Origin of the sequence: Anaerotignum neopropionicum (assembly GCF_001571775.1) — a bacterium.
Taxonomy (GTDB): Bacteria; Bacillota; Clostridia; order Lachnospirales; family Anaerotignaceae; genus Chakrabartyella; species Chakrabartyella neopropionicum.
Genome location: NZ_LRVM01000010.1, coordinates 57,672 through 99,893 on the forward strand (window position 1 = coordinate 57,672; position 42,222 = coordinate 99,893).

Here is a 42,222-nt window from a genome sequence, read left to right on the forward strand (position 1 = left end):
AAGAAAATCAGCAATTCTGTCCTGGTTAACCTAGGTTTTAACACCACAGTATAAAATTCACTTATGCAGCACAGCATACGGCATAAGGCATAAACCCTCCATAATAAGCGTGGGGTCTGACGTGGTTAGATTTCACATACACGAATTCATAAATTCTCCGTTCCAGTTCATCTGACGAATGAAAAGAAAATAGGTTAAAATAATCATTTTTAAGTTTATTATGAAAACGCTCCATTGGTGCATTATCATATGCACAACCCGCACGGCTCATGCTTTGCTGCAAATGATTTTTCTCGCAAAAATCATTGAGATCCCTTGATGTAAACTGGATTCCTTGGTCGTTGCGGTAAATTTTCCAGAATATATTTGCTATTAGATTTGCTCTTTGATGCTTCTATACTTCCGTCATCATTACGCACAATTCTTCCACGATACTTCATTTCTTCTTGCACTCTATCAAATATATCTTTTGCTATAATGGCTGGGTGAGTAGTTTCTACATAGTTTTTTGGCCACTCATCATGATTCGCTTTTCTTTTTCCAGTAATATAATCTTCAGTAAAAGTTTTCTGAAACATAGTACAGCCTTTATACTTTTCATTAGCTTGTATCAAGATGTACAACAAAAAAATACTTACTTTCAATTGTAAAATAGGTTCCCAAAAAATTTATTATAAAAAGGAACTCACCTTACAACGTCTTTTTAAATCACTTATATACAATTAAAAACACATCCGCCGATTCCCATTTTGCAATCGGCTGATGCGTTTTTAGTTGTATATATAATCTTTTAATTTGTTAATGCAATTTGGATATCTCATTTTTTACCGAATACCATCAGACCGTCTTTCGCAAAGTAATAGGTCTTATTGTTTCCGTTTGCACCCAGATCCTTGCACCCAGATCCAAAAAACAACTAACATAGTCTTGCCTGAATAAAAACGCCAATTATCGCCGTCTTTTACCCATCCAGTTTGTAAAACGCCATTTGAAGTCATACTTCACACCGTCGATGGTCTGTGTACCGGTGAGAACTTTGCCGCCCTTGTAATACAAGGACTGTTCGGCATCGTTCAGCGTTTAGCCCTGAGTTGTATCTGGGTCTATGGTCAATTCGATATAGCGATAAAGCATGGAAGAAACCTCTGCACGCGTCGCATTTGATTTAGGATTGAACTTGTTATCTGTTCCGCCCGTCATAATGCCTGCCTGTTGCATCGCTGTAACCGCAGTTTTATAGTAATCGCCTATACTGGAAGCATCTGCATATGCAGTTGCCTTACCCTCAGCGGGTAAAGTGTAGCCGGTAGCCTTGGTAAAGTTTGCGATAATAACAGCAATTTCCTCACGAGTAATTGCCCTTTCAGGAGCAAATTCATCGTTGCCAATGCCATGAATTATTTTCGCTTCATACGCCCATTCAATATAAGGCTGGGAAGTGCTTCCTACTTTAACATCGGTGAAACTGCTTGTGGTATAACTACCTACATCTTCACCTGCAAGTCTGCCAAGGGCAGTCACCAGTGTTCCACGGGTCATGAATGTGTCTGGTGCAAAGGTTGTTTCCGTAGCTCCGTCAATCATACCCTTGCCTACTACATATTCAATGCTTTCCTTTGCCCAATGCTTGCTAATGTCGGTAAATGTTTTTCTTGGTTCGGTATAGCCTACACCATACATAGAGAAATGGGGTGTCGTAAAGAGGATGCTTCCGCTTTTTGCATCATAGGTTGAACCCTCTACACGAGTTGCATTACCATTTTCATCTACATAAACGGCATGCAAACCGCTGATTGCTTCACCATTTGCTGGTGTGTAAGGGATTGCTACCGTAGCACCACCTTTGCCAAAGCTAGACACTGTACTGTTATTTCCATAGCTAACAGTGATGTTATATACAGGTCTTGTGCCAATGATTGCCCTTGCCGTTTCAGAAATTTCTGACTGGGGAGTAATGGTAATATTTATGCTGCCACTTGTTTGCTTTTGAATTTCCTTCAGCGCTTTCTGGTCAAAGCTGATCGCAACAGGAGAGCCATTGATTTCAAGGCTTGATACCCCTGCGCTCACAAGGCCATTCAATGCACTTTGTGAAAGCGTTGCTGTTAGTGCAGTTGCGCCTTTTGGCATTGTAACATTTAAAACAATCGAGATACCGTCTTCGGTTTTTTCTTGTTTGGCTGCCTCTGCCTGTGCTTTAGCAATTGCATCAGTTACAGCTTTATCTGAAATAGGTGCACTTGCTTTACCGTTTGTTCCAACGGTTGCCGCTATAGAAGCAACTGCGGTAACTGGTTGGTTTGGCTGTTTTTCTTTTACAGTTGCAGTGTTTGCAGCACTGCTTCCACCAGAGGAGGAACCGCCGCCAGAGGAGGAACCGCCACCGCTTGAATAGGTTGAAACCGTAACAGCACAGGAGGCTGTATAGCCGCCATCGGTTGTGGTAACTGTAATGTTTGCTTTACCATTGCTAATTGCTGTTACAAGTCCGTTTTCATCCACTGTTGCAACAGATGTATTACTGCTTTGCCATGTTACAGATTTATCTGTAGCATCAGCAGGGGTAATTGTTGCAGTAAGATTTGCGGTTTTGGTGCTTTTGTTGCTGTAAAGAGAAAGCGTCGTTTTATTTAGCGTTACTCCAGCAACAGGTGTGACACCAGTGGGAATATCTTCATAGGTTGCCGTAACCTCCACTGCATTTGCAGGCATGGTAAAAGTTGTGGTTAATGCCTTTGCATTTGCAAGGGTTACTCCGCCGTTTACAACTGTCCACTCCTTAAAGCGTTTACCACTTGGTGCAGAGCCGGCGGTAATAGTTACAGCTTCACCTGATGATGCAGATATTTTGTTTGCCGTGCCACTATTAATTGTAATAGCGTGCGCTGTTATGTCGCCACCTTCGGAAACAGTAAGATGAGCTAAATTACTCATAACATTGCTGTTCCCCTCGCCAAACGCATAGCAGAAAATGGTTGCTCCATTCATTGCCTTGGTGACATTGTTGATAGTCAGCGTCGTCGTTGTGGCGCCGGAAACTTTATTCGGGGTATCTTGGATCATTCCGTTACTATGCGGGATGTCATTATCATCAGCAGTACTATACCACTGATAACGCGTAGCATTATCCGCCGTTATGCTAAAGGTGGCAGTGCCACCCTCCTGAACGGTAACATTCTGAGGGTGATTGGTGATGACAAGTGCCCCAGCCGGAATATCCTCATAGGTTGCCGTAACCTCTACTGCGGTTGCTGGCATTGTAAAGGTTGTGGTTGCCGAGGTAGTGCTGGCAAGGGTTATGTCGCCGCTGACAACCGTCCACTCCTTAAACTGCTTACCGTTGTCTGGTGTATTTGCGGTTATGGTGACAATTTCATTCTCTAACGCATTGTACGAACTTGCCGTACCGTTATGAACGGTTACAGTGCCCTTAGTAAAATATGTGCCGTTCCACACATAGTCACCCGCCGACAGGCCGTACTTAGTTACCTCAGCCTCCGCTGCTCTCACGATGGAATTGCCGCTGGTCAGGACGGTGCCTTGGTCGTTAAATTTTTCGCTGGCCCCACGAAGTTTAGCGCCTTCACTGAGAGTAATCTTACTGTTTTGGTCAGCGGTAATGGTCAAACAGCTAAAATACAATCCGTTGAAGTTTTCCCCATCGGGATCATCGGCCACATTGTTCACGTTAATCGTGGAACCGATCATATTTAAATACATAACATACAATCCTGCATAGCCGGCACGATCAATCGTAACTGTACTGTTTTCAAAACTCATTGAGCGTTCCATTCCAATGTAATCGCTATCAATTTGCACCGTACTGTCTTTGACTGTAGTGCCGCCAGAGACATCAATACCAGTGGTTTTTCCGGTATTGGCGACCGTCACAGAACAGCCACCGTCCACTGTTAGTGCACCTGGTCCCTCAATACCTCCACCGAACGAGTTTTTAACGTCCAACTTGCCGCCGTGGATCAGTAGTTTTGCATCGGTGTTCAGAGAAATTCCCACTGATGATGTATAACTACCAGTGCCCTCGCTGTTTTCAACGGTAATGTTGGTACCATTGCTTTCAAGGGTGCCATAAGCTTGAACGCCACCATAACCATTGCTGTCATTAATTTTCAGTGTACCCGCTCCCGTTAATGATAGGGTTTTTCCGACTTGAATATACAGCATACCGTTGGCCCCGGTGGAAAGGGTATAGCCTTCAGGGATATTGATCGTATGATTTGCCTCCCCAACAATTTTTTCTGTCATGGTGATATTCGCTGTGACATTGATGACTCGTGGCGATTTCAACTCAAGTGCCGTTTTCAGCTCGCCAGCGGTGGAGACATCAATCTCTGCGCCCTCATAAGTTGCTGTTAGCTCCACCATGTTTTTGGGCATGGTAAAGGTGGTTGGTGACTGTGCTGCCGCTGTTATACTGCCGCTGTCAACCTGCCACGCTAGGAACTGCTTCCCGTACTGTGTGTCGGCAGTAATTTCAACGATATCACCCAGCGCCGCAAATTCCGGGTTTGCTGTGCCGCTATTGACGGTGACGGCGTAGGTTATCTTACCAGTTATGATGCTGTTAATCATTACACTACCGTAAGTCCGAACGGCTACTTCGCCAGTTCCGTTTGCCGTCACCGTGCCGTTTGTGCCAATCGTTACATTATTGGCGGTATTGGCGGCGTTATCCATATAGATGACTGGATGCGTGGACTCTGTTGCAGTGTTAGACACCGTGCCCCCGCTGACCGTTACGGCGGAGCTTGCGCCATCAGCATAGATAGCAGTACCCTTGGTGGCGCTGACTTCTCCACCGCTGACTGCTACGCTACCTGAAGTCTTGATGGCACAGGCAGTACTACTGGAAACTCCCTGCGCCAGAACCTGACCGGTACCGCTTACCAATACGTTTTCCGAAGTATTGTTTGTGTTTGTTATATAAATTACCGAATATTTGTCGTACGAAGCAGAATTGGATACTGTGCCGCCGCTGACTGTTACGGTAGAGCTTTCGCCAGTGGCAAGTATGGCGCTGGAAAAAGCGGAACTGACCGTACCGCCGCTAACCGTCACATTGCCGGCAGCCGTAATGGCAACACCGCTTATGGCGCTGATTTGGGCGTTCTCCTTGACTTCCACATCGCCGCCTGCATTCACTGCCTCATTAAAGCCGTTATTCGTCGCCTCCACAATACAGTTGCCACTGAAAATAGAGGTAGTGTTTGATGCTATTTTTATAGCTATCGCTCCGCTGTTATTGGATTGATAGTTGTTTCTAATTGTACCGCCACTGACCGTCAAATTTAAATTTTCGCCTAAATCAATGGTACCATTTTCGCAGGCACTTGTAACGGTGCCGCCTGTAATCGTTACGTCTCTTAGGCAACGAATGGCATGGCCCGAATCGGATTGAATCTCGCCGCCGCTGACAACAATTGCAGCAGTGCCGAAAAGAGCAGTGCTCACGGTGGAAGTGATTTCGCCGCTCGCCACCTCAAATGTACCATCTCCACTTACGGACACTACGTTAGGTTTATAACCTGCAGCCGCCGTAATGGACGCCTTCCAGATCACCGTCACACCCTCGGGGATAGAAATCCCGATGGATGTCACTTTTGTCGCTGTTCCAGTAACGGTGACGGTGCCTCCGCTAAGTAGCGCCGCATTAATGGCCGTTTCAATTTCCTCTTTGTATTCCGAATCGGTTTTGTCCGTGATATCGACGTCTGTACTCGTCGCAGCGCCAGTAGGGGCGGGGTCGCCCAAAAGTTGCATTTCCGCTCCAAGCAGAATAGGTACGGCAGCTTCTTCCACCGTTACCATAATCTGCGGCGCAGTCACGCCATCCGCCAGCGTTGTACCCTCCGGAATAGTAAGGGTAGGGGTAAAAGTGTAATCCCCCGCTGTGTTGCCGTCATAGTCCGGGTTGGCTGCCCAATCAGACACCTCAACTGTGGTTTCTTCCTGTGTTTCAGTCTCCTGTGCCTCGCTGTCCGTTGCCACGTCGTCACCGCTTTCAGTCTCAGTCATTGCGGAGACGGTAGTCACGGTGACAGTCAAAGTGCTTGGAAGATTCAATTCCTCCAAAGTTGTGCCGGTTTCTACCTCCTGTAAAGCAACATCCTCCGCCAAATCTGCAAAGGCAGTGATTTCACTTGTGCTAGGGGATGTACCGGAATCCTGAACGCCCTCCTCAGCAAATGCTACGGTAGGTAGCATGGTAACTACCATGCACACCGAAAGCAGCAGACTGCCGATTTGTTTTCTTGTTGGTTTCATTTTTAATAGACCTCCTTCATTTTTTAATGGTTTGCATCGACAGCCATTGCAGTATCTCTCCCAGAGCGATCCGGGGGCCATTCCGCCAAAAAATGCTCTGGCCGTCGGTATTCGGGCGGGGCAGTACCTCCAAGTCCCGCAGGCTGTCGTAGCTGTGGTCCGTTTCGGGCAAACGCTGGGTATCGAACAAAATCAAATGACCGTTGTTTAGTTCAATATCCAGTGTCTGACCGTCTACGATGTCCACCCGGGTTATTTGCAGCATAAATATCACCTCATTTCAGCCGGTTTCGTTTTTATATTCTGGCACATTAAAGGGTACCAGAAAAATTTTCCTCTGTGGGAAAGGTCAAGAAATCTTAATCGTTTTTCAAAGAATTTTATAGCGTTTCCTTTTTGCATAAAATATGGTAAAATGATACAATAAAATTTGAGGTGATGGGATGAAAAAAATAAAGCTCTTAATGATAGAGGATGAAGCCGATGTGCTGGAAATCAATCGGGAGTATTTTGAAGGGAAGGGCTATGAAGCCATCTGTGCGGCCACACTTTCCAAGGCACGGTTTCTGCTGGAGGAACACGCTCCCGACCTGATTCTCTTGGATGTGATGATGCCGGACGGCTCCGGTTTTGACTTTTGTGCCGAGCTGAGGCAAAAAACAAACGCCCCCATCATCTTCCTGACATGCAGGGACGAAAATGAGAGCGTAGTGAAAGGTCTTTTGCAGGGCGGAGACGATTATGTCACAAAACCCTATGACTTGAACATACTTAGTGCGCGGGTAGCGGCACAACTTCGCAGAGCCGGTATCATGACCGCCGGAAAAATTGAGCTTTCCCCGCTGATTGTTGATTTTCTATCCGGAGAAGCAACCCTTGATGGGAAACACATTCCTCTGACACAAAAGGAATTGCAGCTGCTTGGATGCTTTGCCCTATTTGCCGGGCGGCGACTCACCTTTGAAGAAATCTACCGTCGCGCGTGGGGCGAAATGTCCCCCGGTGCCTCTGGAACCATCAAGACCCATGTAGCGAATCTGCGCAAGAAGCTGAAGCTGGATGACGGCGGCTGGTTTGAGCTGGTAAGTTCCGGCCGAAACGAATACATTTTTAGCAAGGTACGATATTAGTCCTGATGCACAGGCAGGTTAAAGAACACTGAGGTGCCATGTCCCTTCTCGCTTTCTATCCAAATTTCACCGCCGTGATGCTCTACGATATGCTTGCAAATATATAATCCAAGTCCGGTGCCGGTATCCTGACCGCCGCCGGATTTTTGTTTTTTGCTGTACCGTTCAAAAATATGGAGAATCCGTTCCGTTGCAATTCCTATGCCGGTATCCGATACACAAATCAGGATTTTGTCATATTCCTTCCTTACGGATATGGTAATCACGCCATCTGCGGTGAAGCGCACCGCGTTGGATATCAAATTGACAACCACCTGGGAAATCCGCGCCGGATCGGCATGGACGGCGGGAAGTCCGCCTTCGATACGAATGTCCAGTCGGTTTCGGTTTTTGTTCAAGATAGGGTAATGGGTTTCAATAGCGGCATGGATAATTTCATCCACATAACAGCGCACCGGCTCCATGACCATGCGCCCTTCTTCCATGCGTGTCACGTCCAGAACCTGTCCCACCATCAGGGAAAGCCGCTCTGCCTCGGAGGAAATCAGTGTCATTCGGCGTGATACTTCGCCTTTATCCAGCGTATCCGGTTGTCCTGCAAGCTGTTTCGTGGTCTGCGCATAGCCGGACATGACCGTCAGAGGTGTTTTCAATTCGTGAGAAACATTCCCTAAAAATTCTGTTTTCAAACGGTTTAAATCTTCCAAAGCTGTTTTTTCCACTTCCAACTTCTGCTCTGCTTCTTTGGCTTCCCCCAGTACCCGATTGTTCATTTGGAACAAAGACACCGTCTGTGCCAGCACAAACACCAGCATGGCAGTTTCGGATATGGGCGTGTTGGTATGGTCGCCCAACACATCGCTGTACATCACAATATCGGAAATGGCAGCAAGGTAAAAAACAGCAATGCCGTACATGGCAGCGGCCTGTTCCTTTATGGGGTTGCGCATTTTAAAGAACAGAACGGTAATCCCCGGAACAATACACAGAACCAGCAGTATCTGATAATATTTCAGTACCTGGGTATAAAAAATGGAATCCCCAAACAATATGCACGCACCGTAAATACAGGAGCCAAGAATCGCCGTATATTGAACCACCCGCAGGAATTTTCCAATTGCAAATTGTCCGAGGTACAGAGAAAGAAAAATAGTCAGCAGCACCACACTTAGATATTCCAGCATGAATGACAAATTTCCGTGTATGAGAAAATAAGTCCATGCCTGACTTTGCAGACATTCTCGCAATGCCATGACGACACAGGCAAGAGCGAAATACAAGGTTGCCCTTGTGCGGGAGAGTATCAGGTAAATACCCAGTAGCAATACAGCCGCACACAAAAGCGCTCCCATGACCGCCATCCCCTTGATTCGGTGGAATGTAAATACATCAGGAACTGTTCCAGATTTATTTAGGCTCAATTCTGCAAGGGATGCGCCTCTCTTGGCATGATAAAACTGTGCACTATGGAGGATGATCTCCATCTTTCCATCTTCCGCTGCGGCGTCAACCGTAATGTTGTTTTCCCAAACCTCGGTATTCAGCTTAGTAGTTCCTGGTTTTCCTGTTTGCCCAGCAAGTCTGCCGTTCACATAGACACGCATGGCATGGCGACCGGAAAGGGTAAACGTCAGGGCATAGGTATCGCTGTTATCAGGGAGGTTAAGTATAAACCGCTGGGAAAGATATTGCGCCGGAATTGATTCAAATTGGTCAACACTTTCGGGCACGGAAGTATTCTCATTCGCCGGCATTAGATATGTATTGGGGTAATAGGTCGTAACTGGAGCCAGTTTAATCACTGTTTTTTCTAAGTCTGTTATATTACTCAAGTCATAGATACCATTCTGCTCCGTAACGGTGATGCTTTTCGGAACCGCCCCCGGGAACCAAGTCAGGCTGACCAGTGCCATAAGTACTCCCGTTGTAAAAAGTGCCGCTAATAGAATAGACAGCAGCTTATGCTTATAAATAATATTTTTGATACACAGCACCTCCTTTAACCGGTCATTTTTTTTCGATACTTTTTCATGGTTTAAAAATATCATAATTTTTTTATTAGGAGTCTACGTCCATTTCCTTTACGCCTGTCCTCTGGCCTCTCAGCATCCTTGGGGACAATCCACACGTTCCCGATTTTCTGTGCACCCTCTATGTGTCCATTCGCACAGTAATATATTATCATTCTTGGGATAAGCCCCCACTTATCTTCCGCTTCTTTCACACTGATATATTCCATCACGGGTTCCTTTCACATAAATTGCTTTTTCTCTATTGTATTTCTTAAACGAGAAATAATCAAGCGACAGAAAGATAACCTTAGCTTGAAAAGACTGACTAGTGTAAGAATATTTTTCCAATCACAGTTCTTCGTAATCATACGATGCTCTGAGCAAAGTTAGTTCTGTTTTATCTGGTTGAAGCCTACGCATTTCGCCCTCAAATTCTTCCGATAATGCAAATAGGAGATTATTCGTAGTTTCAACTTTGTGTATGTGGAATTTTCCCTGTTTTTGCGAAATATAGGTGTAATATATTTCCTCGCTGACCGGCACAAGCTGCCCCTGTACCTTTATCCGATATTTTCTTTTTTCTGCCATATGACTTGTCCTCCGTTTTATGAATTTTGATGGTGAGTCAAAATGTCAGAAGCAGAGGTAGCGGCAGCGGGGTTCAACAATCAAAGTGCTTTTAAACTCTAACTTTGGATTAAAAAGGAAAATAACCTTATTTATTGTCGAAGAAAAAAAGTTAGTACGTTGCCTATGGCAAAATACTGACTTTTTGTTTTTTTTCAATATGAATTTCAATTAAAGCAAATTGATATGTACGGAAGAGTCTGTCTTTATTTCGACCTCCTGGGATAAGATAAGGTAGAATAAGATGCGCAAATTGAAAAAGAGATAAAAAAAGACAAGGTTTGCAAATCTCAGTTAGAATGAAAGTAACCACACAACCATTCTGAGAGGAAACAGTAAACCATGTCTGAGAAAATTGTACAGTTAAGCGAAGAAGTAATCAAGGGGCAAATCAGAGAACTAGTTCGTGGGGGCGCAGAAGAAACACTCAACGGGCTACTGGAGGCCGAAGCAAAGAACCTGACACAGGCTGCGCGCTGCGAACATAGCGAGGAACGTCAGGAGTACCGTAGCGGCCATTACAGCCGAAACCTTACCACAACATCCGGTGATGTTACGCTAAATATGCCTCGGCTCAAAGGCATCTCGTTTGAAATGGCCATCATTGAGCGGTATCGCCGTCGAGAGAGCAGTGTGGAGGAAGCGCTCATCGAGATGTATCTAGCCGGTATCTCTGTTCATCGGGTTGATGACATCACCGAAGCCCTCTGGGGCACCAAAGTTTCACCCTCCACCATTAGCGAGCTGAACAAGAAAGCGTATGTTCATATTGAAGACTGGCGCAGGCGTCCCTTAAAGGGCGGACATTATCCGTACGTTTAGTCTAATTATCATTCAGCCTATTTTCAACACTAATAATTAGGCTATTTCAAACTTAACTATTTCGGCCAAAAACATTGTATTTAAGCCATTTCTTCACCTTAATAAAATGAAAGAACTTAATAATTTGCGAATCTATTTTCTAATCATAATATTTCTTTCCTCAGAAAATAGATTTTTTCTGACCATAAAAGAGTAAAGATATGGATATTCTAATCGCAGGTGTCTCATATACTCTACCCATTCAATGAGTAATGCCTTTAGGGCTCGTTGAATATCGTTAGAAAGATGTTCCATGTCTGCTTTATTGTCAACTTCAAATGTATCTCTAGCCATTAATTCTTCCATAACATGAAAAACGCTAAGGAGCATATCTGTAAAGGTGTCGTGCTCCAGCAAGTTTGGATTTTCAAGCAACCTTATCAAAAAGTTCCTCTTATTTTTCATCAGAACTGTCAAGCTGTCAAGTTGATCAATACTGTATTCAATTTTCATATCTGCATTTATAAGATACCTCACTGTTTCAGAAAACATTTTGTCGGTCCAGTCAGTCTGAACATTTAACCTTTCTTTCGTTTTATCGTAATTTTTGCTGAATCCAATTAAACCTTTAAGTATATCCGTCCCTGCCTCATTAAAAAACGCATTGATTACAATATTTATCTTTTTGAGTCTTTCAATCTTTTCACGCCTTTTAAGATAACTACCAAGTACAACCGTAACAATAGCTATCTGAAGAGGAAGAAAGGCAATATCTTGGAAAATATAAAAACCAGTATCCCGCGGAGAATGAAAAACTACAATTTGTACTGCATAAATAAGGACAGAAAGCAGCGTCAAAACTAAAACTATTAGAAATCCCCAAATTTTTTTCTTCATATCCTTTCCCCTCTATTTCAACATTTCTTAAGTTACCATAATTGATAAGTGCACTAAATACAATATTTATCAAGTCATTTTTCACTCATAGGCTAATTATCATTTAGCCTATTTTCAGCATTGATAATTAGGCTATTTTGTCACAGAATTGTAAACTTATTACCCCTTTAACAATCCTGCCTCCTCAACCTACCTAAAGCTATTCTGTCCACTCAACCCTAAGGAGTGACTAGCTCCCAACAGGCGATTTCACAAGGAATTCCCAGGATTCATACCACAGAAGAATTTCATGCAAAACCTCGAAACACCCATGTTTCAAGCCTTTTTGACGCATCCACTTCTCCGCCCTTGTAATCAACGCTATGGTCTCAACGTGGGGTGAGAGTAGCCATCAGCTATAATTTTATCGGAGATTTTTCTAGTTATCACCTTGTTCCTAAGATGATTGAGTGGGCAGCATCGATGTTTTATGCCGTTGGTCATTCAATGAAAACGGCCAACGGCAATTCTATTTCTTGGATGGGATTGAGGTCAATGCCAATTCTTTAGCCTTCTTATAATAATTAAATTAGTCTTGTAAGAAAGATATTTTATCTTTTCCACTAAAAACATACAATTTATGAAGAGCCCTTGTCATGGCTACATATAGTAGTTTCAAATCAAGCTCCTCTTCCTTATAGCAATCATCAATATTAATAATAATTACAGCATCAAATTCCAATCCTTTTGCTAAATAAGACGGTACTACAACAATATTGTGGTCATACTGATCTTCCTTGCCTTCCAACAATTTGGTTTTAATTTTTTTTCTTTTTTCTAATTCCTTAAAAATTTCTTTACATTCTCGTGGAGTTTTTCCAATCAAAGCAACGGATTGATACCCTTCCCCCAATAACCCCTGAACCTTTTTTTCAACTGAATCTATTATTTCAATTTTTGAATCAAATTGTTGAATTATTGGTTTTTCTCCATGCCTAACCACAGGCTTAGCTAAAATCAACTCTTCATTGGAGATTTTTTTAATTACTTCATTGGCTAAATCCATAATTTCAATTGTCGTTCTATAACTTTGTTCCAACTTTAAATATTGACTTTTATTTGCATCAAATATATTATGCAACACGTAGTCCCAATTATTAATGCTGCGGTACGAATGAATACCTTGCGATAAATCTCCTAGAATTGTGAACTGCTGTGTTTTGAATATTTCCTTTAATACATAAAATTGAAAATGACTAAAATCCTGGGCTTCATCTATTACAACATATTTTATATCAATTTCTTTATCAAAACCTAAAATTCGATATTTCATATATGCTAAAATTGATAAATCTTCTACCTCCAACTGTTTTTTATCTAACAGTTGTTTTGTATAATTACACAAGTAGTGCATTAATCCTTTTTCAATTTGTGTATCCCCATGATTTTGTAATATGAAATCACTGCTAAGAAATTCTCTATAATAATCAAATACGTCTTTTTGGGGAAACTTTGATATATATTTTTTAACTAAAGTACCCGAACTCTTTTTTACCTTTAATAACGTCTCGTCTCTTTGGTTTATTAACGCCACAATTTTTAAGCGTCTTTCTTCACCTTCTGGTACTGATACCCTAATAGACTCTATTCTGTTATCATACGTATTCTCAATTTTTTCTAAAATAGCTGACTTGTCATTTTTTAGTTTATTGGCAAGATGTTTTTTCACCTGCTCAATTCTTTTATATAAAGGTAGCCAATTGTAGTTGTTTAGAAAAATATTATTAATCTCTTTTCTATCTAAAATAATATGTCCTTCTAAAACAAAATCTTCATCAGGTACAAAAGACTCTTCAACATGTTGTATATATCTATCAATAATATTCTTGAAACCAATAGAACCTTTAAACGCTGATGTCTCTATTAAATATTTTTGTTCATTGTTATCCAAATCAACATCCTGGTTTATAATTGAAATCAATTTTTCATCTGGATTAATTAATTTATATTTGTTACCAATTAAACTGAAAATAAAATCTGTAAACGTAGTTTGTATAACCTTATCTGCCCCCAGTTCTGGTAACACTTCAGATATATAATTTAAAAAAAGTCTATTTGGTGCAAGAATCATAAAGTTTTCCGGAAAGAAAGTTTCTTCATAAGTATATATTAAGTATGCAATACGATGAAGCGCTATAGTAGTCTTTCCACTTCCTGCTACTCCCTGTACTACTAAGGGAGTATTTATATCAGCCCTTATTATTGCATTTTGCTCTGATTGTATGGTTGCAACAATATCCTTTAACCGATTATCTTTATTTTCTCCAAGGGAGGCTTGTAAAAAGGTATCTGTCGCTGTAATATCCACATCCATAATGTTTTCTAACTTAGCATTTTCAATTGTATATTGTCTTTTAAGGGATAGAACTCCTTTTATAGTTCCCGCTACTGCTTCATAAGACACTTTGCCTAACCTGCCATCATAATAAATACTAGCAAAAGGAGACCTCCAGTCAATTATTCTCTGGTTGTTTGTTGCAGCGTCATATAGTGTCATTTTTCCAATATAAAATTGCTGGAATTTTCCTTCTCCCTCTTGCTTATAATCAACCCTAGCAAAATAAGGTTTTTTCTGCGCTGTTAATAACTTATCAAAGTTTTTTTCAAGGTCATCTATCATTGTTGAATATAGCATAATCGAAGCATAACTTTGGCTACTATCCAAGTAATCTAAATCTATATATGCTTGCTTTATTTCACCTTGGTGCTCTATCTTGCTTAATTGAGCAGCAGTAATGGCACCTTTAATATAATCAATGGTTTCATTAAGCCTATTTTCCTCTTCATTGTAATCCTTATGATCTTTTGCTGACATATTTTCTCCTTTTTAAGTATCAAGGCAAAAACACCTTAATATCAACTGTACTGTACGCTTTTTCCTTGGTATTATTAATTTAATTGCTACAAAAATACCAAATATACGAAACCGCTATTATTTTAAGCCCTCCGTGATGTAAATACACATCATCATTCAATTCCATCCTGAAAATTACTCACGTATTTCTTTCGCGGTCTACTTAATCACAGGAAAACCTTTCATTGCGCATCTATATCCGTTATCGCTCTGGTGTCAAAACCAACCATCGTAGCAATTAGAGAGCCACCCTTTAAAATAAAATTCTATTGGTATTTGGATACAGATACCCGTTCAAGCAATCCCTCCAACATATAATTCTGCATCACAAGCTATGCAGAGATATTCTTTTCTTTTGCGAGATTCTTAATGATTGATTTGAGCCCCATTGCATTCTTCATAGCAATACCTCCAAATAAGGTCTTATCCTTTTTTCAACTCTAAATATCTTCGCATATTCTGATAATAGTGGTATATTTTTATCCGGTCTTTTTGTGTAACGCTTGAAGGCATCTGTAATTACTTGGATATTCGTATGGCTTTGAAGTCTTAAAATGTCACATAAAGTTCGTTCCATACAATAGCCTTTCACTGAATTACCACTGGGTGACTGTAAAATAGTAATTCCTATATTATACAAGGATTTGTTTGATTGGGAACATCGCACATTTTCTTCTTTAGGCTTTGCAAGATTATAAGATGCAGGAAATGTCATATAATAGTAATTAGGCGTTCTATCCGTCAAATCTAACAGGAACAATGCTGTTTCATGTGAGAAAACTCCTCGCTTAAAACGACTTTGCAAATTAAAAAACTCATCTTCCCGAACCTCAGGCAATATATAAACTCCACGAGTTGCTTTTTCCAGCAAATCTTTGTCAACGAGATATTTTAAATTCCCCCTTGATATTTCCGCTTCAACAACCATTGCCGTGGTAATCATCCCATTATTTTTTTTTGCCATTTGCATAATTAGTTCAGTTGCACCCAATAAAAACACCTCCTTAAATTTACTTTTATGCTTACAATTCTATTGTACTTAAGCATAATTGTCAATAAAAACAACGCAGTAATTAGCGCTTATGCACATCTCACTGCGTTGCTTTTAAGATTCATTATCATTTCATCGTAATTTTAATAGCAAGAACCGTCGCGCAGTCCCATACCTTGTCCACCGTGTCCTCTTTCAGCAGCTTTGCCACTTCCAGTACCCATTCCTGCCCCATTTGCACCAAATCTTGCACCTAAAGATTTTTCGATTTCTGCACTGCCTGTTCCATCACAATTTGCCTGATTTTCCTCTAAAACAGCAATGATGTTATCAGCTCTTTCTTGTGTCATCACCCCTGCAGTCACCTGAGCTGCCAGCTGATCCTTTTTGATTTCAAGTGCCTCAGCCTTAAATTCATCCAATTCACCTGCGTCAGAAGCAATTTTACCGTAAGTTTTTCCTGTTTCTGTTCTTTCAGCCACAACACTTTCTACCGTGCGACCGGTAATCCCAGCAACCAATTCGGCCGGTGTATTGTACTGCGATGCCGCAAAGGCTGTTACACCAGTTGCACTAATTGCCATCACCATAAAACCAGTTGCAGTAATCTTTTTCCATCTTCTCATAATCTTTGCACCTCCTGAAATATTTTTATAGGGTTTGTTTTTCTGTAACTAAAGATTACCGTAACTTTTTGTCAAAATTATGTCTTTTGTTTTATATTTTAAAGACATCTGTCAGTCAAAATATTGACATTCATTTTTCAGTAAAATCAAATGTGAATTGGGCACCACCCTCTGTGTTGTTTGCCGCTGATAGAAAGATACCGTGACGGTCTGCAATTTGCTTTGCAATGGAAAGGCCAAGCCCTGTTCCAGTTTTATTCTGTTCGCCATATGTTTTATAAAACCGTTCGAAAATATGGGGCAAATGAGCAGGATCAATCCCGCATCCATGATCACGAATAATCACCTGATGTTCTGACAACTCAATCTCCACCTGCGCCCCCTGTGGCGAAAACTTGATGGCGTTATCCAGCACAATCATAAACATTTGTCGTAATCTTCCATAATCCCCCAGTATCTGTACACAGGGACTATGCTGTTGAACACTTACAAAGACTTCTTTCCTTTGTGCAATTCTAGAAGCACTTCTTGATACATCCTCTATCACCTCACATATGTTAACTGGTGACATTTCAATGGCAAAATTCATGTTTTGCAATCTTGAGATATCTAACAAATCCCCTATTAACCGCTCTAAAAATTTTGCTTCCTCCAGCATTTGTCTATGAAAGTCTGCAACTTTTTCAGGCGTATCCACAACCTTGTCACACAGAGCCTCAAGGGAGCCTCTTATTACCGTGACAGGCGTACGCAACTCATGGGAAATGTTTGCCACAAAATCACGGCGCATTTGTTCCAGCTTTTGAGTTTCTTTTCTAGCTTCATCCAAACGAACTGCAAGCAAATCCAAATCCTCAGATAACTCCCCAATCTCATCCTTTTGCACAACACCACAACGAACGTTGTAATTTCCTTGCATCATAGAATTTGCTGCCCTTTTCATCTTTGAAAGTGGTTTTGTAAATGAAGCGGACATTACTATGGCAAGCAAAATGGATGCGAACAGTGCGACTAAAATACTAACTGCTAAAACTGCAAGTCCTCGTTCCGTTGACGCCATTGTTCCATCCACCGGAGAATGCAGCAAAACCGCACCCATGATATCACCGTTTTCGGTTTGAATTGGAACTCCCACAGTTAATGTCAATGTGGAAAGAACATCGCTAAACCCTTTGGTATTCACAGTTTCCCCTGTTAGCACCTCTTCAATAACTTCCTTTGCATCGGATGGTAATTCCATCATAGCATATCCTTCATATATCCCCCCATGCCCTTTGCCTGCTGTAATTAAATTCATATTTTCATCCACAACCCAAACTTCCGTGTCCGAAACCTCACTGATAAATCTAAGATATGCTCCATATCCGCCCATTCCTTTTCCAAAAATCCCACTTCCACCGGAAAGGCTTTCAGCTAAAGATCGGGCATAGTTTTCTAGCTCAATTTGATGCCTTTCAACTGTATAACTACGAAAAAGAAAGAAAAAAACACTTCCAACAATGAGCGCAAAAGAAAACAAAACAACCGCAAAATTTCTACTTAACTTCCTAGCTATTTTACTTTTCAGCATCCGTTGTCACCTCAAATTTGTATCCAACGCCCCATATAGTTTTGATATCCCAAGACGGATGGTTAAATTGCTCTAATTTCGATCGAAGACGTTTAATATGGCTATCTACTGTTCTACTATCGCCAAAATAATCATATCCCCACAAACTATTAAGAAGGTTGTCACGAGAAAACACCTTGTTTTTTGCTGTTGCCAACGTCCACAAGATTTCAATTTCTTTTTTGGTAAGTGCAACAGGTTCACCATCAATTGTCACAGTATACTCATCCAAACAAATGTTCAAATTACCATGAACAAAACACTGTGCCTGTTTTTCTTCTCTTACAATACGTCGCATAATCGCCTTTACGCGTGCCATTACCTCCCCTGGAGAAAAAGGCTTTACAATATAATCATCTGCGCCAATCTCAAGACCCATAATTTTTTCAAAATCCTCACCTCGTGCGGTAATCATAACGATAGGAACATTGGAGTTTTTCCGGATCTCCCTGCAAACGGCAAATCCGTCCTTCTTTGGCATCATCACATCCAACAACAGAATATCCGGTTTTTCATCTGAAAATTTTTGTAAAGCCTCCTCGCCATCCAACGCAACCACTGTTTCATATCCTTCTTTTTTGGCATACTCCTCCAAAATTGATGTGATTTGTTTATTGTCATCTACTATTAATAATTTTGGCATAAAAATTTCACCTCCTATATAATAATAGCAGATTTTTTTGTTTTTTATGGTTAAAATAAATATTTTTTTGAGGAAGCTACAGCAGCAAACATCTATATCAGAAAATACAATCCAATGACACTGAATAAAACTTCAATTCAATCAGAATTGCCTATTAAACGGAATTTTTAAAAAAAAATACCCCACCAGCTTTTTCAAAACAACAGGGTATATCACTCTTATATTCTAATTTACTTATAAGCCTCCATTCCTGTTTTAAATTCCACTAAAAATTTATCCTCGTAGACCGTAACCTTCTCAATCTGGATCTATTGGATCTATATTATAAATTGGACACGATAAGTAACCATATATTACAATTAAGTAGACACAAAAAGGAGGTATCTACTCATGTCCGCAAATAAAACTGGAAATCGATATGATGAGGACTTTAAACGTACCCTCGTTAACCTTTATCAATCCGGCGGCAAAACCCAAGCTGCACTTTGTAAAGAGTATGGAGTATTACTTACAGCTCTTACACGCTGGATCAAACAATATTCAACCGTTAAAACGGATGATGGCGAAATTCTAACTGCCAAACAGGTTAAGGATCTTCAAAGACGCAATGCCCAACTTGAAGAAGAACTCTTAATACTAAAAAAAGCGATTGCCATCTTCACGCCACACTCAAGCAACGACTAGAAGCTGTTCATAAGCTATGTTTTCAGCATAATATCAAAATCCTATGCAGGGTGTTAGGTGTTAACAGAAGCACCTATTACAAGCATTACAATTTAAAACCAGCTGACCGCATCAAGGAAAATTAAGATATAGCAAAAGCAATAATTCAGATTTATGCAGATTACAATAAGCGCCTCGGTGCTTACAAGATTACATATGTTCTTCAGCGCGATTACCATGAAAGCTACTCAAAGCACATTACTGCATCAATTGCAAGTCAAAATGAAGTTACCATCTCCTTCCATATCCACAGAGTTAATATTTAATTTTTTGTTTTACTTTTCTCTCAATATGAAAACCTCTCTTTCCCCACTTTTTAGTTAGCTCTGTATAACTCGCGGATAATTTTTTGAGGTTCCGCAGAACCTCAACTTGATACTTACCACACTTCTATAAAAATTATTGAGGATTAAAAATCCTTTTCCATCCTGCGGTAAAAAACTGCCTTAAGCTATCTATATAATTGTCTGCCATTTCTCTGGGCATATCATGTTTAACCGTCTCAAAAACTGCAGAAAAAAAGGCACTTGAGATAATATGTAACAGCTCAGGAGTTGCCCTTCCAGATGCCAAAGCATCATTACCCGTAGATTCCATAAACCTCATGGTATACTCCACCTCAATTTCTACAAGATCGTGGATAAAATCCGAAAAGTCTGTCCCCTCAGCACAAGAAATGAGTAACTTGAATTCATCGAAATAATCATAAACATACGCTATGAATTTTTTGACCTCGTTAGACGAATAATCATAAATGGCTTTCTGTTTTTCCACTTCCGTCAACTGATCAAATTCCTGTTGCGCTGTCATGAACATAGCTCTAAGACCTTCTACCGCAGGTGATACCAATGCTTCAAACAGGGCTTTTTTATCGGGATAATATCCATAAAATGCACCTGTTGTAACACCTGCTCGTTTTACAATATTTCTCAGGGAAGCATCTTTAAAGCCTTTATCTAAGAACTCTTTTTTGCCCTCAGCCATAATTTTCTGCAATGTATTCAAATCATCCGTGCACATATTATCCTCCAACTGCCGTTATAACACTGTTATATAATATTGTTATAGAAATAATATTACAATGAGCCTAATCTGTCAAGCACATTGTCAATATCTTTCTTTGAACTACAGTAATCGACTCCTTTTCCGCTTCTAATGCAAAGTTTCTCAAAGAAGATTTTTGCGGTGTTTCCCTAAGACTCTGTTACTGTATCATACGGCCAATCAATAATTCCGGCGAAATCGTAGACATTTGTATATCCAATTGCTATCAGTTTCTTCGCAGCCTGTGCGCTGCGGTTTCCTGAACGGCAGTAAATTAATATTTCTGCATCAAGATCTGGCAGTAAATCCAGCATTTTGTCAGATATTGTTTCATTAGGTAGTAAAATTGCATTTGGGATGTGACTGGAATTAAATTCATCTTTGGTGCGTACATCAAGAATTATTACTTCGTCCCCGCTGTCAATTCTGGCTTTAGCTTCTTCAGACGTTATTTTTTTATACTCTACAGCGGGTGGCTGTGTAGAATCTCCCAAATTTACTGTTCCAGCCAGAGGTGCTATTACAACTGCAAGAAGAACTCCCAATACCATTCCATATGCTGTGGATATATATGGATTTGCGGTGATCGGACAGCTCCCGTTTGAACATCCAATTAGCTTATAAAACACAAAATATCCGATAATACCGCCTATCAAAGCGCAAACTAAATATCTTATCATAATACTCTGTCTCCTCTCCCACGGTTATTAAAGTATTCCTTTTTAATTATAATACAGTAAACCACTATTATATACTGTAACTTTATCACTTAGGAGACAGGTGTAGTACAACGATTTTCTCCTGCTCGAGTAACCGGGGTTGGAAGGTTTAACATGAGCTATGCCTTTGGTCGCTGAAGAAAACTGGTCAACAACACCTTATCCCTATTGAAATTGTGCAATCAGGACCGCCGGCTAAGCCGGTGGTCCTGATTGCTAATAATCATATCTACTTACTTAACTATAGCTTACCCGAACTGTGTCACTATCACCAGCAAGCTCCATAAAACGCTTCATCACAACAGAAACCTCAGCTCTTGTCGCCATATCCTGGGGGTCAAATACATTACCGCTCCTCCCGCTGATAATGCCTGCCCGCAGTACATTTTCCACAGCAGTTCTAGCCCATGTGCCAATCTTAGCGCTATCAGCAAAGGTATTCTCATCGTGAACCTTTGGCAGCACAACCCCCATAACCTTGGCATAGTTATTCATAATCACCGCCATCTGCTCACGGGTAATGGACTGGCCAGGCGCAAACTTGCCTTCTCCCATGCCAGTTACGATATTATTCTTGCTTGCCCATTCAATATATGGCATATAATAAGCATCGTTTTTCACATCAGTAAAACTGGTTTTGGTGTATTTCTTTGTATTCACCTCTGCCATTCTGCCAAGAGCGGTTACAAACATGCCTCTTGTCATAGTTGTATCGGGGCTAAAGGTAGAAGCAGCAGTACCGCTGAACAATCCACGGCTTACCGCAAATTCAATGCTTTCCTTGGCCCAATGATTTGTAATATCGGTAAAGTTCAGATTAGTCTGCTTATAGCCTATGCCATAGGTAGAGAAGTGTTTTGTACTAAAACGAACCACCTTTTTTGCCCTGTCATAGACTGAGTCAGTCAGCCACTCCACATTGCCGTTGTCATCAATATAGACCGCAAAAATATTATCTGCATCCTCATTTTCACCAAGGGTATATGGAATTTCCACCGTAATACTACCTTCGCCAAAATTCTCAACCTGCCTGCCGCTGCCGTAATTTACCTTGAGAACAAAGACAGGACGAGAGCCGATCGCCTCTTTTGCTGCACCCTTCAGCTGGTTACCATCTGCCTTTTCAGCAGTAAGATTCACATCTGTATTTGCCTGCTTATTGATTTCTTCCACAGCACTTAAATCCATGCCGATTAAAATATCGGGATTATCTACCACCACAACGGTATTCACAATCTTCTTACTGATAATCGCATCCTGTACTGCCTTTGGCAGATTAACGGTCATCCTATTTGCCGTTTGATTGCCTGTATCTACATTTAGCACAAGGGTGATTCCATTTTCCTCATTGCCATTTTTCTTTGCATCTGCAAGGGCTTTGTTGTAGACATCGGCAACGTTTTTGTCAGTTAAGCTTATAATGACATTTTTATTTTCGTCAACCTTGCCGCTCACCTTGATTTCACCCTGTGTTGGGTTGTTTGGTTGTTCTGCGGGAGGCGTAGTGACGGTGATATTGGAAGCATTGTTATTTACACTGTTATTGCTTGTGCCGCCGCTGGAACCACCACCGCCGGAACCACCACCTCCAATATATGTCCAGCGGGCATAAATCGTATCATCCCCTGTAAAAACGGTAGCCGTCGTCACCTGTGTGCCTCCACTTACCGCCGTAAACCAACCGTCAAAACGATAGCTGCCACTTCTTGTAGGCGTAGGCAGACTTCCAAGCTTTCCCTCTAAACTTGTTGTTGCAGTCGTAGGGGTAACCGTGCCGCTGTTTGCATCAAAGGTGATGTTAAAGGCATCTGTCACAGTAAAACTTATATCAAAGCTTTGGGCTGTGATGTCATTTCCATTGCCCAACGCCTTTGCCACTGTTACCGTTGCGGTGTAAACACCCGCCGCAAGGCCAGTGTTTGGTTTTACGGTAAAGGTATCGTTTCCGCTTGCCCCAATGCTGTCAATGTTTGTTTTGTTCAATGTAAAACTGTCGCTGTTTGCACCGGAAAGCGCCACTGATAATGCACCAGTTGCCTGATTTCCTGTGTTACTTACCTGTACAGTGCATGTACCTTGTTCCCCATAGCCCACAGTTGCCCCAGCAAAAACGTGGGTGTCTGTTTTATCCAGGCTGACACCATAGGTTGGAGTAATGCTGTATGGTGCGATGGTAAAGGTCCTTTCAGCGCCTGCATTGTGGGTTTCCGTTTCTTTCATATACACCTTGTACGTGCCATTACTTAGCCCTGTGATGGTACTGCCTGTGCCTTCTGTCCAATCCACATCACCAGACATTTTATATTTCATGTCTGCGGTCACACCAATCAGTGTTCCATCATTGTTGTCTAATGTGGTACAGTTTGTTGCAGAAACACCCACTACCTCTAGGCCATCTGCTTTTGCAATCGTCCCAGTTGTACTGCCACTGATTGCACCTGTTTGAGCATCGCTTGTTACTTCACAGGTGATTGTTTGGCCAATATCTGCCAATACTGTGGTGTAGGTTGCTCCTGTGCTCAAATTCGTGGTGCCACGTTTCCACTGATAGGACAGGATGCCTGTGTTGTTGCCACCACTGACCGTTGCGGTAAGGGTTTCATTAAATTTTAAAGTACCACTGATTATCACTGTGCCTGCAAATGGTTCTTCTTCCCAAACTGCATACACCGTTGTATTCTCAGTAAAGATATATGTACCCCCTGTTGCCACCTTCGTGCCGTCTGCACTTCCTATCGCCCATTCCTTAAATTGCTTACCCGCAGGCGGAGTAAGGGTACAGCTTGGCATGGTGAATGCTATCCCCTCCAACGCTGTGCCTGTGCTCATCGTGCCTGTGCCACTGTTATTATCATAGGTTACGGTGTAGCTGGCAGGTGTATTCATAACCTGTAAATAGCACTGGGTAAGATCTTCTAATATGGTTGATGGATCCACAAGGGTATCATAGATTGTGCCATCTGCGGAAGATAAAAATGACTTTCCGCTGCCAAGTAATGTGGAAGCCTCTCTTAGAGGTGCGTCAAGACCATTCGGGTCGATAGCCCTTCCGGAGTTGCCACTCTTAAGCGTACCTCCGTTTAAAGTAACGCTATTTGAACCAACCAACATAGCACAACCATGCTCAAAGGTGCCCTCACCGCCCGTAATCGTTCCATTATTTACTATAACAGTGGCACCAGCAGCATAAGCACTAATCCCTATGCCACCATACCGGTAGCCGCTACCACCCGTAATCGTTCCATTATTTACTGTAAGCGTACCCGAAGTTATACCTATCCCATGACCGTTCATAGTACTCCCGATAGCGCCACTACCGCCGGTAATCGTACCATTGTTTACAGTAAGGTTGCCCTCAACAACTTGTATGGCATTACCACCACTACCGTCGTAATTGGTAAACCTACCACCAGTAATGATTCCTCCATCAATGATGAGGTTCGCATTTGCATGATTTACATAGATAGCTCTCGCACCACCAGAACTTATATCAAAAGAACCAATAATGCTGCCGCCACCGCTGCTATCTTTTATGGTTAGCGTGCCTGCTACACTGTGGTTAATTGCAGCATAGCTGGCAGTATCGGTAATGGTTTTACCATTTAAGTCCAAGGTGAAATCCACTGCCCTTGTGGTAACAGGTGTTGTAAGGTCAACGTCCGCCAAAAGCTTTATGGTCTGCCCATTTTCAACCCCATCCACCGCTTCTTGCAGGGTTGCGTAGCCTTGGCTTGTCTCTTCAATAGTGGCAACAGGTGGGGTTCCTGGTTCAATTTTCACATAATTATTGTCCCTATAGGTATTCATATCTGGTACTGCAACAAGGGTGTTAACTGTGCTGCTTTCGCCCGCCGTTACCTGTGGAGTATAGCTAGCACCGAAGGAGGGCGCTTTGTCCATAGCCCGAGAAAAGCCCGTTCCTCCCACCGAACCGCTGCTGGCGGTTACCGTGCCTCCATTGATCGTAATACTACTCATAATTCTTAAGCCATAGCTATACTGTGCAGCATCTCCCCCCGTAGCTGTTAATGTGCCATCATTTATAACACAAGTACCCAAATATGCGCCATAGCTGCTATCCTCAGATGCCTGTGCATCGGCTATCAAAGTTCCTCCGTTATTCATTGTTAAGTTTCCATAAAAACCAGAACCACACCCACTTGTTTGGGTTGCTCCAGCTATGGCGGTTACCGTAGCACTTTCTATGCTAGTATTATAAGAATATATTCCACAGCTTTGATAATTGCTAACATTATTGACACTTCCGCCTTTTGCGGTCAGTGAACCACTTCCGCTTATCCTTATGTCCCCAGCCACAAATATAGCGCAGTTGAAGCCTGTTGTTGTGCTTGACGAAGAAATATCAACGCTATTGCTCCCAATAAGCACGATATTCAGCTCTCCTGCTGCGTATATTCCAAAGAGACTGGACATACCCCATGCATATGGTTTATCAACAAATGTACCCCATGTTGTGATGTTTGCATCCTCAAGGGTAAGAGTTTGGGGTGTTTCCCCCGCGGCGGGGGTGTAGCTCCAGCCTTCACCGCTGGTATTCTCAGCGGTCACCTGTATGCCGCCCACCCAAACGTTATATTCTTCAGCAGCAAATACCGTCGCTGGCACCATGGTAAACACCATGCACAGCACAAGAAGCATCCCAAGTATTTTCTTTCTCATGAAATATATTCCTCCTTTTTTATGAAGGCACAGAGAACATTTTTTCTCGCCCTAATTGTTGTTGTATTTTAGCCTTTATTGCAAAGTGGGTCTTTCTTCAGTTGATGTAACGATTCCCAACATTTTCAGCAGGAAAAAATTGCGACTGAGAGCAATACCTCGCTTAACGCACTCTAGCAGAGCGTTTGTTGGAATAAACCTAAATTCAGCATGGTTTGGTGCATTTGATGTTTTATGTCCATAGAATAATATGGGTGCCGTCCTTGTTTTTTTTCCTTGGCATTGCCAGCACCATGCACAACCTAGGCACTCCACCCAATATTCGTTATTTTCATCCCTTGCTTTCCCACCTCACTTGATTGGTTTTTCTATATCATCGAATTTTCGCCGAAAACCCAGAAAGAATGCCGGAACAATATGCAAAGATTTTTGCAGGGTATCGTTATAGAGTCTTACCGATTGCTTGTATATGCTTTGGCTTCTTTCCAGTATTCCCCTTGCCTGTTCCTCTTCTGGGCCGTCCCGCAAACGCAGATATTCCTGACGGCTTGCCGAAAGCTGACACTTGGCAGCATTCACCGCTTTTTGCTTTGTATTAAGCTCTCGCCATATCAACCAAAACCACTGGGCAATCAACGCCGTGGTGCTGACTATAGCAATGAAACTTGCAATCACAGTGGTCAAACTATCGCCCCCTTTATCTATATCAAAAAATTATATATAAATTCAGTTTAATCCTAGCAGTTTTTCCGAAAAAAAGAGGGCAATGGCGTGAATGGTAGCATTTTTTGGTGTAAAAGGTAAAAACAATATAGAAAAAAATAGTCTTTATGGTATAATTACTCTGAATTCTTTTTTATCTGGGAGGTGTTTTAAGTTTGCATATCGCCATTTGTGACGACGACAGGGACGAGTTATTGCGTATCTCGTCTATTTTAGAAACATATAGACAGGAGCGGAAAGCATCTATCTCCTACCAAGCCTTTTACAGTGCCACTGAGCTGCTTTCCACTGCCAAAGCCGGTAAGTACGACCTGTACCTTTTGGATATTATAATGCCAGGGGTAAACGGTATGGAAACCGCACAGGAAATTAGAAGCTTTGACCAAGATACAAGCATTGTATTTTTGACCTCTTCTCCTGAGTATGCAGTACAAAGCTATCGATATAAGGCGCAGGACTATTTACTAAAACCTGCAAAGGCAGAGAATATATACCCCTTACTGGATATGCTCATTGTAAAAACACGAAAACCCCAAGATAGTCTTGGGGTAAAAACAAAAAACGGTATGGCTCGCATATTATTTAAGGACCTTGCTTATGTTGAGGTTATGAACAAATGGGTATATTTTCACCTGTCAGACGGTAGCGTGCGGGAGGCAGCAGCATCCCTTGGAGCGTTTGAATGTGTTTTGCTCTCCCGCCCCCAGTTTGTGCGTACGCACCGTTCCTACATTGTCAATCTTTTGCAGATTGGTGAGCTGACCGGACGAGAAGCCACTACCCTTTCCGGGAAAAAGGTACCAATATCCCGACAAAATTTCATCAAGGTGCGCGATGCCTATATTGAACTATTATTTTCCAAAAAGGAGGATTAAAAATGCCCTTTACCTTGATTCTATCCTTATTGGTAATTATAAACGCTCTTGTTATTATGACAATACTCCTTGATGTCCGTCCCACTCAGCTATCCGCCAAACGGCGTATCTGCTTCTTTGTAGGATTATTCGCTATTTTGCTAATTCAGATTTTTGCATTATTTTTGATAGGCCCAAAAACCTATGCAAAGCTTTATTTATTTTTTGCTCAGCTACCCGCACTTATTTTATTCTGGGCAGTGTCCAAACAGGGTTTTATCAAGCCTGTTTTTGTTGTTCTAACAACTATCTTTCTTTCTTCGCTAGGTACGACAATATCAAAAATCTTGAATCATATTTTATATTTGCCTCCTGCAATGAAACTGATTACCATTTTAACCATTGATGTGATATTGCTATTTTTCATTTGGCGGTACATGAAGCCAAGTTTTGACTATTTGCTTAATGTCTTTGGTACCCGTGATATTTTAGGCTTTTGCGCCGTACCACTGCTTTATAACTTTATGATTTTAGCCACGGGGGGCTATGGGATAAGCGAGCAAAACATGACATTTAAAACGCTGATCTGTTTAAGTACATTGGCTGCCTTTTTTCTTCTAATGAATGTTTTTCGCCGTGCAAAAGAAATGGAAGAGCTACAATCCGAAAAAAATATGATGACTGTTCAGCTTTTCACAGCAAAGCAAAAAATGGAGGAACTATATCACACAGCAGAACAGGCAGCCATCTATCGTCACGATATACGGCATCATTTATCCCTCATTGGTAATCTTGCTGAAAATGGCGAGCTGGATAAAATCAAGGCCTATCTTTTCCACACGGAGCAAGAAATAAAAGCCATTACACCCGTGCACTTTTGTGAAAACGAAACCGTTAATATGATTGTTTCTTACTTTTCTGAGAAAGCGAAAAAGGAAAATATCACCTTATCGGTAAAAGCAGTGCTCCCAAAAAATCTGAATTTTTCCGACACAGAGCTTTGCTCGGTACTCTCCAACGGACTGGAAAATGCACTGTGCGCTGTAAGTGAAATTACAGACACTTCCCTAAGGAAAATTTTTTTGAATTGTAGTATGGAACGAAATTTACTCCTGATTGAGATAGAAAATGCATACATAGGAGAATTACGCATGCAAAATGGAATCCCCTTCTCAAAAGAAGAAGGGCACGGCTATGGTTGTCGAAGTGTACTCTCCATTGCACAAAAGCGAAAAGGCTTTTGCACCTTTAAGGCAGATGATGGGATTTTTACTTTAAGAGTGGTTTTATCCACAAAGAAGGAATAATACGTTGGAGAAATTACATTCTGCTAATCATTGAAGATACTCGTTATTCTTGGGGTTTAATATATCAGACGCAAGGAAATAACTTGCGCCTGATATATTCCCAATTCATACCACTAGTCAGCCCTCGATTTACAACAGCTTTATCTTGATAGTTGTCGACCTTGTATTTACGTCCAGTCCATTTTACACCTGTTTTCTTACTCATAAATTTATAGGTTTCTCTAATACGAACGCCTTCCATACCACGAATTTGAGCAAGTGTTAAATCCTCACAAGATATTCCCGGAAAACGAAATTCAAACATTTTCCTAACAACTGCAATATCTTCGTCCAACTCTTCTTCTGTATCTCCAGAAACAATATGCTTAAAAAATAACCGAATGGCATCAATATTAGCAATCCATTCTTCCTTTTCCGCATCTTTCATAAATGGTTTTAATATTCTTCTATCGGCACGCATAACCTCCTGGAGCATTTCAGGATTTCCTGCTTGCTAAGAGCCAATGCAGTTAATAACTGATAATTCAATCTTCGATATTCCGAAACATCCTTAGAATTTTTATTGACTTTTGAAATATATAATTTCCCCATAATTAGAGCATACTTTTCCTCTACGTTCTCCAGTCGGCTAAGTTATGTATGCCAACTCTGAAATTCTTCTGTATCATAATATTTTGCCAGCTTAACCATACTTTCATTAAGAGGCATCGTAAATTTGGTAACTTTCCGCCATCTATTCCAGCAATCCTTTAAATAATATTTCACATTTTCAAGTTTGCAAAACTCTGTTTCTCCTTTATAAAACTCATCCAAATAACCAATGATGTCAAACTTCGTAATCATTCCCTTGATATCAATTCCATAGCCACGAATAATGGCAAATTCAACAGGATATTGCAAACCCAGTCCCTCTTGGATTTGACCAAACACCTCTGGTGTGCAATACCCCCACCATCAAAAACGTCAAAATCCTCATCCACAGGACAATCTTCTAGTTTATAATCGATCGTTGTAACCAGCTTTCCTTCTTCGTCCGGTTCAGTAATCACCATTTTTTCAACTGTTTTATAATCCTTTTTCAAATGAAATGTATCCTGGGGCAATACAATAATATCTGGCATATCTCCTACCGGCTGTGCTGCTGTGAGTCCAAATGAAATTCTACTGAGAATATCTTTATTAATGCAGATATCATCTTCGCTATTTTCTATTTCTTCAAATTTTCCGAGAGAAATGAGATGTTCAAATTCCTGTGTGAAATCAAAAATATTTTCACGCACAAATATGGTCTCACATTTTCCATTATGACTCTCAACTTTCATACCACTAGTAGTTGCAATCCAGCCCTTGTATGTATCCTGACCAAGTTGTAAGCCTTCCGTCCATTCCGTTTTAGCTTCATCCTCATCCTTTGGTAAAACTGCCTTGTTTTCACTGCTAATCTCTCCGTCTAAAATACTATCCCTATCAAATCCAAAGATTTTAATTTGTCTCTCTTTCACTCACTATGCCCCCAGTCCAAACATATCCAATGATTTCCAATAGCTCTAGCTTAAAGTATGCTCCTATATGGTAAAGCTTTGAAAATTTTTAGACAAAAAAACACCAGATACGGGATTGTATCTGATGCTTTGATGTTTTAATCTTATTCCAATAAATTACTCTTGCTCATCTAAATTCTTATAAACAAACCAGTCGGATAAACTACATATCCCTCTTTCCTTGTCTAATGCCGGAATATCATTTTCTCCTCTATGAAATAAAACCCTGTCTCCAATAATTTCATTATGAGGCCAATTTGCTGGAGAAAAAACTTTCTTAATAGACGCCAGTTTTAATGCTTTCACCGTTCTCAATATTTCATCAATGTTTCTCCCTATCTCTTTCGGATATTCCAACATAGTCCGTACTTTTCCATTATGATCTACAATAATTACTGCTCTAACTGCCGCTGTATCATCTTCATTTGGATGAATTAATCCAAGGGTTTGAGAAACATTTCTCTTTTCATCATCAATAATAGGAAATTCTATTTGAACATAAATATTTTCTTTTATCCATTGAATCCATTTCTCATGAGATTCTAAACTATCCACACTCAATCCAATTAATTCAACGCCTAAATCATCAAACTGTTTCTTTTTCTTTTGGAAAGAAACAAATTCAGTGGTGCATACAGGAGTAAAATCTGCCGGATGACTAAACAACACAAACCATTTTCCTTGATAATCATCTGGTAAATAAATCCTTCCCTTTGTTGTTTCTACTGTTATGTCAGGAAATTTGTCTCTAAGTGATATTTTCATAAAACTCCTCCTTACTAATAACTTTTATTTTATAATAATTATATACTATATTTACTAAATAACAAATAAAATATTGTTTTTTGTTTCTACAACTCCATCCCATTCAGTACATCTCTGAGTTTTTTCAATTCCTCGGCAGTAATAGTTACTCCCTTACCCATCTTTTCATGTTCAGGTGACCATTCTCGGATGTCATATTTGGGGCCTCTATCGTTCCATGAAATCAGGTTAAGTTCTTTCGTCCAGTCTTTTGCGTTTTCAGATAATACTCCGATTTCTTTGATTATGTCGTATTTGCATATTGCAATATTGATTTCTGCAAGTCTTCGGGAAAACTTCTTATTGAATACTTCTAATTTGCTGTATGCCTTGTCATATTGTTCCACATAAGGCAGTAATTCTTCAATCTTTGATACAATACGTTTTTGTTCTTCTACAGCAAAACGCACCCATCAGGAATATACTAATGAGTGCGCATACCTAGACTTTTTTATGTCTATCTTCTCAATGGTAAGACCTTTTCCTGTGTGGATAAACATATTTTTAAACTTTTAAACCCCAGTAAATTCAATGGGTCTAGCGTTCATATAGCAGACAGCTCGTTTCAACGTGGATTGAGAGGATAACATTGATGTTTTATGCCTTTGGTCGTTGAATGGAACTGGTCAATGTCAAACATCTATTGCAAAGCAATAATCAATTTCGTCATAATTAGATTTTTACTATTATTTTATAACTATCTAATAATGTCCACATATACAAAACCGTCGAAATTTTAAATTTCAACGGTTTTGATCTATTACAATTAATTTTTTGTTATGCCCCTGCGACTTTTTCTCACGCCATGACAGCAATCATCTTATTTTGCTTCTATATTATTCGCTAACAAGCTATAAAGCACTTGTGCCATTTCCCCACGGGTTGTGGTTTCCGTAGGAAGAATTTGTCCATGGCTACCGCTAACGGCACCTGTTTTTACAAAATACTCCAATGCTTCCTGTGCATAGGAAGAAATACTGCTACTATCCGTAAAATCAGAAAGTGTTCTTCCTGAATCACCTTCGGGCAGTAATCCCATGACATTCAACCCGTTGTACAACAATGTAAACATTTCTTGACGAGTAATTTCTTGTTGTGGTGCGAACTTGTTCTCGCCTACACCGTTGGAAATTCCAAGACGTTTGGCAGCCGCCAGAGAGGCGGTATAATAGGTATTGCCCGCGTCGGAGAAATTAAAAGTGGAATCATCTTCTCCTTCAATACCATATGCACGCATCAGCATTACAATAAATTCTCCCCTCGTCAGCTTCCCATCCGGGCTAAAATTTCCATTTCCTGTGCCTGTAGCAATGCCTCTTGCCGCCATAAAGCGTACTGCATTAGCATACCAAGCATTTGCAGGGACATCTGTAAAACTTATGTTTTGAAAACCGATTGCATAATCACTGAAATGAGTTGTGCTAAATACTACAGCTCTACTTTCACGGTCATAATGCCCATTTGTTACACAAACTGCATTGCCGCTACCATCAATATACCAAACAATAATGCCCTCGGGACTTTCAAGTTCTGCTTTTGTTGGGGTATAGGGAAGGCTTACAGTCACTGGTGCATCAGGATTATTCCACTGGGTCTGCTTTCCGTCTATGCTCAAAGTCAACTGAATCAACGGGCGGTCACCTATCGCTTTCTTGACCTCTTCAGAAAACTTGGAAGAATCCCCCTGACTAATGGTAATTTCTGCTTCCGTTCCCTTGTTTTCTGCAACCCCATGCAACATATTAGAAGGAATTGTTATGCTTCCTACCTCAGAGTTGAATGTTAGGCTACCTTCTCCACCACTGTTTAACAAGCTTTTCATCGGAATGCCTACCACAAAGGTATCTACATCCTGAATAGACGGTATCGTTGCCTCCACTGTACCACCTGATTTTATGATATCACCAAGCTTGGAATCTATGTTCATCTGGGCTTTTCCCTCACTTTTACTAACGTTAAGGGTGGGGGCGGTTACAGATACTTCTTGTCCATTTTCCATAGCCGAAACCGTTGCATTGTATCCTGTAGTTGCAGTAGTTGCAGTAGTCGCTGTGTTTCCTGTGTTTCCACTGCTGCTTCCACTACTGCCACCACTAGAGGAACCACTGCTTGATTTTTTTGCTGTCAACGTCACCGTATAAGTTTCAACGGAATCAGCTATTCCATCGTTTGCCGCAAAAACTAAGGTTGTGGTTCCTTTTACTGTGGGAGTAAATGTGTAATTTGCGTTTGCACCAACCGCCATCCCACCATTCATGGACACCGTATAGGTCATTGCATCATTATCCGCATCCATAAAGATATTCTCTAGATTGAGGGTATAAACAGATTTCACTTTTACACTTGCTGTAGCTGTTGCTGGAACCCCAATTTTTCTTACAGGGATTGTGTTTAAAGGAGCTTGCGCCGCTACCGCTGCCGTGGAAGCACCGCTATAGCCGCTATCCATATAATCAGAAGCTGCGCCTGCTACCGCCTTAACCTTGGCGCAATAGCTGCTTCCGCTTATAATTGTTGCCGAAAGGGGAATGTTCCCGCTAGTTCCAGTACAAGCAATCTCATCTCCTACCTCTGTTGTTCCGCTACTCTCAAGCATTTGTATTACGTAACCGCTAACCGTTCCCGTTTCCCCCACCCCAGGGGTAATCGTATAAGATAAGCCTCCGTTGGCAGCGTTGGCTGCAAGGGCTACGGTAGGTACCAGCAAAGGGGTTTTCGGGCTCAAAGAATACAAATATTCATAGCTATCACTTGAACCTGTAAGCTTGAAAGATGAATATCCACTCCCCAAAACAAGACACCCAATATTTTCAAGAGGTGCTGTAGTTGACCCCGAAACTGTTTTATTTCCAATCAAAAAATCCTCATTATGGGGTGTATATCCCGCTGTATCCAGCGTGATTTCAGCACCATTGTCAATTTTAACATTTGAAAAGTACAAATTCGGGCTTTCGCCGCCCCAGTCATTAAATAAAAAGGTTCCGTTTCCCGATAAAATACCATTGTCCCCTGCGGATTTTTCAAGCATAAAATACTTGCAGGTGATTGTACCATTCAGCGCTAAATTGCTGATATTTCTTACTGCAAATGCCGCAACAGTGGCATCAGCAGCTACACTCATGGTATCAAAACCCTTCATCTCATTTACTTCTAAGGTTCCGTTTACAATGAGAGATGAACCGTTTTGAATATAAATATCTTCATCAACACCAACGGTTCCGTTAATGGTGAGTGCATGCGGGATACTCCCAATATCCGTACAGTCAAATGAGATAGAAGCATCAGACAAAAGAGACAAATCTTTCAAGGTAATGTCAGCATTCAAGCTTTGATCACTGTTTAAGGTCAGATTATGATAGTTTCCATCAATGGAGCAAGAAACCGTAGGCATAGTATCACTGGCAAGAAGCGCAGTATCCTCTAACAGCGTAATGGTTTCCCCTTCCTGTACAGCCACCGCTGCCTCTGCCCAGCTTTCATACTTCGTATCGTCAATAGAAAAGACAGGGTTAAATTCCGTGGCAATCAAAGCCGTTGCATCGTCATCCGTTACAGTACCCAAAGCCCTATAGCCAGCCTCATTATCGATAATATAAATTTGTGCATCACCCATAGGCAGCCACAGATAAAGCTTTCCATCACTGTCGGTTTTCGCAGTAAAGGTCGTCTCTCCCACTGTGCAGGAAACCTCAGTATTATCCAAAGTACTTCCCCCGTTATCCTGTACTGTTACAGTGGTCAGGTAAACATTTTCATCATTATTATTTTTCGGCTCAGAATAAATTCTCATTGGCGATAATGCCTTTACTGAACCACCGGTTATTATTACTGTAGAAGCTAATACAATGCCGTAACCGGTGCCAATTGCTTCTACAGCATCTCTATTGCTTGTTGCGGTTACAGTCCCTCCTGTAATCAATATATTCCCATTTTGGTAGCCACCACCGCCAATGCCTGCTGCATTATTCCCAGAAGCATAGGTTTCTGCGGTTATTTCCCCACCATTTATAATAACGGAATTCACGCTACCATATAACCCTCCGCCAATGCCTGCACCATTATTACCCCCTTGCGCATGAATGATACCGTTGTTTATGGTAATGTTTCCTGCATGTGCAGTCACAGTACCTGGACTATAGCTGTTAAACGAGCCGCCAATCCCTGCACCGGATGGTCCTCCAGAAGAGGTAAGCTCCCCTGTTCCATCAATTACGACTGATGCATCCTTGGGTACATAAAGCCCTGCGAAGCCAATTTCACTGGTTCCAAGGGAAAGGGTATTTTCCGAACCATCTGCCAGTGTTAGATTGACGGTGGAATCCGCACAAATTGAAATAGGCGAAAAGTTGATTATGGTTATACTAACATCGTCCAGGGTTATGTTTGCCGTTGGTGCGGAAACAATAACATGGGTGGGGTGCTCCGTCTGGGTAACCGTTCCCGTTAGCTCATAATCACCCTCCTCCGTAATTGTTACTACATATTCTGTTTCGCTGTTAATCAACTCTGCTACGCAGGTATAGCCGTTTCCATCCTCACTAACCGTGGAAAGATCGATGGTTACGGGGTCTGCCGCAAATACAATCTGGGGCGTTAGCCCAGTCACCATTGTCAGCGTCATCAAAAATGACAAGATTCTCTTCTTTTTCATGGGTATCTCTCCTTAAAATAAAGTGTGCTAATTCAACAATTTTGGGCTATTTCAAAAATTTCTTTTACAGAAAGCTCAATGTACTCGTTCCAGCGAATACAATATTTATCCGCCACAGCACGGCAAAACAAATCTTTATCCTTCAACTGCTGAAATCTCATGGTTTTTAATTTTGCCTTCATATCCAGTATCAAGGTAGTACCGTTATCAAATTTCACCTTTATTGTATAATCGCTCTTAGGCTGAATGCTAATAATTATGGGCATACTACGACTCCTTTCAAAAAAATCCACCCTACAGCTATTGTAGAGTGGAAGTAAAAAAGCGTCTATTACCCAGTGGGTAATAATTTTATTATGTTATAGAAGCATCTCTTTCATAAGAAGTGCCCTTGATGTAATTCCCAGCTTGGTAAAAATATTTTTCAAATCACGCTTCACTGTATTTGGTGATATGTATAAAGCTAGACCAATTTCTTTGTTGTTTAAGCCTTTCATCACGAGTAAAGCGATTTCTTTTTCCCTTGGAGTGAGTTTTGGCCCATGGTTTGCAAAATGCTCAGCATTGATCCTCTTGATTGCCGTGGAGTATTGCTTTCTGATTTCCATTATTTTTTTCATAAAATCGGCATATAACTCTTCTTGCAGGATCTTTTCAAACAAAGATGTTAATTCATCAGCATTTTCCACAAACGGCATAATTAGAGCATCGGGCATCGCCATTCCTATTGCTCTTTTCAATGCATTTACACCCTCCTCCATGCGAGATAATCGCCAATTTGCCATCGCCACATAAATTTCAGTATAAATAGAAGCTAAAAGGTTTGGGTAAAAGGACGCCTGACGTAAAAACCCATCTGAAAGTCCCAGCAGCTTCGTGACCTTTCCCATATTCAATAGTACTTTTCCTAAAACAATATTGAAGAAAGCTAGGCTTGGGAAAAAAATATTGTTTTGTAAATATTCTTCTTCCATAAGCCAATCTGATTTTTGATAGTTTTGACCTAGGCAAGCATAAATATATGTATCGCAAAGCTCGATGGTATAAATCAGCGTATAAATCTGATCTTTCTTGATTTCATTACGCATTTCTTCCATCAAGGCTGTGGCGTGGGTAAAATCACTTTTTATCAGCGCCAACCTTGCAAGCAAAAAATTAGCACAAAGAACAATATCCAACTGCTGTTGTCCCGTTTTAGCTTCTGAGATTGCTTGATATACCAATATCTCTGCGTTTTCAAATTCGCCGATGTAATAATTCCATTCCGCTTCAAATAGGTTTCTTGAACCACTCCCATGTCCCCCCGTGTTGGCAGTATAGTTTTTGGAACTTTGATAAAATTCCACCCGCTCCTTTAAACTCCCCGCCTCTCTATGGTAAAGACAAAGTACGGACGGCGAGCCAAAGGTCCAACTGTTATTCGCAGAGATGGATTGGGGCGGAGCCGTAAGCAGAGCTACCGCTTTTTTAAAATGCTTGCCCATTTCCATCAAATCATTAAATGCGGAAATGCCCTGCAATAGCTCATACTCACCCATTAACTGTTCCTGCTCTTTTATGGAAAGGGAGGGGTTGTTTTCAACGCACCACAAAAATTCCCCACAAGCTGCTTCGAACAACGTATACTCATTATAATTAACAAACACAATCACTGCATAGACCAAAATCGCAATGGGATGCTTTTTCTTGATTTCCATTGGACAATTAGAATAACCTTTCAAAATAAACTCTTTTTGCTCCAAAAAAATACTGTCGCCCCTGTCTTGCTCAAGGGCAATCAAAAAACTGTCATACGCTTCCCCCTGAGAAAAGCATTTCATTGCAGATAAATACGCATTACTTCTTAAATGCAACGTTCCTATTTTATTCCAAATTTCTTTTTTTGTTTTTTCAGGGAGCTTTTGAAACTGCTCTTGGATACATGCGGAAAAAATACTGTGGAAGGTATAGTTTACGAAATCCGGCTCCAAGGTAATAAACGCATGATTTTCTATCAGCGTGCGAAGGTGATCCCCTGCTTTTTCATTCCACATATACTCCGCTTGCTCCAAGCTAAATTTATCAAAAAGACACATTGTTTTCAAAAATGCTTTGAGCTCGTCCTCAAGAGGTTCGTAAACTGCGTAATAAATCATTTCCGACATGCTTTTTGTAAGAATAAAACTGCCACACAATTCGTGTTCCCGTAACAATAAATATAAAGCCGAAACCCAACCCTCTGTACGACTGTAAATTTGCATTTTTTCTTCATCACTAATTTTAATTCCACATTGGAAATAGTATGCTTCGATGTCCTCTGGGGAGAATTCCAACATTTTGGTACCAATATAGTGAACGATCCCTTTTAGTTGTAGTTCCCCATTATTCTTAAATACGGAAGTTCTTGAGATAACAATAATATGCAGCCGTTGTGGTATATTTCGAATAAATAATTCAAGAAAAGCACTGACTTCCGCTGATTTTACGAAATGGTAATCATCAATTACAAAATAAGTATTTGTTGGAATTTGGAGTTCTTCAAGAGATAACATTACTTCTCGCTTCATCAAACTTTCTTTGGGCATTCCAATATTTTGCAGATGCTTTGCACAATTCTCATCTATCTTAGCGATACCCTGACAAAACCCATTCCAGAATTCAACTTCACTCTTACCATAAATACTTTGCCAAATCACAACGGCATCAAGATTTGTCAAAAACTCTTTGACAGCAGTAGTTTTCCCATAACCCATAGGGGCCTCTACAAGAGTACATGGGTAATTGGGTAATATGCTAAAGGCATTTTGAATTTGACGGTTAAAATATAAAATTTTCTTGTTCATATCATTGTTCGTCAAAAATAGCAACTCCTATCATATACTGTAGTTCTTTCTGCAATCTGGAATAGGATGCTGAATGACACCAAACTTCATAGGTCCTCCACCATCCCTAGCCCCTTGTGGTCTTAGTAATAATAAACTACATCCATTTTCAACTGTTACCCATAATGAGATTCCCCTTCGGTACGAGTTAAGACATTTATAGACAGTCGTGAGATTTTCAGGACAATTACAACCACTCCCTGCTCTTAAACAGGAATAAACTCCACATCGTTTCCAGAAAATCTCGTAATTTTCGTCACAGCCCTATGACTATTTCCCCATAATATTTATAAATCGTATTCTTTTTGACAAACTTTGTCAATATATATGTTCTTGCTTCTGCTCTACATAATGAAAAACACCCTGCATTTCTGCAAGGTTCTATCGACTTTTTCATGTTCTTTTATCTACTCACATCCACACTCATACCTGTTTTCAACTCAACCTCAAACTTATCACGGTATACCGTAACCTTCTCAATCAACCGTCTAACTAGCTGTTCATCGTATTCCTCAATTAACAGAAGTGATTACCTCGGTATTCATAGTCATAGGTACTAACTTCTGGTAGCTCGGTCGGCATATCCTTAGCATAAGTGCAGATAATACAAACGTAAATACTTTTTTATTATATCATTCCTCTTATATTAACCTAAATAAATATACTATTTATGTTAAAAGCATTAAACAAAATAAACACCAAATTAGATTGCCAAAGTTACATATCCCTTTTATACTATAATAGTAAGCATCCTGTTTGAAACAGGTTTTGTGTTGTCCGGCACGCTCTCTGATTTTTCATGCAGGATATTTTAAGCACCTCCCATTTCTGTTTTTCAAACAATTCAACTTTTTTCAGTACATTGTTGCATTGCTAATTAATAGGTTGTCAATAGCAATTACACAAATCTTACATCTTACCCCATTTCTCATTTAGCAATGTTTTTCACCACACCTCTTTAATTACTTATCTTTTTAATCTTTCTGGAACTTTTGGTTCATACAGTTTTCCGTGGCACATCATGATTGCAAAAAAGAATTCTTCATTATAATAGAGATGAATCCTCAAAAAACTGAGCAACAAAATAGTTCAAAGAGGATTCATTGCGATGAAACTTAATTTGCATCTTAAAATGAATATTATGTAGCTAACTTTCTTTCTCTCTCTGCTAAATAAAACCTCCAAACTAGTAATTTTAAGTATATCAGTTTGGAGGTTAGTAACTGCTTAAGTCTGAACAGTTTCTCTGTTTTTATTCTCATCTTTTAGTAGCTTTCTTAATTTAGTTAATTTCAGGACTTTTAATATGTATACCATTAGCAGTATAAAATAAACTGGGATAACTCGAACAATAATTTTAGAAAAGAGCGATGCATTGTCAATTTCTACTTTCATGAAATATGGTGTTATAATCATATAAAATATGAACACAGCAATACAATATACACAACAGATTATTGTTAGACCTGATAGCTTTATATCTTCGTTTATGGTGGAATATAATATGGTATCGCTCTTTGAAATATAGTCTATTCTTTCTTTAATTACATCTCTCTCATCCAAAGAAAACCTCCTCTTTATTAACTATGATCTATACATTCATAAAATTTCCCAGTGCTCATACTCCCCCTATAATTTACCTGTGTATAAAAAATTGCATCCATTTTTTTTGCAGATAGATAGGTATTTATTCTAAATTCACCTGAACTTTTATGGTAATATTGATTCAATGTATAAGACACCGCTGAACTTCTTGGGTCATTGGTAACTCCAATATCAAGAAGACTTGAAGCAAAACCAGTTGTAAATGCAAATAATAATGCTGCTGGCAATCCTAATGGACTAGCAATCGCAGCCGCTAATACTGCCGCCAATCCAGATCTTGTAGCATCAGAAAATGTCGTACAAAGCTGGACATTTGCACTTTTTTTAACCCCTGCATACACATTATATTCAGAAGCCCTTCCGTACGGACACGTAGTTGTAATATATTCTTCTCTTCCTGCTCTGAGTTGAACCTTATCATTTGCAGTTACCAATAAATTTGTATATTCACCTGAATCATCGTTTGAAATCATTACATTATCACCATTATAAATCAATTCGCCATTTTTGCAATATTCCAATTCATCAGTTTTATTACCTTCAACAATTTTCAACTTAACATTACCATCATCAGATTCTTTAAGTTGAATTTCTGCTACAAGACCATCTTCATATTGATATACATATGTAGCTTCACCTGTATCATCTGTAGAAACAGAAACCAACAATTCGGAAGGAATACTGTAAAATTGAATTTTGCTAATATCATTTACTGCTTTATCAAGATCACTATCTAAAACATTAGTACCAAGTAATGATCTTACAGCACTCTTGTCTACATCCATACTAATATACTCATCTGCAAATACTGCTATAGTAGCCTGCATTGTCATTATTATACACATTCAAATTGAAACAATTTTTTTAATCATGATTTTTTTAACTCCTCTCTCGAGCTAAACCGAATTAAGTTATTTTTCTTACATCAAAAAATATTATTTTACCCCATTTCTTTCTTGCCTATCTTTTCAACTTTTCTGGAACTTTTGGTTCATACAGTTTTCCGTGGCACATCATGATTGCAAAAAAGGATGCTGACGCACAAAGCATTTGTGCTGACAATTTAACGCTACTACTTGTTAAAAACTCTTTGATTTTTTTCATGATATTTCCTCCTTTTAATATTGACTAATAGTGACCTAATTTTTCTGTACGCTTGTACCTCCTTTCACGAAATATGTTATCACAAAACTTACCAAATTCTAGGGCTAGGTCGTGAAATAGCCTTTCTAGGTCGTGAAATAAGGTTTTTTACGATTGTATGTCTATTTTTGCCATGCTATGATATATGAGGAAAATATTTTAAAACATTTTTTACGGAGGAAATTATGTCATTTTTATGGATTGGATGGGAACTATTAATTAATATTGTTGAAGAAGGAATGTTTTGCTATCTACTTACAAAAACACTTGGATACAAAAAAGAAAAAGCCTTGCGACTTTTTCTTGGTTTATCTCTTCTGATTCTTTTTACTACGATACTAAACATTACAGTTAGTAATACAAATATTGTAATTTTCCTACTTTTAGTTGCAGACATTATTTTTGCAATGTTGAGTTTTGATTCTAATTATAGTTCCCGTTTTCTATGGGGGTGTGCTGCATCTATCATCGGAATTATTTCAAATACAATTGTTTTCTCTTTTGTATCAACTTTTACCAGCATTGATCTAAATACACTGACGATTTCGTCATTAATCCGAATCCAAATGACAATGGTTTATTTAGTTGTGTGTGCTATTTTTTACTTTACTATAATTCACATTACATCAAAAAAAAATATTATATTGCCACTTTTTTTTCGAATTATTTTATTCTTGATGTTATCCTTGGGAATTATTGCATCTGATAAGCTCCTTGACCTTTCCATACTCATTAACAACTATACTTATATTGAAAACGATGCATCTCATGTCCTTGATTTTATTGGAGTGGCTTATCTATCAATTTTATTGGGCTGTATTATCTTATTTGAAGTATTAGGAGCTTTCTATCAAAAAAACTCCGAACTTTCAATGCAATTACGAGAAGCAAGCCTAATGCAAACTCACTTTGAAAATATTCAGGCATCCATGAAAACACTACGTCAATGGAAACATGACTATCACCACCATACACAAGCTATGCATATGCTTTTAGAAAATGAGGACTATTCGGAATTAAGAAAATATTTAGCACAGCTTAATTCTGATTTTAAAA

The 42,222-nt window shown here is 40.2% G+C and carries 31 protein-coding genes and 2 pseudogenes; 6 read left to right on the forward strand and 27 right to left on the reverse strand.

From position 1 onward, the window contains the following. Positions 1–61 precede the first annotated feature (61 nt). From CLNEO_RS15495 to CLNEO_RS12690, 4 genes are all read right to left on the reverse strand, one after another. The gene (locus CLNEO_RS15495) at positions 62–283 is read right to left on the reverse strand and encodes an integrase core domain-containing protein (RefSeq protein ID WP_157723578.1); all 222 of its coding nucleotides are present in this window, start codon (positions 281–283) and stop codon (positions 62–64) included. Between the two features lie 19 nt (positions 284–302). Continuing rightward, complete coding sequence (locus CLNEO_RS12680; RefSeq protein WP_330382605.1) at positions 303–644, reverse strand: recombinase family protein; 342 nt, start codon at positions 642–644, stop codon at positions 303–305. A 436-nt stretch (positions 645–1,080) separates the two neighbouring features. Continuing rightward, positions 1,081–6,282, reverse strand: a complete 5,202-nt coding sequence (locus CLNEO_RS12685; protein ID WP_066089719.1) for an S-layer homology domain-containing protein — start codon at positions 6,280–6,282, stop codon at positions 1,081–1,083. A 16-nt stretch (positions 6,283–6,298) separates the two neighbouring features. Further along, positions 6,299–6,547, reverse strand: a complete 249-nt coding sequence (locus CLNEO_RS12690) for a hypothetical protein (RefSeq protein ID WP_066089722.1) — start codon at positions 6,545–6,547, stop codon at positions 6,299–6,301. A gap of 178 nt (positions 6,548–6,725) precedes the next feature. Between CLNEO_RS12690 and CLNEO_RS12695 the strand changes: the two genes are divergently transcribed. Further along, a complete protein-coding gene (locus CLNEO_RS12695; protein WP_066089726.1) occupies positions 6,726–7,412 on the forward strand; it encodes a response regulator transcription factor in 687 nt (228 codons plus the stop codon). Here the strand turns inward: CLNEO_RS12695 and CLNEO_RS12700 are convergent. Together CLNEO_RS12700 and CLNEO_RS12710 are read right to left on the reverse strand one after the other, a co-directional pair. Then, positions 7,409–9,325, reverse strand: coding sequence for a sensor histidine kinase (locus CLNEO_RS12700; RefSeq protein WP_242864206.1), 1,917 nt, complete (start codon positions 9,323–9,325; stop codon positions 7,409–7,411). The genes CLNEO_RS12695 and CLNEO_RS12700 overlap by 4 nt on opposite strands. Before the next feature lie 447 nt (positions 9,326–9,772). Then, the gene (locus CLNEO_RS12710; RefSeq protein WP_066089732.1) at positions 9,773–10,012 is read right to left on the reverse strand and encodes a hypothetical protein; all 240 of its coding nucleotides are present in this window, start codon (positions 10,010–10,012) and stop codon (positions 9,773–9,775) included. A 381-nt stretch (positions 10,013–10,393) separates the two neighbouring features. Between CLNEO_RS12710 and CLNEO_RS12715 the strand changes: the two are divergent. Next, a pseudogene (locus tag CLNEO_RS12715) lies at positions 10,394–10,870 on the forward strand (transposase); the annotation flags it as partial. A 135-nt stretch (positions 10,871–11,005) separates the two neighbouring features. Here CLNEO_RS12715 and CLNEO_RS12720 read toward each other — a convergent pair. From CLNEO_RS12720 to CLNEO_RS12745, 6 genes are all read right to left on the reverse strand, one after another. Then, a complete protein-coding gene (locus CLNEO_RS12720; protein WP_066089735.1) occupies positions 11,006–11,749 on the reverse strand; it encodes a hypothetical protein in 744 nt (247 codons plus the stop codon). Positions 11,750–12,317: 568 nt separating this feature from the next. Further along, on the reverse strand, positions 12,318–14,603 hold the full coding sequence (helD, locus tag CLNEO_RS12725; protein ID WP_066089737.1) for an RNA polymerase recycling motor HelD: 2,286 nt from the start codon (positions 14,601–14,603) through the stop codon (positions 12,318–12,320). 436 nt (positions 14,604–15,039) lie between these two features. Beyond that, complete coding sequence (locus CLNEO_RS12730; protein ID WP_096348811.1) at positions 15,040–15,633, reverse strand: type IV toxin-antitoxin system AbiEi family antitoxin domain-containing protein; 594 nt, start codon at positions 15,631–15,633, stop codon at positions 15,040–15,042. 143 nt (positions 15,634–15,776) lie between these two features. After that, entirely contained in the window at positions 15,777–16,259 is a 483-nt protein-coding gene (locus tag CLNEO_RS12735) for a hypothetical protein (RefSeq protein ID WP_066089739.1), read from the reverse strand. Between the two features lie 130 nt (positions 16,260–16,389). Then, positions 16,390–17,829 carry a HAMP domain-containing sensor histidine kinase gene (locus CLNEO_RS12740; protein ID WP_242864207.1) on the reverse strand — a complete coding sequence of 480 codons (1,440 nt, stop codon included), beginning with the start codon at positions 17,827–17,829 and terminating at the stop codon, positions 16,390–16,392. Continuing rightward, positions 17,816–18,511, reverse strand: a complete 696-nt coding sequence (locus CLNEO_RS12745) for a response regulator transcription factor (RefSeq protein WP_066089744.1) — start codon at positions 18,509–18,511, stop codon at positions 17,816–17,818. Before CLNEO_RS12745 ends, CLNEO_RS12740 begins: the two co-directional genes overlap by 14 nt. A gap of 390 nt (positions 18,512–18,901) precedes the next feature. Between CLNEO_RS12745 and CLNEO_RS12750 the strand changes: the two genes are divergently transcribed. Next, entirely contained in the window at positions 18,902–19,195 is a 294-nt protein-coding gene (locus CLNEO_RS12750) for an IS3 family transposase (protein WP_066089747.1), read from the forward strand. 438 nt (positions 19,196–19,633) lie between these two features. Here the strand turns inward: CLNEO_RS12750 and CLNEO_RS12755 are convergent, their stop codons facing one another. From CLNEO_RS12755 to CLNEO_RS12770, 4 genes are all read right to left on the reverse strand, one after another. Further along, positions 19,634–20,254 carry a TetR/AcrR family transcriptional regulator gene (locus CLNEO_RS12755; protein ID WP_066089752.1) on the reverse strand — a complete coding sequence of 207 codons (621 nt, stop codon included), beginning with the start codon at positions 20,252–20,254 and terminating at the stop codon, positions 19,634–19,636. Between the two features lie 173 nt (positions 20,255–20,427). Beyond that, complete coding sequence (locus tag CLNEO_RS12760) at positions 20,428–20,958, reverse strand: rhodanese-like domain-containing protein (protein ID WP_242864208.1); 531 nt, start codon at positions 20,956–20,958, stop codon at positions 20,428–20,430. A gap of 276 nt (positions 20,959–21,234) precedes the next feature. Further along, positions 21,235–25,677: an S-layer homology domain-containing protein gene (locus CLNEO_RS12765; protein WP_066089755.1), complete on the reverse strand. Its 4,443-nt coding sequence runs from the start codon at positions 25,675–25,677 to the stop codon at positions 21,235–21,237. A 351-nt stretch (positions 25,678–26,028) separates the two neighbouring features. Next, positions 26,029–26,361, reverse strand: a complete 333-nt coding sequence (locus CLNEO_RS12770; protein WP_066089757.1) for a hypothetical protein — start codon at positions 26,359–26,361, stop codon at positions 26,029–26,031. A 194-nt stretch (positions 26,362–26,555) separates the two neighbouring features. Here CLNEO_RS12770 and CLNEO_RS12775 point away from each other — a divergent pair, with 194 nt between their 5' ends. Continuing rightward, on the forward strand, positions 26,556–27,275 hold the full coding sequence (locus CLNEO_RS12775; protein WP_066089758.1) for a LytR/AlgR family response regulator transcription factor: 720 nt from the start codon (positions 26,556–26,558) through the stop codon (positions 27,273–27,275). 2 nt (positions 27,276–27,277) lie between these two features. Further along, positions 27,278–28,561: an ATP-binding protein gene (locus CLNEO_RS12780; protein WP_066089761.1), complete on the forward strand. Its 1,284-nt coding sequence runs from the start codon at positions 27,278–27,280 to the stop codon at positions 28,559–28,561. Positions 28,562–28,625: 64 nt separating this feature from the next. Here CLNEO_RS12780 and CLNEO_RS12785 read toward each other — a convergent pair whose 3' ends face one another. The 11 genes from CLNEO_RS12785 to CLNEO_RS15950 form a co-directional block, all read right to left on the reverse strand. After that, positions 28,626–29,021: a CRISPR-associated endonuclease Cas1 gene (locus CLNEO_RS12785; RefSeq protein ID WP_157723581.1), complete on the reverse strand. Its 396-nt coding sequence runs from the start codon at positions 29,019–29,021 to the stop codon at positions 28,626–28,628. Between the two features lie 173 nt (positions 29,022–29,194). After that, positions 29,195–29,461, reverse strand: a complete 267-nt coding sequence (locus tag CLNEO_RS12790; protein WP_066089767.1) for a hypothetical protein — start codon at positions 29,459–29,461, stop codon at positions 29,195–29,197. Continuing rightward, the gene (locus CLNEO_RS12795; protein ID WP_066089771.1) at positions 29,401–30,063 is read right to left on the reverse strand and encodes a hypothetical protein; all 663 of its coding nucleotides are present in this window, start codon (positions 30,061–30,063) and stop codon (positions 29,401–29,403) included. Before CLNEO_RS12795 ends, CLNEO_RS12790 begins: the two co-directional genes overlap by 61 nt. Positions 30,064–30,219: 156 nt before the next feature. Further along, positions 30,220–30,867, reverse strand: coding sequence for a peroxiredoxin (locus CLNEO_RS12800; protein WP_066089777.1), 648 nt, complete (start codon positions 30,865–30,867; stop codon positions 30,220–30,222). 86 nt (positions 30,868–30,953) lie between these two features. Next, the gene (locus CLNEO_RS12805; RefSeq protein WP_066089819.1) at positions 30,954–31,175 is read right to left on the reverse strand and encodes a YdbC family protein; all 222 of its coding nucleotides are present in this window, start codon (positions 31,173–31,175) and stop codon (positions 30,954–30,956) included. A gap of 551 nt (positions 31,176–31,726) precedes the next feature. Next, positions 31,727–35,557: an S-layer homology domain-containing protein gene (locus CLNEO_RS12810; RefSeq protein ID WP_066089780.1), complete on the reverse strand. Its 3,831-nt coding sequence runs from the start codon at positions 35,555–35,557 to the stop codon at positions 31,727–31,729. Between the two features lie 32 nt (positions 35,558–35,589). Continuing rightward, positions 35,590–35,823, reverse strand: coding sequence for a DUF2442 domain-containing protein (locus tag CLNEO_RS12815; RefSeq protein WP_066089783.1), 234 nt, complete (start codon positions 35,821–35,823; stop codon positions 35,590–35,592). Between the two features lie 93 nt (positions 35,824–35,916). Further along, the gene (locus CLNEO_RS12820; protein ID WP_066089787.1) at positions 35,917–38,394 is read right to left on the reverse strand and encodes a helix-turn-helix transcriptional regulator; all 2,478 of its coding nucleotides are present in this window, start codon (positions 38,392–38,394) and stop codon (positions 35,917–35,919) included. A 1,251-nt stretch (positions 38,395–39,645) separates the two neighbouring features. Beyond that, the gene (locus tag CLNEO_RS12825) at positions 39,646–39,981 is read right to left on the reverse strand and encodes a hypothetical protein (protein ID WP_066089790.1); all 336 of its coding nucleotides are present in this window, start codon (positions 39,979–39,981) and stop codon (positions 39,646–39,648) included. A 17-nt stretch (positions 39,982–39,998) separates the two neighbouring features. Next, entirely contained in the window at positions 39,999–40,808 is an 810-nt protein-coding gene (locus tag CLNEO_RS12830) for a hypothetical protein (protein ID WP_162266478.1), read from the reverse strand. Between the two features lie 175 nt (positions 40,809–40,983). Beyond that, positions 40,984–41,127 carry a hypothetical protein gene (locus tag CLNEO_RS15950; RefSeq protein WP_157723583.1) on the reverse strand — a complete coding sequence of 48 codons (144 nt, stop codon included), beginning with the start codon at positions 41,125–41,127 and terminating at the stop codon, positions 40,984–40,986. A gap of 224 nt (positions 41,128–41,351) precedes the next feature. On the opposite strand from CLNEO_RS15950, the pseudogene CLNEO_RS12835 reads away from it, so the two are divergent. Then, positions 41,352–42,222: pseudogene (locus CLNEO_RS12835) on the forward strand (hypothetical protein); the annotation flags it as partial.

Bases quoted from the DNA above. Each gene is read 5' to 3' on its own strand.
- CLNEO_RS12685 (WP_066089719.1), bottom strand. From the start codon at position 6,282: ATGAAACCAACAAGAAAACAAATCGGCAGTCTGCTGCTTTCGGTGTGC.
- CLNEO_RS12690 (WP_066089722.1), bottom strand. From the start codon at position 6,547: ATGCTGCAAATAACCCGGGTGGACATCGTAGACGGTCAGACACTGGAT.
- CLNEO_RS12695 (WP_066089726.1), top strand. From the start codon at position 6,726: ATGAAAAAAATAAAGCTCTTAATGATAGAGGATGAAGCCGATGTGCTG.
- CLNEO_RS12700 (WP_242864206.1), bottom strand. From the start codon at position 9,325: ATGGCACTGGTCAGCCTGACTTGGTTCCCGGGGGCGGTTCCGAAAAGC.
- CLNEO_RS12710 (WP_066089732.1), bottom strand. From the start codon at position 10,012: ATGGCAGAAAAAAGAAAATATCGGATAAAGGTACAGGGGCAGCTTGTG.
- CLNEO_RS12720 (WP_066089735.1), bottom strand. From the start codon at position 11,749: ATGAAGAAAAAAATTTGGGGATTTCTAATAGTTTTAGTTTTGACGCTG.
- helD (WP_066089737.1), bottom strand. From the start codon at position 14,603: ATGTCAGCAAAAGATCATAAGGATTACAATGAAGAGGAAAATAGGCTT.
- CLNEO_RS12735 (WP_066089739.1), bottom strand. From the start codon at position 16,259: ATGAGAAGATGGAAAAAGATTACTGCAACTGGTTTTATGGTGATGGCA.
- CLNEO_RS12740 (WP_242864207.1), bottom strand. From the start codon at position 17,829: ATGCTGAAAAGTAAAATAGCTAGGAAGTTAAGTAGAAATTTTGCGGTT.
- CLNEO_RS12745 (WP_066089744.1), bottom strand. From the start codon at position 18,511: ATGCCAAAATTATTAATAGTAGATGACAATAAACAAATCACATCAATT.
- CLNEO_RS12750 (WP_066089747.1), top strand. From the start codon at position 18,902: ATGTCCGCAAATAAAACTGGAAATCGATATGATGAGGACTTTAAACGT.
- CLNEO_RS12755 (WP_066089752.1), bottom strand. From the start codon at position 20,254: ATGTGCACGGATGATTTGAATACATTGCAGAAAATTATGGCTGAGGGC.
- CLNEO_RS12760 (WP_242864208.1), bottom strand. From the start codon at position 20,958: ATGATAAGATATTTAGTTTGCGCTTTGATAGGCGGTATTATCGGATAT.
- CLNEO_RS12765 (WP_066089755.1), bottom strand. From the start codon at position 25,677: ATGAGAAAGAAAATACTTGGGATGCTTCTTGTGCTGTGCATGGTGTTT.
- CLNEO_RS12780 (WP_066089761.1), top strand. From the start codon at position 27,278: ATGCCCTTTACCTTGATTCTATCCTTATTGGTAATTATAAACGCTCTT.
- CLNEO_RS12785 (WP_157723581.1), bottom strand. From the start codon at position 29,021: ATGCGTGCCGATAGAAGAATATTAAAACCATTTATGAAAGATGCGGAA.
- CLNEO_RS12800 (WP_066089777.1), bottom strand. From the start codon at position 30,867: ATGAAAATATCACTTAGAGACAAATTTCCTGACATAACAGTAGAAACA.
- CLNEO_RS12810 (WP_066089780.1), bottom strand. From the start codon at position 35,557: ATGAAAAAGAAGAGAATCTTGTCATTTTTGATGACGCTGACAATGGTG.
- CLNEO_RS12815 (WP_066089783.1), bottom strand. From the start codon at position 35,823: ATGCCCATAATTATTAGCATTCAGCCTAAGAGCGATTATACAATAAAG.
- CLNEO_RS12830 (WP_162266478.1), bottom strand. From the start codon at position 40,808: ATGGATGTAGACAAGAGTGCTGTAAGATCATTACTTGGTACTAATGTT.
- CLNEO_RS15950 (WP_157723583.1), bottom strand. From the start codon at position 41,127: ATGAAAAAAATCAAAGAGTTTTTAACAAGTAGTAGCGTTAAATTGTCA.